The sequence below is a fragment of the Ferrovibrio sp. genome, assembly GCF_046297595.1.
Lineage (GTDB): Bacteria > Pseudomonadota > Alphaproteobacteria > Ferrovibrionales > Ferrovibrionaceae > Ferrovibrio.
Genome location: NZ_JBKBHT010000006.1, coordinates 218281 through 264725, shown reverse-complemented (window position 1 = coordinate 264725; position 46445 = coordinate 218281). Strand labels below are relative to the sequence as shown.

At 64.1% G+C, this 46445-nt stretch carries 41 protein-coding genes, 1 tRNA gene and 1 pseudogene (1 of these 43 running past the window's edge); 29 read left to right on the top strand and 14 right to left on the bottom strand.

The features are described 5' to 3' along the window. From tuf to ACK4FJ_RS16560, 19 genes and pseudogenes are all read left to right on the top strand, one after another. A pseudogene (gene tuf, locus ACK4FJ_RS16650) lies at positions 1-118 on the top strand (elongation factor Tu); the annotation flags it as partial. A gap of 37 nt (positions 119-155) precedes the next feature. Then, positions 156-232: transfer RNA gene (locus tag ACK4FJ_RS16645), tRNA-Trp, on the top strand. A gap of 43 nt (positions 233-275) precedes the next feature. Then, positions 276-473, top strand: a complete 198-nt coding sequence (gene secE, locus ACK4FJ_RS16640) for a preprotein translocase subunit SecE (RefSeq protein ID WP_409767850.1) — start codon at positions 276-278, stop codon at positions 471-473. A 2-nt stretch (positions 474-475) separates the two neighbouring features. Continuing rightward, a complete protein-coding gene (gene nusG, locus ACK4FJ_RS16635) occupies positions 476-1006 on the top strand; it encodes a transcription termination/antitermination protein NusG (RefSeq protein ID WP_409767849.1) in 531 nt (176 codons plus the stop codon). A 146-nt stretch (positions 1007-1152) separates the two neighbouring features. Continuing rightward, the gene (gene rplK / locus ACK4FJ_RS16630) at positions 1153-1587 is read left to right on the top strand and encodes a 50S ribosomal protein L11 (protein ID WP_409767848.1); all 435 of its coding nucleotides are present in this window, start codon (positions 1153-1155) and stop codon (positions 1585-1587) included. 15 nt (positions 1588-1602) lie between these two features. After that, positions 1603-2319, top strand: a complete 717-nt coding sequence (gene rplA / locus ACK4FJ_RS16625) for a 50S ribosomal protein L1 (RefSeq protein WP_374305416.1) — start codon at positions 1603-1605, stop codon at positions 2317-2319. A 360-nt stretch (positions 2320-2679) separates the two neighbouring features. Next, positions 2680-3189, top strand: coding sequence for a 50S ribosomal protein L10 (rplJ, locus tag ACK4FJ_RS16620; RefSeq protein ID WP_409767847.1), 510 nt, complete (start codon positions 2680-2682; stop codon positions 3187-3189). Between the two features lie 64 nt (positions 3190-3253). After that, positions 3254-3631, top strand: a complete 378-nt coding sequence (rplL, locus tag ACK4FJ_RS16615) for a 50S ribosomal protein L7/L12 (protein ID WP_409767846.1) — start codon at positions 3254-3256, stop codon at positions 3629-3631. A gap of 266 nt (positions 3632-3897) precedes the next feature. After that, entirely contained in the window at positions 3898-7995 is a 4098-nt protein-coding gene (rpoB, locus tag ACK4FJ_RS16610; RefSeq protein WP_409767845.1) for a DNA-directed RNA polymerase subunit beta, read from the top strand. A 35-nt stretch (positions 7996-8030) separates the two neighbouring features. After that, positions 8031-12353: a DNA-directed RNA polymerase subunit beta' gene (gene rpoC / locus ACK4FJ_RS16605; protein ID WP_409767844.1), complete on the top strand. Its 4323-nt coding sequence runs from the start codon at positions 8031-8033 to the stop codon at positions 12351-12353. Between the two features lie 20 nt (positions 12354-12373). Beyond that, on the top strand, positions 12374-13195 hold the full coding sequence (locus ACK4FJ_RS16600; RefSeq protein WP_409767843.1) for a hypothetical protein: 822 nt from the start codon (positions 12374-12376) through the stop codon (positions 13193-13195). Between the two features lie 41 nt (positions 13196-13236). Then, positions 13237-13995: a DNA repair protein RecO gene (recO, locus tag ACK4FJ_RS16595; RefSeq protein WP_409767842.1), complete on the top strand. Its 759-nt coding sequence runs from the start codon at positions 13237-13239 to the stop codon at positions 13993-13995. Between the two features lie 51 nt (positions 13996-14046). After that, a complete protein-coding gene (parC, locus tag ACK4FJ_RS16590; protein ID WP_409767841.1) occupies positions 14047-16284 on the top strand; it encodes a DNA topoisomerase IV subunit A in 2238 nt (745 codons plus the stop codon). Positions 16285-16467: 183 nt separating this feature from the next. Beyond that, positions 16468-17148 carry a GIY-YIG nuclease family protein gene (locus ACK4FJ_RS16585; protein ID WP_409767840.1) on the top strand — a complete coding sequence of 227 codons (681 nt, stop codon included), beginning with the start codon at positions 16468-16470 and terminating at the stop codon, positions 17146-17148. Between the two features lie 349 nt (positions 17149-17497). After that, positions 17498-18298 carry an undecaprenyl-diphosphate phosphatase gene (locus tag ACK4FJ_RS16580; RefSeq protein ID WP_409767839.1) on the top strand — a complete coding sequence of 267 codons (801 nt, stop codon included), beginning with the start codon at positions 17498-17500 and terminating at the stop codon, positions 18296-18298. A 30-nt stretch (positions 18299-18328) separates the two neighbouring features. Continuing rightward, complete coding sequence (locus ACK4FJ_RS16575) at positions 18329-19951, top strand: AMP-binding protein (protein WP_409767838.1); 1623 nt, start codon at positions 18329-18331, stop codon at positions 19949-19951. A gap of 81 nt (positions 19952-20032) precedes the next feature. Further along, a complete protein-coding gene (locus ACK4FJ_RS16570) occupies positions 20033-21079 on the top strand; it encodes a COX15/CtaA family protein (protein ID WP_409767837.1) in 1047 nt (348 codons plus the stop codon). Next, positions 21076-21402: a divalent-cation tolerance protein CutA gene (gene cutA / locus ACK4FJ_RS16565; RefSeq protein WP_409767836.1), complete on the top strand. Its 327-nt coding sequence runs from the start codon at positions 21076-21078 to the stop codon at positions 21400-21402. The genes ACK4FJ_RS16570 and cutA overlap by 4 nt, the downstream gene beginning before the upstream one ends. Positions 21403-21475: 73 nt before the next feature. Beyond that, positions 21476-22684, top strand: coding sequence for an MFS transporter (locus ACK4FJ_RS16560; protein WP_409767835.1), 1209 nt, complete (start codon positions 21476-21478; stop codon positions 22682-22684). A gap of 3 nt (positions 22685-22687) precedes the next feature. Here the strand turns inward: ACK4FJ_RS16560 and pobA are convergent, their stop codons facing one another. Further along, a complete protein-coding gene (gene pobA / locus ACK4FJ_RS16555) occupies positions 22688-23857 on the bottom strand; it encodes a 4-hydroxybenzoate 3-monooxygenase (RefSeq protein WP_409767834.1) in 1170 nt (389 codons plus the stop codon). Between the two features lie 123 nt (positions 23858-23980). Between pobA and ACK4FJ_RS16550 the strand changes: the two genes are divergently transcribed. Further along, positions 23981-24847 carry a helix-turn-helix domain-containing protein gene (locus ACK4FJ_RS16550; protein ID WP_409767833.1) on the top strand — a complete coding sequence of 289 codons (867 nt, stop codon included), beginning with the start codon at positions 23981-23983 and terminating at the stop codon, positions 24845-24847. Between the two features lie 3 nt (positions 24848-24850). Here the strand turns inward: ACK4FJ_RS16550 and ACK4FJ_RS16545 are convergent, their stop codons facing one another. Genes ACK4FJ_RS16545 through ACK4FJ_RS16535 form a run of 3 tightly spaced genes read right to left on the bottom strand, consistent with a single transcriptional unit; the run spans position 24851 to position 27478 of the window. Then, a complete protein-coding gene (locus ACK4FJ_RS16545; protein WP_409767832.1) occupies positions 24851-26170 on the bottom strand; it encodes an O-acetylhomoserine aminocarboxypropyltransferase in 1320 nt (439 codons plus the stop codon). Positions 26171-26172: 2 nt separating this feature from the next. After that, complete coding sequence (locus tag ACK4FJ_RS16540) at positions 26173-26676, bottom strand: CoA-binding protein (RefSeq protein WP_409767831.1); 504 nt, start codon at positions 26674-26676, stop codon at positions 26173-26175. 1 nt (position 26677) lies between these two features. After that, positions 26678-27478 carry an enoyl-CoA hydratase gene (locus tag ACK4FJ_RS16535; protein ID WP_409767830.1) on the bottom strand — a complete coding sequence of 267 codons (801 nt, stop codon included), beginning with the start codon at positions 27476-27478 and terminating at the stop codon, positions 26678-26680. 311 nt (positions 27479-27789) lie between these two features. Between ACK4FJ_RS16535 and galU the strand changes: the two genes are divergently transcribed. Together galU and ACK4FJ_RS16525 are read left to right on the top strand one after the other, a co-directional pair. After that, complete coding sequence (gene galU, locus ACK4FJ_RS16530; protein WP_409767829.1) at positions 27790-28668, top strand: UTP--glucose-1-phosphate uridylyltransferase GalU; 879 nt, start codon at positions 27790-27792, stop codon at positions 28666-28668. Between the two features lie 27 nt (positions 28669-28695). Further along, a complete protein-coding gene (locus tag ACK4FJ_RS16525) occupies positions 28696-30012 on the top strand; it encodes a UDP-glucose dehydrogenase family protein (protein WP_409767828.1) in 1317 nt (438 codons plus the stop codon). Here the strand turns inward: ACK4FJ_RS16525 and ACK4FJ_RS16520 are convergent. The 3 genes from ACK4FJ_RS16520 to ACK4FJ_RS16510 all read right to left on the bottom strand — a co-directional run bounded on the left by ACK4FJ_RS16520 (position 29979) and on the right by ACK4FJ_RS16510 (position 33663). Then, positions 29979-31223, bottom strand: coding sequence for an MFS transporter (locus ACK4FJ_RS16520; RefSeq protein ID WP_409767827.1), 1245 nt, complete (start codon positions 31221-31223; stop codon positions 29979-29981). The genes ACK4FJ_RS16525 and ACK4FJ_RS16520 overlap by 34 nt on opposite strands. Before the next feature lie 47 nt (positions 31224-31270). Beyond that, entirely contained in the window at positions 31271-32323 is a 1053-nt protein-coding gene (locus tag ACK4FJ_RS16515; RefSeq protein ID WP_409767826.1) for an adenylate/guanylate cyclase domain-containing protein, read from the bottom strand. 140 nt (positions 32324-32463) lie between these two features. Then, positions 32464-33663 carry a serine hydrolase gene (locus ACK4FJ_RS16510; protein WP_409767825.1) on the bottom strand — a complete coding sequence of 400 codons (1200 nt, stop codon included), beginning with the start codon at positions 33661-33663 and terminating at the stop codon, positions 32464-32466. A gap of 202 nt (positions 33664-33865) precedes the next feature. Between ACK4FJ_RS16510 and ACK4FJ_RS16505 the strand changes: the two genes are divergently transcribed. The 7 genes from ACK4FJ_RS16505 to ACK4FJ_RS16475 all read left to right on the top strand — a co-directional run bounded on the left by ACK4FJ_RS16505 (position 33866) and on the right by ACK4FJ_RS16475 (position 41941). After that, the gene (locus ACK4FJ_RS16505) at positions 33866-34600 is read left to right on the top strand and encodes a hypothetical protein (protein WP_409767824.1); all 735 of its coding nucleotides are present in this window, start codon (positions 33866-33868) and stop codon (positions 34598-34600) included. 193 nt (positions 34601-34793) lie between these two features. Continuing rightward, entirely contained in the window at positions 34794-35315 is a 522-nt protein-coding gene (locus ACK4FJ_RS16500) for a phasin family protein (protein WP_409767823.1), read from the top strand. A gap of 172 nt (positions 35316-35487) precedes the next feature. Then, positions 35488-35817, top strand: coding sequence for an ATP-dependent Clp protease adapter ClpS (gene clpS / locus ACK4FJ_RS16495; RefSeq protein ID WP_409767822.1), 330 nt, complete (start codon positions 35488-35490; stop codon positions 35815-35817). 15 nt (positions 35818-35832) lie between these two features. Continuing rightward, positions 35833-38190 (top strand): ATP-dependent Clp protease ATP-binding subunit ClpA, encoded by a 2358-nt coding sequence (gene clpA, locus ACK4FJ_RS16490; RefSeq protein ID WP_409767821.1) that lies wholly within the window; start codon positions 35833-35835, stop codon positions 38188-38190. Between the two features lie 153 nt (positions 38191-38343). Continuing rightward, a complete protein-coding gene (locus tag ACK4FJ_RS16485; RefSeq protein ID WP_409767820.1) occupies positions 38344-39954 on the top strand; it encodes an ABC transporter substrate-binding protein in 1611 nt (536 codons plus the stop codon). 59 nt (positions 39955-40013) lie between these two features. Then, on the top strand, positions 40014-41006 hold the full coding sequence (locus ACK4FJ_RS16480; RefSeq protein ID WP_409767819.1) for an ABC transporter permease: 993 nt from the start codon (positions 40014-40016) through the stop codon (positions 41004-41006). Further along, a complete protein-coding gene (locus tag ACK4FJ_RS16475; RefSeq protein WP_409767818.1) occupies positions 41003-41941 on the top strand; it encodes an ABC transporter permease in 939 nt (312 codons plus the stop codon). Before ACK4FJ_RS16480 ends, ACK4FJ_RS16475 begins: the two co-directional genes overlap by 4 nt. On the opposite strand, the gene ACK4FJ_RS16470 is transcribed toward ACK4FJ_RS16475, so the two are convergent. The 7 genes from ACK4FJ_RS16470 to ACK4FJ_RS16440 form a co-directional block, all read right to left on the bottom strand. Then, complete coding sequence (locus ACK4FJ_RS16470) at positions 41938-42279, bottom strand: tetratricopeptide repeat protein (RefSeq protein ID WP_409767817.1); 342 nt, start codon at positions 42277-42279, stop codon at positions 41938-41940. The genes ACK4FJ_RS16475 and ACK4FJ_RS16470 overlap by 4 nt on opposite strands. Before the next feature lie 324 nt (positions 42280-42603). Further along, positions 42604-43032: an HIT family protein gene (locus tag ACK4FJ_RS16465; RefSeq protein WP_409767816.1), complete on the bottom strand. Its 429-nt coding sequence runs from the start codon at positions 43030-43032 to the stop codon at positions 42604-42606. Between the two features lie 52 nt (positions 43033-43084). Continuing rightward, entirely contained in the window at positions 43085-44272 is a 1188-nt protein-coding gene (locus ACK4FJ_RS16460) for a GNAT family N-acetyltransferase (protein ID WP_409767815.1), read from the bottom strand. Beyond that, positions 44269-45024 (bottom strand): glycerophosphodiester phosphodiesterase, encoded by a 756-nt coding sequence (locus ACK4FJ_RS16455; RefSeq protein WP_409767814.1) that lies wholly within the window; start codon positions 45022-45024, stop codon positions 44269-44271. The genes ACK4FJ_RS16460 and ACK4FJ_RS16455 overlap by 4 nt, the downstream gene beginning before the upstream one ends. An 11-nt stretch (positions 45025-45035) precedes the next feature. Further along, positions 45036-45500, bottom strand: a complete 465-nt coding sequence (locus ACK4FJ_RS16450) for a RidA family protein (RefSeq protein WP_409767813.1) — start codon at positions 45498-45500, stop codon at positions 45036-45038. Positions 45501-45504: 4 nt separating this feature from the next. Further along, positions 45505-45966 (bottom strand): RidA family protein, encoded by a 462-nt coding sequence (locus ACK4FJ_RS16445; protein WP_409767812.1) that lies wholly within the window; start codon positions 45964-45966, stop codon positions 45505-45507. A gap of 148 nt (positions 45967-46114) precedes the next feature. After that, positions 46115-46445 carry the 3' portion of a GGDEF domain-containing protein gene (locus ACK4FJ_RS16440; protein ID WP_409767811.1) on the bottom strand. Its footprint extends 380 nt past the window's final position, so the window shows 331 of its 711 coding nt (coding positions 381-711); its start codon lies off the right edge, out of view; it ends in the stop codon at positions 46115-46117.

Here is a 46445-nt window from a genome sequence, read left to right as displayed (position 1 = left end):
CGTTGCGATGGATGTCGAGCTGATCGCGCCGATCGCCATGGACGAGGGCCTGCGCTTCGCGATCCGCGAAGGCGGCCGTACCGTCGGCGCCGGCGTCGTCGCCAAGATCATCGCGTAAGCGCCAGTTGCGCCAAGCGAAGGTCTGACGCGCGTGCAGGGGTGTAGCTCAACTGGCTAGAGCACCGGTCTCCAAAACCGGGGGTTGGGGGTTCGACTCCCTCCACCCCTGCCAGCGTGACGCAGACAGAGAATGAGTACAGGTAGGTAGCAAGGCGATGGCGAAAGTCAGTCCGATCGAGTTCTTCCGGCAGGTCCGGCAGGAGACTTCCAAAGTCACCTGGCCGAGCCGCAAGGAAACGCTGATCACCACGGCGATGGTTTTCGTCATGGGACTGGTCGCCGCGCTGTTCTTTTTTGCGGTCGACTCGATCCTGCGCTTTATCGTGCAGCTGGTCCTCGGCCTGGGGAGCTGACGATGGCGGCGCGCTGGTACATCGTCCACGTTTATTCGAACTTCGAAAAGAAGGTCGCCCAGGCGATCCGCGACGGCGCGGCGCAAAAGGGCATGAGCGATCTTTTCGAAGAGGTGCTGGTGCCGACCGAGGAAGTGGTGGAAGTCCGCCGCGGCCAGAAGGTCAATGCCGAGCGCAAGTTCTTCCCCGGCTATGTGCTGGTGAAGATGGATCTGACCGACGAGAGCTATCACCTCGTCAAGAATACGCCGAAGGTCACCGGCTTCCTGAGCTCGGGCGGCAAGCCGTCGCCGATCACGGAAGCCGAGGCGCAGCGTATCGCCAATCAGGTGAAGGAAGGCGTCGAACATCCGAAGCCGTCCGTCACCTTCGAGGTGGGCGAGCAGGTGCGCGTTGCCGACGGCCCGTTCACGTCGTTCTCCGGCGTGGTGGAGGAAGTGGACGAAGAGCGCGCACGCCTCAAGGTGGCGGTGTCGATCTTCGGTCGCGCCACCCCGGTGGAGCTGGAATACAGCCAGGTCGAGAAGCTCTGATCTGGTTGCGAGTACCCGGGCTGCTTTTGCTTCTGGCCCGGTTCACCGCGTGGGAGACAGCTAAGGTCCATTTCGCCGGACCGACCCTGATCGCACCGCGCCTCCGCTAACGGAACGGCATCGTTCCAGGCAGGAAAGGAAAGAGTATGGCGAAGAAGATTGAAGGCTACATCAAGCTGCAGGTTCCGGCCGGCAAGGCCAACCCGTCGCCGCCGATTGGCCCCGCGCTCGGTCAGCGCGGCGTCAACATCATGGAATTCTGCAAGGCGTTCAACGCGCAGACCAAGGATCTCGAGCAGGACATGCCGATCCCGGTGGTGATCACCGTGTATTCGGACCGTTCGTTCACGTTCATCACCAAGACCCCGCCGGTGACCTACTTCCTCAAGAAGGCCGCCAACATCAAGTCCGGCGCCAAGCTGACCGGCCGTGGTGAGAAGGTTGGCGCGGTGACGATGGATCAGGTGCGCGAGATCGCCAAGCAGAAGATGAAGGATCTCAACGCCCACGACATCGACGCGGCATGCCGCATGATCGTTGGTTCGGCCCGTTCGATGGGCCTGGACGTTCGTGGCGAGTAAGGGGAGATCTAGATCATGAGCAACAAGGGCAAGCGCTACACCGCCGCCGCGAAGACCGTTAACCCGGACCTCCGCTACGGCCTCACCGATGCCGTCAAGATGGTCAAGGGCAATGCCAAGGCCAAGTTCGACGAGACCATCGAGATCGCGATGAACCTCGGCGTCGATCCGCGTCATGCCGACCAGATGGTCCGTGGCGTCGTCACCATGCCGTCGGGCACGGGCAAGTCGGTGCGCGTCGCTGTCTTCGCCAAGGGCCCGAAGGCCGAGGAGGCCAAGAAGGCCGGTGCCGACCTGGTCGGTGCCGACGACCTGGCAGAAATCATCAACACCGGCAAGATCGAGTTCGATCGCTGCATCGCCACGCCCGACATGATGGCCGTGGTGGGCAAGCTGGGTAAGGTGCTGGGCCCGCGCGGCCTGATGCCGAACCCGAAGCTGGGCTCGGTCACCATGGACGTCGCCGGCGCCGTGAAGGCGGCCAAGGGCGGCCAGGTCGAGTTCCGCGTGGAGAAGGCCGGCCTGATCCATGCCGGCATCGCCAAGGCGTCGTTCACCGAAGACCAGATCCTGGCCAACGTGAAGGCGTTCATCGATGCCGTGATGAAGGCCAAGCCGACCGGCGTGAAGGGGCATTACGTGAAGAAGATCGCGCTGTCCTCGACCATGGGTCCGGGCGTGCGTATCGAGCTGAGCGACGCGCTCGGCGGCGGCGAAAAGGCTGCTGCCTAACGCGTGAAGAGTTTCGCCGGGCCTTCCCTCGGGAGGGGCCGGCGAAGCGGCGTTTCGAGCAATCGGAATGTCCGCAACCTGTCCGAGACTGCAGGCCCCCGGAGGTTTTCGAACCGAAGGGTTTAATGGACGAGGCCACCTGCATAGACGGGGAAGAGAATTTTCAGGAATCCGGCTTTGGCCGGGTTCAGGAAGGTTCGAGCCCTGGGACAGGCGAACCGGGTGATCGGTTTGCCGCATTACGGTGGCGCTGCGCAAGCGGCAAAGCCGGGGCGACCAAGTCGATCGCTCAAGTGCCAACCAGGATCAGCCAGTATCCGCAAGGAGCATTGGCCTGATTCCTTGTTTAGGAGACGAGCAGTGGATCGTGCTCAAAAACAGGAGATGGTGACGACGCTCAACCAGGTCTTCAAGAAGGCCGAGGTTGTCGTTGTAACCCAGAATAACGGTCTGACCGTCGCTCAGGTGACTGAGCTGCGCCGTCAGATGCGTGCTGCTGGCGCCAGCTTCAAGGTCGCGAAAAACCGTCTTGTCTGCCTTGCCCTCGAGGGCACCACCTACGCGTCCCTGAAGGATCTCTTCAAGGGTCCGACCGGCATTGCTTATGCCAATGATCCGGTCGCGGCAGCGAAGGTCGCCGTGGAATTCGCCAAGAAGAACGAGAAGTTCGTTGTTGTTGGCGGCGCCATGGGCGACACCGTGCTGAACGCTGACGGTGTGAAGGCTCTGGCAACCTTGCCGTCGCTCGACGAGCTGCGCGGCAAGATCATTGGCCTGCTCAACGCGCCTGCGACCAAGGTCGCCGGCGTCGTGCAGGCGCCCGCTGGCCAGCTGGCCCGCGTGCTCAATGCCTATGCCACCAAGGGTTAAGGTCGCAAGCCGAACCGTACTAGTCAAACCAGGTATCGAACCTATCTAACCAGGAGTAACCGAAATGGCTGATTTGCAGAAGATCGTCGACGAACTGTCGTCGCTCACCGTCCTCGAGGCCGCCGAGCTCGCCAAGCTTCTCGAAGAGAAGTGGGGCGTGTCGGCTGCTGCTCCGGTCGCCGTCGCCGCCGTTGCCGGTGGCGCTGCCGGCGCTCCGGCCGCTGAAGAGAAGACCGAGTTCAACGTCATCCTCGCTGATGCCGGCGCCAACAAGATCAACGTGATCAAGGAAGTGCGCGCCATCACCGGTCTGGGCCTCAAGGAGGCCAAGGACCTGGTCGAAGGTGCGCCGAAGCCGGTCAAGGAAGGCGTCAACAAGGACGAAGCTGCCAAGATCAAGGCCCAGCTCGAAGGCGCTGGCGCCAAGGTCGAAGTCAAGTAAGGTCCGCGTACAGGTGCGGGGCAGGTCCGGTGTGGCCTGCCCCGACACCGTCAGAATGTCGCTCCGGGTCGCCGGGGCTTTTGCCGTTTTAAGTGCACCCCTGTTAAGCACACCCCCGTCCGCCGCGGGATTTCCGGCGGGTCGATGCGGTTTTCGGATTTTGGGCGCGGCGATCGCCCGGCGGGATAATGGGCCCGTGAAATTCATCGCTGTCCGAACCCCGCGCGGCGTGACCTACGCCGCACAGCTATAGATTTGGGACAGACATGACCTTGTCGTTCACCGGCCGCAAGCGCGTTCGCAAAAGCTTCGGGCGCATCCCGAGCGTCACCTCGATGCCGAACCTGATCGAGGTGCAGAAAAGCTCCTACGAGAGCTTCCTGATGATGCATGACGCCGCCGACCAGCGCCCCGATGCGGGCCTGCAGGGCGTCTTCAAGTCGGTCTTCCCGATCAAGGATTTTTCCGAGACCTCGTCGCTGGAATTCGTGAAATACGAATTCGAGGCGCCGAAGTATGACGTCGACGAATGCATGCAGCGCGGCATGACCTTTGCCGCGCCGCTGAAGGTGACGCTGCGCCTGATCGTGTTCGAAGTCGATCCCGACACCCAGGCCAAGTCGGTGCTCGATATCAAGGAGCAGGACGTCTACATGGGCGACATGCCGCTCATGACCGACAAGGGCACCTTCATCATCAACGGTACCGAGCGCGTCATCGTCTCGCAGATGCACCGCAGCCCGGGCGTGTTCTTCGACCACGACAAGGGCAAGACCCATTCCTCGGGCAAGTATCTCTACACCGCCCGCGTGATCCCCTATCGCGGTTCGTGGCTGGATTTCGAGTTCGATGCCAAGGATATCGTGCATGTCCGCATCGACCGCCGCCGCAAGCTACCCGTCACCACGCTGTTCTTCGCGCTTGGCCTGACCCAGGAAGAGATCCTGGACGCTTTCTACAAGAAGGCGATCTACAAGCACGACAAGAAGGGCTGGCGCACCGACTACAACGCCGAGCGCATGCGCGGCGTGCGCCTGAATTCCGACCTGATCAATGCCAAGACCGGCAAGGTCGCGGTCGAGGCCGGCACCAAGATCACCCCGCGCCTGGCCAAGAAGCTGGCCGATGAGGGCCTGAAGGAACTGCTGGTCTCGCCGCAGGACATGGCCGGCAAGTACAACGCGCTCGACATCGTCAACGAGGAAACCGGCGAGATCTATCTGGAGGCGGGCGAGGAGCTCGACGTCAAGAAGATCGAGATGCTGGAAGCCGCCGGCATCGAGCAGATCTCGGTGCTCGACGTCGACCACGTCACCATCGGCGCTTACATCCGCAACACCATGGTGGCCGACAAGCATCAGGGCCGCGAGCAGGCGCTGTTCGAGATCTATCGCGTCATGCGTCCGGGCGAGCCGCCGACCATGGACACCGCCGAGGCGCTGTTCCACGGCCTGTTCTTCGATTCCGAGCGTTACGACCTCTCGGCCGTTGGCCGCGTGAAGATGAATGCCCGTCTCGGCCTCGAGGCCGACGATACCGTGCGCGTGCTGCGCACCGAGGACATCCTGGCCTGCGTGCGCACCCTGACCGAGCTGAAGGACGGTCGCGGCGAAATCGACGACATCGATCATCTCGGCAACCGTCGCGTCCGTTCGGTCGGCGAGCTGATGGAAAACCAGTACCGCATCGGCCTGCTGCGCATGGAGCGTGCGATCCGCGAGCGCATGAGCTCGGTGGATATCGATACCGTGATGCCGCACGACCTGATCAACGCCAAGCCGGCGGCGGCGGCGGTGCGCGAGTTCTTCGGCTCCAGCCAGCTCTCGCAGTTCATGGACCAGACCAACCCGCTGTCGGAGATCACCCACAAGCGCCGCCTGTCGGCCCTTGGCCCGGGCGGTCTGACCCGCGAGCGCGCCGGCTTCGAGGTGCGCGACGTGCACCCGACCCATTACGGCCGCATCTGCCCGATCGAGACGCCGGAAGGCCCGAATATCGGCCTGATCAACTCGCTGGCCACTTATGCCCGCGTGAACCAGTATGGCTTCATCGAAAGCCCGTACCGCCGCATCCGGGACGGCAAGATGACCGATGAGGTCGTCTACCTGACCGCGATGGAAGAGGGCAAATACACCATCGCCCAGGCCAATGCCGAGGTCGATGCCAAGGGCAAGCTGGTTGGCGACCTGGTGTCCTGCCGCTGCAACGGCGATTTCGTCATGGTCCGCCCCGAGGGTGTCGACTTCATGGACGTGTCGCCCAAGCAGCTCGTCTCGGTCGCCGCTGCGCTGATCCCGTTCCTTGAGAATGACGACGCCAACCGCGCGCTGATGGGCTCGAACATGCAGCGCCAGGCCGTGCCGCTGATCCGCGCCGAAGCGCCGCTCGTCGGCACCGGCATGGAAGAGGTGGTGGCCCGCGATTCCGGCGCCACCATCGTTGCCCGCCGCTCGGGCGTCGTCGACCAGATCGACGGCACCCGTATCGTCGTCCGCGCCTCGGAAGAGACGGACATGACGAAGTCGAATGTCGACATCTACAAGCTGCTGAAGTTCCAGCGCTCGAACCAGAATACCTGCATCACCCAGCGTCCTCTGGTGAAGGTGGGCGACGTGGTGAAGGCTGGCGACATCATCGGCGACGGTCCGTCGACCGAACTGGGCGAGCTGGGCCTGGGCCGCAACGTGCTGGTCGCGTTCATGCCCTGGAATGGCTACAACTTCGAAGATTCGATCCTGATCTCCGAACGCATCGCCAAGGATGACGTCTTCACCTCGATCCATATCGAGGAATTCGAGGTGATGGCCCGCGATACCAAGCTGGGCCCAGAGGAAATCACCCGCGACATCCCGAACGTTGGCGAGGAAGGCCTCAAGAATCTCGACGAGGCCGGTATCGTCTATATCGGCGCCGAAGTCCATCCGGGCGACATCATGGTCGGCAAGATCACGCCGAAGGGCGAAAGCCCGATGACACCGGAAGAGAAGCTGCTGCGTGCCATCTTCGGCGAAAAAGCTTCCGATGTGCGCGACAGTTCGCTGCGCGTGCCGCCGGGCGTTTCCGGCACGGTCGTGGAAGTGCGCGTCTTCTCCCGCCATGGCGTGGAGAAGGACGAACGCGCGCTGGCCATCGAGCGCGCCGAAATCGAGCGTCTGGCCAAGGACCGCGACGACGAAAAGGCGATCATCGAGCGTTCGATCTACGGCCGCCTGAAGGAACTGCTGCTCGGCAAGCAGGCCGACAAGGGCCCGAAGGGCTTCAAGGATGGCGGCAAGATCACCGAGGAAGTGCTGCAGGAACTGACCCCCGGCCAGTGGTGGCAGCTCAGCCTCAAGAACGAAAAGTCGATGTCTGACATCGAGGCGCTGAAGAAGCAGTACGATGCCGCCACCTCGCGCATCCAGAAGCGCTTCGAAGACAAGGTCGAGAAGCTTCAGCGCGGCGACGAACTGCCTCCGGGCGTGATGAAGATGGTCAAGGTGTTCGTCGCGGTGAAGCGCAAGCTGCAGCCGGGCGACAAGATGGCCGGCCGTCACGGCAACAAGGGCGTCATCTCGCGCATCGTGCCCGAGGAGGACATGCCCTATCTCGAGGACGGCCAGCCGGTCGACATCGTTCTGAACCCGCTGGGCGTGCCTTCGCGCATGAACGTCGGTCAGATCCTTGAGACGCATCTGGGCTGGGCTTCGGCCGGCCTGGGCCGCCAGATCGGCGACATGCTCGACAAGGTGCGCCGCAACTCGGCCAAAGCCGAGGACCTGCGCAAGGTGCTCAGGAACGTGTATTCCAAGCAGGAATACACCGACAAGATCGCCGACCTCTCTGACGAGCAGGTGATCGAGCTGAGCGACAACCTGCGCCGCGGCGTGCCGATGGCCACCCCGGTCTTCGACGGCGCCCACGAGCCGGACATCGTCGAGATGCTGGAAAAGGCCGGCATGGACAAGTCGGGCCAGGTCACCCTGGTCGATGGCCGCACCGGCGAGCCGTTCGACCGCAAGGTGACGGTCGGCTACATCTACATGCTGAAGCTGCACCACCTGGTCGACGACAAGATCCACGCCCGCTCGATCGGCCCGTACTCGCTGGTCACCCAGCAGCCGCTGGGCGGCAAGGCGCAGTTCGGCGGTCAGCGTTTCGGCGAAATGGAGGTCTGGGCACTCCAGGCCTACGGTGCCGCCTACACGCTGCAGGAAATGCTGACGGTGAAGTCGGACGACGTGGCCGGCCGCTCAAAGGTCTACGAGGCCATCGTGCGCGGCGACGACAACTTCGAAGCCGGTATTCCGGAATCGTTCAACGTGCTGGTCAAGGAGATGCGGTCGCTCGGCCTGAATGTCGAGCTGTCGCAGCGCTCCTACTGATCATCACGCAACGCATCCTCCGATAGGAGACAGACATGAACGAACTGAGCAACGTTTTCGGCCAGCCGCAGGGCGCCCAGAGCTTCGACCAGATCCAGATCTCGATCGCTTCGCCGGAGCGTATCCGCTCCTGGTCCTACGGCGAGATCAAGAAGCCGGAAACCATCAACTACCGCACCTTCAAGCCGGAGCGCGATGGCCTGTTCTGCGCCCGCATCTTCGGCCCGATCAAGGATTACGAGTGCCTGTGCGGCAAGTACAAGCGCATGAAGTATCGCGGCGTGATCTGCGAGAAGTGCGGCGTTGAAGTCACGCTCTCCAAGGTCCGGCGCGAGCGCATGGGCCATATCGAGCTGGCCTCGCCGGTGGCGCATATCTGGTTCCTCAAGTCGCTGCCCTCGCGCATCGGCCTGATGCTGGACATGACGCTGAAGGATCTCGAGCGCATCCTGTATTTCGAGAACTACGTGGTGGTCGAGCCGGGCCTCAGCCCGCTGAAGCAGTTCGACCTGCTGACGGAAGAACAGCTCTATCGCGCCCAGGAAGAATATGGCGATGATGCCTTCGTCGCCAAGATCGGCGCCGAGGCGATCCGCGACCTGCTGATCGCCATCGACCTGGAAAAGGAGCGCGAGAATATCCGCCAGGAGCTGGCCGAGACCACTTCGGAACTGAAGCCGAAGAAGCTGGTCAAGCGCCTGAAGCTGATCGAGTCGTTCATCGATTCCGGCAACCGCCCGGAATGGATGGTGCTGACCGTGGTGCCGGTGATCCCGCCCGAGCTGCGCCCGCTGGTGCCGCTGGATGGCGGCCGCTTCGCCACCTCGGACCTCAACGACCTGTATCGCCGCGTCATCAACCGTAACAACCGCCTGAAGCGGCTGATCGAGCTGCGCGCGCCGGACATCATCGTGCGTAACGAAAAGCGCATGCTGCAGGAAGCCGTCGACGCCCTGTTCGACAACGGCCGCCGTGGCCGCGTCATCACCGGCGCAAACAAGCGTCCGCTGAAGTCGCTGTCCGACATGCTGAAGGGCAAGCAGGGCCGCTTCCGCCAGAACCTGCTCGGCAAGCGCGTCGACTATTCGGGCCGTTCGGTCATCGTGGTCGGCCCGGAGCTGAAGCTGCACCAGTGCGGCCTGCCGAAGAAGATGGCTCTCGAACTCTTCAAGCCGTTCATCTACTCCAAGCTTGAGCTGCGCGGCCTGGCCGCCACCGTCAAGATGGCGAAGAAGATGGTCGAGAAGGAGCGGCCGGAAGTCTGGGACATCCTCGAAGAGGTGATCCGCGAGCATCCGGTGCTGCTGAACCGCGCGCCGACCCTGCACCGTCTGGGCATCCAGGCTTTCGAGCCGACCCTGATCGAAGGCAAGGCGATCCAGCTGCATCCGCTGGTCTGCGCCGCGTTCAACGCCGACTTCGACGGCGACCAGATGGCGGTGCACGTGCCGCTGTCGCTGGAAGCCCAGCTCGAAGCCCGCGTGCTGATGATGTCGACCAACAACATCCTCAGCCCGGCTAACGGCAAGCCGATCATCGTACCGTCGCAGGATATCGTGCTCGGCCTGTATTACCTGACCATGGAACGCCCGGCGCCGCTCGGCAACGTGCTCAAGGTCAAGGATAGTGCGGCTCTGCTGAAGGCCTGGACGGAGGACGACGTCATCCTGTTCGACCCCAAGACCAATGTCGAAATTCCGAAGACTGCGGTGAAGGCCGAGCTGGAGCGTCTGATCCAGAATGGCGCCGTCGTGGAGAAGACCCCGGTCTTCTCGACCGTGGCGGAAATCCAGCAGGCGCTGGATGCCAAGGCGATCAGCCTGCATCACCGTATCAAGGCCCGCCTCAACACGGTGGATGCCGAGGGCACGCCGATCATTGCCCGCGTCACCACCACCCCGGGCCGCATGCTGCTGAGCGAGATACTGCCCAAGCACAAGAACGTGCCGTTCCGGGTCATCAACCAGCAGCTGACCAAGAAGGAGATCACCAACGTCATCGACGTTGTGTATCGCCATTGCGGCCAGAAGGAGACGGTCATCTTCTGCGACCGCATGATGGCGCTCGGCTTCAACCGCGCCTTCAAGGCGGGCATTTCCTTCGGCAAGGACGACATGGTCGTGCCGCTGACCAAGGAAAAGCACATCGAGGATACCAAGAAGCTGGTCGGCGAATACGAGCAGCAGTACCAGGACGGCCTGATCACCCAGGGCGAGAAGTACAACAAGGTGGTCGATGCCTGGTCGCAGTGCACCGACCGCGTTGCCGACGAGATGATGAAGGTCATTCAGACCGACATCGATCAGGTGACCGGCGCCCGCAAACCGATCAACTCGATCTGGATGATGGCCCATTCTGGCGCTCGTGGTTCGGCTGCCCAGATGAAGCAGCTTGCCGGCATGCGCGGCCTGATGGCCAAGCCGTCGGGCGAGATCATCGAGACGCCGATCATCTCGAACTTCAAGGAAGGCCTCACCGTGCTCGAGTACTTCAACTCGACCCACGGCGCCCGCAAGGGTCTGGCCGACACGGCGCTCAAGACCGCCAACTCGGGTTACCTGACCCGTCGCCTCGTCGACGTGGCGCAGGACTGCATCATCACCGAGGATGATTGCGGCACCGAGCGCGGCCTGACCGTTCGCGAGGTGGTGGAGGGCGCCGAGGTGATCGCCACGCTGGGTGAGCGTATCCTGGGCCGCACCGCCGCGGTCGACGTCAAGCATCCGCTGACCGGCGAAGTCCTGATGCCGGCGGGTGGCCTGATCGAGGAACGCGACGTCGACATCATCGAGACGGCCGGCGTGGAAAGCATGCTGATCCGCTCGGTGCTGACCTGCAACAGCGAAACCGGTGTCTGCGGCAAGTGCTATGGCCGCGACCTGGCCCGCGGTACCAAGGTCAATATCGGCGAGGCGGTCGGCGTGATCGCCGCCCAGTCGATCGGCGAGCCGGGCACCCAGCTCACCATGCGTACCTTCCACATCGGCGGTACCGCCCAGGTGGCGGAACAGTCGAGCCTGGAGGCCGCCTATGATGCGACCATCAAGATCGAAAACCGCAACCTGGTGACCGACAGCCAGGGCCGTTTCGTGGTGATGGGCCGCAACTGCGAGGTCATCCTGGTCGACGCCAACGGTCGCGAACGCGCCCGCCACAAGGTGCCCTACGGCGCCCGCCTGGTGGCCGACGAAGGCGGTAAGGTCAAGAAGGGCCAGCGCATCGCCGAGTGGGATCCGTATACCCGCCCGATCATCACCGAGCGCGAGGGTCTGGTGCATTACCGCGACCTGGTCGAGGGCGTGTCGGTCCGCGAGGCCACCGACGAGTCGACCGGCATCTCCTACAAGGTCGTCTCCGACTGGAAGCAGAACCCGAAGGGCAGCGAGCTGCGTCCGCGCATCACCCTGCGTGACGACAAGGGCGAAGTGCTCACCCTGGTGAGCGGCGCCGAGGCCCGCTACTACCTGTCGGCGGATGCCATCCTGTCGGTCGAGGACGGCGCCCAGGTGCATGCCGGCGACGTGCTCGCCCGTATTCCGGTGGAAGGCACCAAGACCCGCGACATCACCGGCGGTCTGCCGCGCGTCGCCGAGCTGTTCGAAGCCCGGCGTCCGAAGGACCATGCGGTGATCGCGGAGATCGATGGCCGCGTCGAGTTTGGCAAGGATTACAAGGCCAAGCGCCGCCTGATCCTGAAGCCGGCCGAAGAGGGCACCGATCCGGTCGAATACCTGATCCCGAAGGGCAAGCACATTGCCGTGCAGGAAGGCGACTTCGTGCGCAAGGGCGACCATCTGCTCGATGGCAACCCGGCGCCGCACGACATCCTGAAGGTGATGGGCGTCGAAGCGCTGGCCAACTATCTCGTCAACGAGATCCAGGAGGTCTATCGCCTGCAGGGCGTGAAGATCAACGACAAGCACATCGAGGTGATCTGCCGCCAGATGCTGCAGAAGGTCGAGATCACCGATCCTGCCGACACCACCTTCCTGATCGGCGAGCAGGTCGACCGCAGCGAGTTCGACGAGGTGAACGCCAAGACGGCTGCCGAGGGCCGCAAGATCGCCAAGGCCATGCCGGTTCTGCTCGGCATCACCAAGGCGAGCCTGCAGACCCGGTCGTTCTTCTCGGCCGCGTCCTTCCAGGAGACCACTCGCGTGCTCACCGAGGCTGCCGTCGGCGGCAAGGTGGACAAGTTGATCGGCCTCAAGGAGAACGTGATCGTCGGCCGCCTGATCCCGGTCGGCACCGGCGCCATCATGAACCGCATGAAGTCGCTGGCCGCCCAGCGCGACCGCGATTTCGCCGATGCGCTGGAAAGCGAACTGCAGGCCGCCGTCGGCGACGCCGCCGAGTAAGGGGCCTTCCAGCCATGCTAATGATGGGGAGCGGCCGCAAAGCCGCTCCCTTTCTTTTTTCTTTGATACTGCTCTGCGGTTTTGGTGCCGCGGCGCAGCCGGCGGAACTGGTGCCGGGCACGGCCATGGCAACAGGGCAGGGCAGCATCGCTCGTGCATGGTTCACCGATCCTACCACGCGCTATGCCCATGGCGCGCTGGGCGACAGCATCGAGGCCGGCGCGCTGGTTTTGCAGGACAGGGCGGGGGCTTCCATCCGGATCGTGGTGCCAGAGGATCGGGTGTTCGAGGATCTTGCGCCGCGCCTGGTTTCTGTGCCGGCGCTGGGAGATGCCGCCATGGTGATCGAGAGCGATCGCCGCCTCGGTTCGCGACTCTCCTTCTATGGTCTGGCTGTTGGGCAGGGGCGACTGCTGGCAGCCACGCCCTTTATCGGTACGGCCAACCGCTGGCTGGCGCCCATAGGCATAGGCGATTTCGACGGCGATGGCGTAGCGAACGAAGTCGCCCTGGTAGCGATGCCGCATCTGGCAGGTTTGCTGCGGGTCTACCGTATTCAGATGGGCGAGTTGCCGCTGTTGGCCGAGGCGGCGGGCTACAGCAACCATGTCAATGGACGAGCCGAGATCGCGATGGCAATCGTCGATCACGGGCGGACTCGCGACCGGATATTGCTGCCAGACCGGCAGCGTCGGCGGCTTGTTCTAATGTCGCTTTCGGACGGTAGGCTACGGGAAGAACGGGTCGAACAATTGTCGGCCCCGCTGCGGCGTCTGCGAAAAATCGGGGCAGGTTTTGAAGCTGAACTCGAAGACGGTAGCGTGCTGGTAGGAACACCGTGAGTTGGCTTGCCACCCCTCGCGAATCACCATAAGCCATCAGCATGGACTGGCAGGATGAAGGCGTTGTCCTCAGCGTGCGGCATCACGGCGAGAATGCCCGCATTCTCTCGCTGCTGACCGAATCCCACGGCCGTCATGCCGGCCTGCTGCGTGGCTCGGGCCAGAGTAAATCGGGCGGCGCGATCCAGCCCGGCCAGGTCGTGCGGGCGGAGTGGCGCGCGCGGCTGTCGGAGCAGCTCGGTTATTACACCCTGGAAGCCCTGCAGCATCCGGCCGCCCTGATGCTGGACGATCCGGCCCGGCTGGCAGCCTTAAGCTGCGCCTGCGCCATGGTCGATGCGGCCCTGCCCGAGCGCGAGCCGCACCCGAATCTGTTCGCCGCCACCAGGGCGCTGTTCTCGCTGATGGCCGATCTGCCCGAACCCGAATCCTGGGGCGCGCTCTATGTGCGCTGGGAAACCGGCCTGCTGGCCGAGATGGGTTACGGCCTCGACCTGGATAGCTGCGCCGCCACCGGCGCGCCTGATAACCTGACCCATGTCTCGCCGCGCACCGGCCGCGCCGTCTCGGCCGAGGCCGCCGCACCCTATGCCGAGCGCCTGCTGGTCCTGCCGGCCTTTCTGGTGCCGGGCCGCGGCGGAATAGCAGAGGGGGCAGGGGGGGAGCGCGATTCGCGGCAGGCGGTGCTGGACGGTTTCGCGCTCACCGGCCATTTTCTGGAAAACCGCCTGTTCGCGCAGCTGCATGCGCCGCTGCCGCTGGCGCGCGCCCGGCTTTTGGACATCCTTCTGCGCGCCTGAATCGACGCCCGAGAATGGAAGCTTTGACCCGTCTGGTGTAAAACACGCGCCATGAGCAAGCATCTGCCGCCCAAAGACATCCCCGAATCGATTCGCAACGTGCCGCTGCCCGATGCGCTGTCCGAGCGTTATCTGGCCTATGCGCTCAGCACCATCACCTCGCGTTCGCTGCCCGATGCGCGCGACGGCCTGAAGCCGGTGCAGCGCCGTGTGCTGTTCGCCATGCGGCTGCTCAAACTCGATCCCAATGCCGGCTACAAGAAATGCGCCCGCGTCGTCGGCGACGTGATCGGTAAGTATCATCCGCATGGCGACCAGTCGGTCTACGACGCGCTGGTGCGCCTGGCGCAGGATTTCGCCCAGCGTTATCCGCTGGTCGACGGCCAGGGCAATTTCGGCAACATCGACGGCGATAATGCCGCCGCCATGCGATACACCGAGGCGCGGCTGACCGAGGTTGCCAATATCCTGCTGGCCAATCTCGATGACGAGACGGTCGATTTCCGCCCCAATTACGATGGCGAGAATGACGAGCCGGTGGTGCTGCCCGCCGGCCTGCCCAACCTGCTGGCCAATGGCGCCAGCGGTATTGCCGTGGGCATGGCCACCTCGATCCCGCCGCATAACCTGCCCGAGCTGTGCGATGCGCTGCTGCATCTGATCAAGCATCCCAATGCCGGCATCGAAAAGCTGGTGGAATTCGTGCAAGGCCCGGATTTTCCCACCGGCGGGCTTCTCGTGGAGCCGCTGTCCTCGCGCATCGAGGCATATAAAACCGGCCGTGGCAGTTTCCGCCATCGTGCCCGGTGGCAGAAGGAAGAGCTGCCCCGCGGCACCTGGCAGATCGTCGTCACCGAGATTCCCTACCAGGTGCAGAAATCCAAACTGATCGAGCGCATCGCCGAGCTGATCACCGAGCGCAAGGCGCCGCTGCTGGATGATGTGCGCGATGAGTCGGCCGAGGACATCCGCCTTGTCCTGATCCCGAAGAGCAAGAATGTCGACCCCGACGTGTTGATGGAAAGCCTGTTCCGCAGCACCGACCTGGAGACGCGTTTCCCGCTCAATCTCAATGTGCTGGATGGCGGCAAGCTGCCGCGGGTGATGAACCTGCGCGAGGCGTTGCAGGCCTACCTCAATCATCGCCACGAGGTGCTGGAGCGCAAGAGCCGCTACCGCCAGGGCAAGATAGAGCACCGTCTGGAAGTGCTCGACGGCTACCTGATCGCCTATCTCAATCTCGACGAACTGATCGAGATCATCCGGCGCGAGGACGAGCCCAAGCCGGTGATGATGAAGCGCTTCAAGCTCACCGACGTGCAGGCCGAGGCCATCCTGAACATGCGCCTGCGCAGTCTGCGCAAGCTGGAAGAGATGGAGCTGCGCAACGAGCACAAGACGCTGTCGAAGGAACTGGCCGAGCTTAAGAAACTGCTGGCCGACGAATCCCTGCGCTGGCAGGCCATCGCAGGCGAGATCCAGGAACTCAAGAAGCAGTTCGGTCCCAAGACCGCTCTGGGCAAGCGCCGCACTGCCATCGGCGACGCGCCGGTGATCTCGGAAGAGGCTTTCGAGGTGCTGGTCGAGCGCGAGCCGATCACCGTGATCTGCTCGGCCAAGGGCTGGATCCGCGCCATCAAGGGCCATGTGGCCGACGATGGCAGCGCTGCCTATAAGGAAGGCGACAAGGGCCGCTTCTGGCTGCATGCCGAAACCACCGACAAGCTGGTGCTGTTCGGCACCAATGGCCGCGCCTATACCATCAATTGCGACAAGCTGCCGCGCGGCCGCGGTCATGGCGAACCGGTGCGCCTTACCGTCGATCTGGGCAATGACCAGGACATCGTCACCCTGTTCAAATACCAGGGCGAACGCAAATTCCTGGTGGCCAGCAGCGACGGACGCGGCTTCGTCTGCCCAGAGGGCGAGATGCTGGCCGCCACCCGCACGGGCAAGCAGATCCTGAACGTGCAGTCTCCGGCCGAGGCCTGCGTGTGCAGCATCGTCGAGGGCGACACCGTGGCCGTGGTGGGCGAGAACCGCAAGCTGCTGCTGTTCCCGCTCAACGAACTGCCTGAGATGACCAAGGGCCGCGGCATCACCCTGCAGAAATACAAGGATGGCGGCCTGTCGGACGCCAAGACCTTCACGCTCAAGCAGGGCCTGACCTGGACGGACTCTTCGGGCCGCACCAAAACCGAAACCGACCTGAAGGAATATCGTGGCGACCGCGCCCAGGCCGGCCGCATCGTGCCGCGCGGCTTCAACAAGAATAACCGTTTCAGCTGAGACCGGCGCCCAGCAAAAAAAGAAGGGGAAGGCGTGAGCCTTCCCCCTTAGTCGTTTTTAGGCCGGCAGCCGGAGCAACAGACAAGAATTTCGGCCAAAAACATCAACTAAAACGAGTCTTGAACTAATTAACGCACCCCTTTAAGAGCGTATGTCAGGGTAGGCTGGTCTCAAAAGTAGCGCATGGTCGGTGCAGACGGGGATGGCGGCCATAACGCCATCCGGGGGGAATATCAGCCGGCAGAAGCCGGCGGCCTGGTTTACGCGCTGGTCGATCCGCGCGACCACAGCATTTTCTATATTGGCCTGACCCGCGACCTTGAAGCCCGCAAGCGCATGCATTTCGCCGGCGGCCATTCGGTGTCGGGCGAAAAGATCAAGGTGATCCGGCGCAACGGCCTGGTGCCGCTGGTGGTCGTGCTGGAGGCCGATATTGCAGAGTCCCGCCTGCGCTCGGCCGAGGCCTTCTGGATCGAGATTTTCCGCCAACGCGGCGCCCCGCTGCTCAACGTGCCGAGCGACAGCGGTGAGCGCCGCCGGCTGTGGGATTCTGCGCGCAGCGAAGGTTTTGGTGCGCCGAAACTGACAGCGACCATCCTGCGTGTGGAAGCGCCCGATGAATTCGGGCACACGGCCGACAGCGAGGAGCGGCGGCGTCATCGCGTGCACCAACTCGGCCAGCCGCCCAATACCGGAAAACCCTGGACCGACCACGAGGAGAAGGTTTTGCGCGCATTGCTCCTGCGTGGCCTGCGGGCCGCCGATATCGCCCGGCGGTTCGGTCGCTCACGCGATGCCGTTGCCTCGCGCATGGGGCGGCTGGGACTGGTCGAATTGCGGGACAAGCGCTTGCCGCCGGCTTGAGCCGGTCGCTGCGTGATCGACCGACAGAGGCGTGATCAGAACACGCCGAACAGAAACAGCAGAATGATGATCGGGATGGGTATTCCCAGCAGCCAAAGCAGAATGGCCCGCATCGTCGTCTCCTTGTCCTGAAGCGTTTTACTGAAACAAAACGCCCGGAGCGGGCACTTGTTTCATCGGCCCCGTTTCTTTGGCTGCCGGGTCTTCCCGTAGCGCCGCTGGCGGGGTTTGATAGGCATTGCCCTTGCTGAGTCGGGGTGCGTATCATTTTTGTTCTATCTGCGAAGCAGGGTCATCCGGTGCCTTTCATCACATCGCTTTCAACACTGGTTCGGCAGGGCCTGTCCCGATGCTGACCGATTACCTGCAGGCCGCTTTCCTCGGGATCGTCGAGGGGCTGACTGAATTCATTCCGGTTTCCTCCACCGGCCACCTGATCCTGCTGATCGATCTGCTCGGTTTCGAGGGGCCACCCGGCAAGGTGTTCGAGATCGCCATCCAGCTTGGCGCCATCCTCGCTGTCTGCGTCGTCTACTGGCAGCGGCTCTTCGACACCCTGATCGGGCTGGGGCGGGACCAGACCGCCAACCGCTTCACCGTCAACGTCCTGCTCGGTGTGGTGCCGGCCCTGGTGATCGGGTTCTTCGCCCATGGCTTCATCAAAGGCGTGCTGTTCAATCCCTGGGTCGTCTCCGTGGCGCTGGTTGTCGGTGGCATTGCCATCCTGCTGATCGAGCGTTTCGTTGGCCGGGGTGAGGTGCGCGGCGTGGACGATTTCACCTTCGGCCTCAGTTTCAGGATCGGCCTGCTGCAATGCCTGGCCATGATCCCGGGCGTATCGCGCTCAGGAGCCACTATCATGGGTGCACGCCTGCTGGGCGTGCAACGCGCGGCGGCTGCCGAATATTCCTTCTTTCTGGCCGTGCCCACCATGGTCGCGGCCACCAGTTACGATCTCTACAAGAACTGGTCGGGCCTCACGCTGGATGGCCTGGGCCTGATCGCGGTCGGCCTTGTCGTGTCGTTCATCTGCGCGGCCCTGGTGGTGCGTGGCGTGATCGCCTTCATCAACCGCTATGGCTTCGTGCCATTCGCCATCTACCGCATTGCCATCGGCCTGGTGATGCTGGCCGTGCTGGGCCTGCGTTGACAATGAAAAAAGACCCGGAGGAAACCGTCCATGCCAGAGGCGCTGCCGCCATCGGTTTATCAATCTTTCGCCGCCACGGCGCAGAAGCATCCGGAAAACAGCTTCCTCTGCGTGCCGTCGCGTCCGGGGCGCGATTATGCGCCGGATGGGCAGGAGCTGAGCTACGGCGCGGTGGCGCGGATTGTCGATGACCTGCGCAGCCGCTATGCCGCCGCTGGCTATGGCATCGGCCATCGTGTCGGCCTGCTGCTGGAGATGCGGCCGGATTTCTTCTTCCATTATCTGGCGCTGAACGCGTGTGGCTGCGGCATCGTGCCGGTCAATCCGGATTACCGGCATGACGAGATGCTCTACCAGATGCAGCATTCCGAGGCCGATCTGGTGGTGGCCGCGCCGCATCGCGTGGCCGATATGCAGAAAGTGGCGGCCGACCGCAGTGAAAAGCCGCTGCCGGTGCTGGATGCCGGCAATCTGCCAGCCACGTTTCCGTCACCTCTCACAAAGCCGCGCAGTGGTTCGCCGAACCATGATACCGAGTGCAATCTGCTTTACACCTCGGGCACCACGGGGCGGCCCAAGGGCTGCGTGCTCACCAATTTCTATGCATTGAACGCTGGTGCCTGGTATCGCGATATCGGCGGCCTGTTGACGGTGAAATATGGCGAGGATCGCTTCTATAATCCATTGCCGCTCTTTCACATGAATCACGGCGCCGTGACGGCTACTTGCGCCATGCTGACCGCCAATTGCCTAATCCTCACCGAACGCTTCAGCCCGAACCGCTGGTGGCAGGAGGTGGCGGAAACGCGTGCCACTATCATCCACTATCTGGGCGTGGTACCGCCGCTGCTCCTCAATCAGCCGGTGACGGAAGATGAAAAGCGCCACCACGTGCGCTTTGGTCTTGGCGCCGGCGTCGAACCGCAACTCCACAAACCTTTTGAGGACCGCTATGGTTTTCCGCTGGTCGAGGTCTGGGGCATGACCGAGACCGGCCGCATCTTCGCCGACTGCCACGAGCCGCGCCAGATCGACACGCGCGCCTTCGGCCGACCGCTGCCGGGCTTCGAGGCGATGGTTGCGGGCGAAGACGGCCGCGAGGTGCCGCGCGGACAGGAAGGCGAATTGCTGGTGCGCCATTCGGCGGCCGATCCGCGCCGGGGGTTCTTCTCGGGTTACCTGAAGAACGAGAAGGCCACCGAGGAATCCTGGGCTGGCGGCTGGTTCCATACCGGCGACGTGGTGCGGCAGTCCGAAGGCGGCATGATCTATTTCGTCGACCGCAAGAAGAACATCATCCGTCGCTCGGGCGAGAATATCGCCGCCGCCGAGATCGAGGCCTGCCTGCAGGCCCATGATGCCGTGGCGCAGGTGGCGGTGCTGGCTGCGCCCGATGAACTCCGCGAGGAAGAGGTGATGGCCTGTATCCTGCCGATGCCGGGCGTGCAGCCGTCACCCGAACTGGCCAAGGCTTTGTTCGCCTGGAGCTTCGAGCGGCTGGCCTATTTCAAGGCGCCGGGCTGGATCCTGTTCGTCGACAGCCTGCCCACCACCGGCACCCAGAAGGTGCAGAAGACCCAGATTTTCAAACCCGGCGAAGACCCGCGCCAGCGGCCCGGAATTTACGATTTCCGGGCGCGGAAAAAGCGGTGAAAATGTCGCAGCCATCGGGCTTGACCCGGGGCAGGGTGCGGTCTTTTTTCTGCCCCGGAGCGTGATGTGCAGGATATGGCGATGACCAGTATAACGGCAGTGCAGGCAGTGACCGAAACGCGGCGGCGCGACGCCGAAGCCGTGGCGCGCTGGCTCTTCGCGGTCGCGGGGCTGGTGGCGCTGATGGTGGTGATCGGCGGGCTGACGCGGCTGACCGAGTCCGGCCTCTCCATGGTGGAATGGAAACCGATCACCGGCTGGCTGCCGCCGCTTTCGGAAGCCGCCTGGCAGGCCGAGTTCGAGAAATACAAGCAGTTCCCCGAATACCAGAAGGTCAATATCGGCATGACCCTGGCGGGCTTCCAGGAAATCTACTGGCTGGAATACATCCATCGTGTGCTGGGCCGTGTGATCGGCCTGGCCTTTGCCCTGCCGCTGGTCTGGTTCTGGCTGCGCGACCGCATTCCGCCGGGCATGAAGCCGCATCTGCTGCTGATGTTCGTCCTGGGCGGCAGCCAGGGTGCGCTCGGCTGGTTCATGGTGAAAAGCGGCCTGGTCGACCATCCCGATGTCAGCCACTACCGGCTCACAGCCCATCTGGGGCTGGCCCTGCTGATCTTCGGCTATCTGCTCTGGGGCGCGCTCTCACTGGTGCGTGAAGGCCGTATGGTCGGCCTGCGCGGCAGCGGCATAGCCGGCTGGCTCGGGGCGCTGGTCTTCCTGCAGATTCTCTCCGGCGGTCTGGTTGCCGGCATGAATGCCGGCCTGTCGCATAATACCTGGCCGCTGATGGACGGCGCCTTCATCCCGGACGGCCTGCTGGTCATCCAGCCCTGGTGGCATAACTTTTTTGAAAATGCCATGACCGTGCAGTTCCAGCACCGCATGGGCGCCTATGCCGTCGCCATCCTGGCCGTCATCGTGGTCTTCGCGCTGAAAGGCCGCGTGCCCACCGGCCTGCGCCATGCGCTGCTCTCGGCCGTGCTGCTGCAAATCGGGCTCGGCATCGCCACGTTGCTGATGCATGTGCCGGTCGCGTTGGGCACGCTGCACCAGGCCGGCGCGGTGCTGGTGCTCGGCGTCGTCGTGGCGCTGTGGCATGACCGCGCGCTGGCCGCGCAGCAATGAGCGATATCGTCCTGCTCTATTGCACGGCGGCCAGTCTGGCCGAAGCCGAGAAGGTGGCCGAGGCGGTGGTGGGTCAGCGGCTGGCCGCCTGCGCCAATATCATTCCCGGCATGCGCTCGCTCTACTGGTGGCAGGGCAAGCTGGAGCGGGGCGAAGAGGCGGTGCTGATCCTCAAGACCCGCCCCGACCTGGTCGAGGCCGCCACGGCCGCCATCAGGGCCGCCCACAGTTACAGTGTGCCTTGCGTTCTGGCGATCAGCGTGGGCGAGGGCGGCAACGAGGATTACGTGGCCTGGCTGCTGGGCGAGACCCGGCGGGATTGAGTGTTTCGATACAATTTTGGGGTTGCCTGACGCGCCGGCAGGACTAGGCTGGCGGCAACCCCGGAGACTCGTAATGACCCGCCATGCCGGCTTCCTGACGCTGGTTTTTTCCAGTCTGGCCCATACCTATTCGCATCTCTTCACGCTGCTCTATGCCACCGTGGTGCTGGTGCTGGAGCGCGAATGGGGCCTGTCTTACGCCGAGCTGTTCGCGCTCTCCATCCCGATGAGCGTGCTGTTCGGCGCCGCCGCCCTGCCGGCTGGCTGGATGGGTGACAAATGGAGCGCCTCAGGCATGATGGCGCTGTTTTTCCTCGGCGTCGGTGGCTGTTCCATCGCCACCGGCTTCGCCAATTCGCCTCTCGGCATTGGTCTCGGCCTGGCCGGCATCGGCCTGTTCGCTGCGATCTACCATCCGGTCGGCATTCCCTGGCTGGTCCGCAATGCGGTCAACCGCGGTCGCGCGCTGGGCATCAACGGCGTGTTCGGTTCGGTTGGTACGGCGGGCGCGGCCCTCGTGGCCGGCCTGTTGGCCGAACTGTGGGGCTGGCGCGCCGCCTTCATCATCCCAGGCATCCTGTGCCTGATCACCGGCTTCGGGTTCGTCTGGGCGCGGCAGGCCAACCTGCTGCTGGATCGCGGCGAGGATGCAGTGCCCCAACCTGCGCCGGGTAAGAGCGACATATGGCGCGTCTTCTGGGTGATGTCGGCCACCATGCTCTGCACCGGGCTCATCTATCAAGCCACGGCCTTTGCCTTGCCCAAGGTGTTCGACACGCGACTGTCCGATTTTTTCAACGACAGCATGCTGGGCATCGGCGGCATGGTCACCATCGTCTATACCTGCTCGGCTTTGTCGCAGCTGGTCGGCGGTGAACTGGCCGACCGCTATTCCCTGCGCGGCGTCTATATCGCCGTGCAGTGGCTGCAGATCCCGGTGATCCTGATCGCGATGATGCTGATCCATCCGGCGCTGGCGCCGGTGGCGGCCTTGATGGTCAGCCTGAACGTGGCCGGCCAGCCGGCCGAGAATTCCCTGCTGGCGAAATACACGCCGCCGCAATGGCGCGGCCGCGCCTTCGGCGGCAAGTTCGTGCTCACGCTGGGTGTGTCGTCGCTGGGCGTGGCGGTGATCCCGGTGATCTACCGGTTCACCGGCACGCTGGACGTGCTGTTCATCCTGCTGGCCGCCTGCGCGGCCGGTGCGGGCATCTTCGCCCTGCTGCTGCCGCGCGAGTCCAAGGATGCAGAACCGGAACCGGTCGCTGCACCGGCCGAATAAAGCCTAGTAGGGCAGGCCGACGTAATTTTCGGCCAGGGCGGTCATCGCCGCCTGCGACGAGACCAGGTATTCCAGTTCGCTGCGCTGAATCTTCTGGTCGAAGCCGCTGCTCTCGGGGAAACGATGCAGCTGCGAGGTCATCCACCACGAGAAGCGCTCGGCCTTCCACACCCGGCTAAGCGCGCGGGCGGAATAGGCGTCGATGCCGGTGGCTGATGTCTTCTTGTAGAATTCCACCAGCGCCTGCCACAGGTAATACACGTCGCTGGCAGCGAGATTAAGGCCTTTGGCGCCGGTCGGCGGCACGATATGGGCGGCGTCGCCGGCCAGGAACAGCCGGCCATGCCGCATGGGCTCGGCCACGAAGCTGCGCAGCGGCGCGATGCTCTTCTCGATCGAAGGACCGGGTTGCAGGCGCTTGATCGCTTCGTCGTCCAGCCGGCGCTTGAGCTCCTCGTAGAAGGCTTCGTCCGACCAGTCCTCCACCTTGTCGTCCAGCCGGCACTGGATATAGAGGCGGCTGCGTGTGGGCGAACGCATGGAGCAGAGCGCGAAACCACGCTCGTGGTTGGCATAGATCAGTTCATCCGACACCGGCGGTTTGTCGACCAGGATGCCGAGCCAGCCGAAAGGATAGACGCGCTCGAAAGTCTTCAGCACGTCGGCGGGGATGCTCTTGCGGCTGACGCCATGGAAACCGTCGCAGCCGGCGATGAAATCGCATTCGATCTCGTGGGCCTGGCCACCCTTGGTGTAGCGCACTTTCGGCCTGTCGGTGTCGATGCCGTGCAGGCTGACATCCTCGGCCTCGTAGATGGTCTGCGAGCCGATGGCGGCGCGGCCGTCCATCAGGTCGCGGGTGATCTCGGTCTGGCCATAAACGATGACGCTCTTGCCGATCAGCGCCTTGAAGTTGATGCGATGGCGCGCGCCGCCGAAGGAAATCTCGATGCCGTCGTGGATCAGGCCTTCCTTGTGCATGCGCGCGCCGCAGCCGGCTTCGTCCAGCAGGTCGGCGGCGCCTTTTTCAATCACGCCGGCGCGGATGCGGCCCAGCACATACTCGCCGGTCTGCCGCTCCAGGATCACATTGTCGATGCCATTCTTGCTGAGCAGCTGGCCGAGCAGCAGCCCCGAGGGGCCGGCGCCAATGATGACGACCTGGGTGCGCATGGTTGTTTCCTCCTGAACCCTGTGGAGCAGAAGCTAGCGCCGGGGCAGCCGGGCGACGATGGACAGGGGCAACAAAAAATTGGACAATCCAAACATCGGAAAGCCCAAAGGCCCAGGAGCCCCGTGTCCGCTGTCCCCACCTATGCCCTCTATGGCGAGGCCGATCATACCGCATATGCGAACTGGCTGCATTGCGAATCGATTCCGGCCCGCTCGGCCCTGTTCGACTGGGAAATCGGGCTGCACCGCCACCAGCATTTCTTTCAAATTCTGAACATGACCCGGGGGCAGGGGGAAGCCCGGCTGGGCAGCCGTTCCGTGCCGCTGGCGTCCGGCATGGCCGTCACGGTCACGCCCGGCATTGTGCATGGCTTCCGCTTCTCGCCCGATACCGAGGGGCATGTGATCACCCTGCTGGGCGAGCAGGTGAACCGCATCCTGGCGCCGGGCTCGGGCCTGCAGGCTCTGTTGGCCGAACCGCAGGCGATAGCCCTGGGCGATACGGCGCCTGTGATCGAGCACAGCGTGGCGGCGGTAGTGCGGGAATTTCCCGGCAGCGCGCCGGGCCGGCTCGGTCTGATCGAGGCGCATATCGGCATCCTGCTGATCACGCTGGGCCGGCTGGCGGCCGAAACGGCGGAACAGGCCGAGGCGGCACCGAACCGCACGGCGCGGTATGCCATGCAGTTCCGCATCCTGCTTGACCAGATGTTCCGCACGGAGCGCAGCGTGGCCTTCTATGCCGACCGGCTGGGCATTTCGGAAGTGCATCTCAACCGCGTCTGCCGGGCCGCACTGAAGACTTCGGCTCTGGGCGCGATTAGCCAGCGCATCGTACTGGAAGCCACCCGCGACCTCACCTTCGCAATGCTGTCGGTGAAGGAGATCGCCTATTCGCTGGGCTTCGACGATCCGGCCTATTTCACGCGCTTCTTCACCAAACATACGGGCCTGACGCCGACCCAGTTCCGCAAGCGCAACCCGGCCTGAGGATCAGGCGGCGGCCAGCGCCTTCTCGAGATCCTTGATCAGGTCGGCCGCATCCTCGATGCCGATGGATAGCCGGATCACGTTGTCACCGGCACCGGCGGCCGTGCGTTGTTCGGACGAAAGCTGGCGATGCGTGGTGGAGGCCGGGTGGATCACCAGGCTGCGCGTGTCGCCGATATTGGCCAGGTGTGAAAACACCTGCAGGCTTTCGACGAATTTCATGCCGCTCTCGTAACCGCCCTTCAGCCCGAAGGTGAAGACCGAGCCGGCGCCGCGCGGCAGGTATTTCTGCGCCAGCGCGTGGTAGCGGTCGGATTTAAGGCCGGCATACGACACCCAGTCGACCTTTGGATGTTTCGACAGGAACTCGGCCACGGCCTGGGCATTGTCGCAATGCTTGCGCATGCGCAGGCTCAGCGTCTCCATGCCGGTCAGGATCATGAAGGCGTTGAAGGGCGAAATGGCGGGGCCCAGGTCGCGCAGGCTGATGGCGCGGCAGGCCACGGCATAGGCCATGTCGCCGAAGGTCTCCCAGAAGGTGAGGCCGTGATAGGCTGGCGAGGGCTGCGACAGATGGGGGAACTTGTCGTTCTGGCCCCAGTCGAACAGGCCGGAATCGACGATCACGCCGCCCATCGAGTTGCCATGGCCACCCAGGAACTTGGTGGCCGAATGCAGCACGATATCGGCGCCCCACTCGACGGGCCGGCACAGATAGGGCGTGGCCATGGTGTTGTCGACGATCAGCGGAATACCGGCCTTGTGCGCCACATCTGCCAGCGCCTCGATATCCGAGATCACGCCGCCCGGATTGGCCAGGCTTTCGACGAAGATGGCCTTGGTCTTCGGCGTGATGGCGGCGGCAAAGCCATTGATGTCGTCGGGGTCGACGAAGGTGGTCTGCCAGTCGAAGCGCTTGAAACTGACGCCCAGCTGGGTGATCGAGCCGCCATAAAGCTTGCGCGAGGCGACGATATGGTCGCCCGGATTCATCAGCATGTGGAAGGCAACCAACTGCGCGGCATGGCCCGAGGCCACCGCCGTGGCGGCGCGGGCATTCTCCAGCGCCGCGATCTTCTGCTCGAACACCGCCGTGGTCGGGTTGGTCAGGCGGGTATAGATGTTGCCGAAGGTCTGCAGGTTAAACAGCGAGGCGGCCTGGTCGGCGTCCTCGAACACGAAGGCCGTGGTCTGGTAGATCGGCGTGGTCCGCGCGCCGGTGGCCGGATCTGGCGCGGTGCCGGCATGCACCTGCAGGGTATCGAAACCGAACGACGAGGAGTTTTCCGCCGCACGCGCAGCGGGTTTGTTGTCAGCAGCCACGGTCAGATCCTGCTCTGTCTTTTCGAATTGATGACGCGGGTGTTCACGCCCATCCAGCCGATCTCGCGGCTCAGGCGCCCGAACTCGATCTTGGGGCAGCGGTTCATCACCACCTGAATCCCTGCGGCCTCGGCTTTGGCGGCGGCCTCATCGTGGCGCACACCAAGCTGCAGCCACAACACCTTCGCGCCGATCTTTATGGCTTCGTCGGCGATCGGCGGGATGGCGGCCGAGGCGCGAAAACAATCCACCATGTCCACCTTCACCGGAATCTCCGACAGGCTGGCATAGACCTTCTCGCCCAGGATTTCGCCGCCGGCTTCCTTGGGGTTCACCGGGATAACGCGGTAGCCCTTCTGCTGCAGGTATTTCATGGCGAAGTAGGAGGGGCGGTTCCAGTTCGGGCTGGCGCCCACCATGGCGATCACGTTCACCCGGCGCAGGATGCCGCGGATGTAATCGTCGTCGTAATTGTCGTGGTCGATCCTGTCCAATGTCGCGCTCACGTCAGCGACCTTCCCATTTCGGTTCGCGTTTCTGGATGAAGGCGTCGATGCCTTCCTCGGCATCGCGGGCCAGCATGTTTTCCGTCATCACCCGGCTGGCATGATCATAGGCCTGGGCCAGGGGCATATCGAGCTGGCGATAGAAGGCTTCCTTGCCGATCTTCACCGTCAGCGGCGATTTCGCCGCGATCTGGCGGGCCAGGCCAAGCGCGGCACCGGCCAGGTCGGCCTCGGGCACCACGCGGTTGACCAGGCCGATCTCGGCCGCGCGGCTGGCCGGGAGCATGTCGCCGGTCAGCAGCATCTCCATGGCATGTTTGCGTGAGACGTTACGCGACAATGCCACCATGGGCGTGGAGCAGAACAGGCCGATATTCACGCCCGGGGTGGCGAAGCGTGCCGTTTCGGCTGCCACGGCCAGATCGCAGCTCGCCACCAGCTGGCACCCGGCGGCGGTGGCGATGCCATGCACCTGGGCGATCACCGGCTGAGGCAGGGCCACGATGGATTGCATCAGCGTCGAGCATTGCCGGAAGAGGGCTTCGTAATGCTGCCGGCCCGGATTGGCGCGGACTTCCTTCAGGTCATGGCCGGCGCAGAAGCCCGGGCCGTTGGCGGCGATGATCACCACTTTGACACCGCGGTCGGCCTTGATGGCGTCCAGTTCGGCCTGCAATGCTGCCATCAGGTCGACCGAAAGGCTGTTATAGGCCTTGGGCCGGTTCAGGGTCAGGCAAATGATCCCGGCCTCAGGCTGGTCGCGCAAAACGGGCTGGGTGGTCAGGTCTGGCGCGGCGGACATCGATTGTTTCCTCAGATGCTTCTCGGGGGTGCTTTTTTCCGGCCGGGCATGATACGGCGACCGGGCGGACAGGGGAAGCAGGCCGGGGCGCCCCGGAATCGACCGGGGAAGGCCGTATTTCTGCCCCATTACAAGGAGATATGTGACCCATGAGCAATTCCGCCACCCCCATTGCACCGGCCCGGAGGCCGGCGTAAAACCCGGCAGTGCCCCGGAGGGAATCGTCCCTGAGACGAGCCCGAGGAGACGAGTACCGGGGCACCTGGCCGAATCATCTGCCCGCAACAACAACCAAGAAAGTCGCGCCATCCATGATCCGCCCGATCCGTACTGCCGTGTTTCCCGTCGGCGGCCTCGGCACCCGCTTCCTGCCGGCCACCAAGGCGATGCCCAAAGAGATGCTGCCGGTGGTCGACAAGCCGCTGATCCAGTATGCGGTCGAGGAGGCCCAGGCGGCGGGTATCGAGGAATTCATTTTCGTCACCGGTCGCGGCAAGCATGCGATCGAGGATCATTTCGACCGTTCTTACGAGCTGGAAGACGTACTGCGCGAGCGCGACAAGACGGACCTGCTGGAAGCGATCAACAGCTGGATGCCCAAGGCGGGCGCGGTTTCCTACACCCGCCAAATGGAACCGCAGGGCCTGGGCCATGCCGTGCGCTGCGCCAAGTCGCTGGTCGGCAACGAGCCTTTCGCCGTCCTGCTGGCCGACGACCTGATCCTGTCGCCGCGCGGCTGCCTGGCCGAGATGGTCGAGGCCTATAACAAGGTTGGCGGCAACATGATCGCCGCCATGGATGTGCCGCAGGATCACACCAAGCGTTATGGCATCGTTCAGCCCGGCAAGGACGCCGACAGGTTGGTGGAAGTGAAGGGACTGGTCGAGAAGCCGTCGCCCGACAAGGCACCCTCGCGCACTGCCGTGATCGGCCGTTATATCCTGCAGCCCAGCGTGTTCGACCATCTCGACCAGGTGGAACGCGGCGCCGGCGGCGAGATTCAACTCACCGATGCGCTGGCCCGCATGATCGGCGAAGTCCCGTTCCACGGCCTGCGCTTTTCTGGCACGCGTTACGATTGCGGCGACAAGATCGGGTTCCTGCATGCCAATATCGCCTTCGCCCTGCACCGGCAGGACATGCGCAATGACGCGGCGGAGATCATTCGCGAGATCAGCAAGACGCTCTGAGTTTTCGGTAGCGTGGGGGATTAGACGATGCGCGTAGCCATGATCGGCACCGGCTATGTCGGCCTGGTGTCGGGGACCTGCTTCTCCGAGTTCGGCCATACGGTCGTCTGCGTCGACAAGAATCCCGAGCGTATCGGCAGCCTGCAGCGCGGCGAGATTCCGATTTTCGAACCCGGTCTGGACGATCTGGTGACGCGCAACGTCAAGGCCGGCAGGCTCTCGTTTACCCAGGATGTCAAAAACGCGGTCAAAGAGGCCGATGCCGTTTTCATCGCCGTCGGCACGCCGTCGCGTCGCGGCGATGGCGAGGCCGACCTGTCCTACGTTTACGCCGCCGCGAAAGAGATCGCCGAAGCCATCGATGGTTATACCCTGGTGGTCACCAAGTCGACGGTGCCGGTCGGCACCGGGCGGCAGGTTGAGCGCATCATCCGCGAAACCCGGCCAAACGGTGAATTCGAGGTGGCGTCCAATCCGGAATTCCTGCGCGAGGGCGCGGCGATCGAGGATTTCATGCGCCCCGACCGCGTGGTCTGCGGCGCCGAGAGCGACCGGGCGCGTGAGTTGCTGCGCCAGCTCTATCGGCCGCTATACCTCAACGAAACGCCCATCCTGTTCACCGCGCTGGAAACGGCCGAGCTGATCAAATATGCAGCCAATGCCTTCCTCGCCACCAAGATCACCTTCATCAACGAGATCGCCGACCTGTGCGAGAAGGTGAACGTGAACGTGCAGGATGTGGCGCGCGGCATCGGCCTGGATGGCCGCATCGGCGGCAAGTTCCTGCATGCCGGGCCAGGGTATGGCGGCTCCTGTTTTCCCAAGGATACGCAGGCACTGGTGGCGACCGGGCGCAAATTCGAGGCGCCGCTGCGCATCGTCGAGGCGGTGGTCGAGATCAACGACCGTCGCAAACGCCGCATGGCCGAAAAGGTGGTCGAGGCCTGCGACGGCGCCGTGAAAGGCAAGACCGTCGCCGTGTTGGGGCTCACCTTCAAGCCCGAGACCGACGATATGCGCGACAGCCCCAGCCTGGAAATCCTGCCGGCCCTGCAGGCGGCCGGCGCCACGATCCGCGCCTTCGACCCCGAAGGCATGGGCGAGGCTAAGAAGCTGCTGCGGGATATCGTCTGGTGCGAGGATTCCTACGACGCCGCCAGGGGCGCCGACGTGCTGGTGATCATCACCGAATGGAACCAGTTCCGCGCGCTCGATATGGATCGCCTTAAGACCCTGCTGAAGCAGCCTGTGCTGGTCGATCTGCGCAACATCTACAAGCCGGCTGACATGCGTCAGGCCGGCTTCAGCTATTATTCGGTCGGCCGTCCCGCAGTCAGGGCCTGAGCCGCACGCTCGCCGCGCAGGAACCAGCCGAGCGTCAGCAGCAGCAGAATCAGCGCCAGCCCGAAGGTCCAGCGATAGGCCTCGACCGGGTAGCTGCCATCGGTACCGCGTGGCCACAGGTCGATCAGCCAGCCCATGCCGGCCTGGGCGAAGAAGGTGAAGCCGAACACCACGCCATTGAGCAATGTGTTCACACGGCCGGCCTGCTCCAGAGAGAACTGGCCGCTGAGGATCGGATAGGCCAGCACGGTGGTGTTGCTGATGATGCCGAAGGCAATCCACAGCAGCGGGTTGGTCGGCACCCAGCCGCTCGCCATCGCCGCCAGCACCAACGCATACAGCACCACGCCCCAGACCATGGTACGGCTGAGGGGAATGCCACGCCGCTGCAGGCCGTCGGCGGCGATGCCGGTCAGCGTGAAGCCGGCGGTGAGCGCGGCAGCCAGCAGGAACAGCACCTGGGCGGCAGCGGCGCGGTCCAGCCCGCCCACATCGCGCAGATAAGGTCCGGCCCACAGGCCCTGGATCGCCATGCCGCTGGCCATGCCCATCATCGAGACCGGTGCGATGCGCCAGAAGCGGCGGTCGGCCAGGAATTGGCCGCATTCGCGCAGCTGCGTGCCCAGGCCGACGGTCTGCGTCGCGGCGGCACGCGGCCGTTCCGGCACGACGAAGAAGATGGTCAGCGAGGCCAGCACGGTCAGCCCGGCCAGGCCCCAGAACAGCATGGTCCAGTGCGCGTGCTCCAGCGCCAGTTCCACCGGCAGGGTGGCGGCCAGCGCGCCAAGGCCGCCAGCCGTCATGAACACGCCGTTGGCCAGCGCCCAGCGTTCCTTGGGCAGCCACAGCGCAATGGCCTTCATCGCCGCCATCAGCCCGCCGGCGACGCCCAGGCCGATCAGGGCGCGGCCGATGATCAGGTGGCTCAGGCCCGAGCCGACAGCGAAGACGACGGCGCCCAGCGCGGCCGAGAGTAGCAGCACGGCCTGCACGCGGCGTGGGCCGAAGCGGTCGAGCAGGATGCCAAGGGGCAGCTGGAAGGCGGCGAAGGCGATGAAATAGGCGGCCGTCAGCGTGCCGAGGTCGCCTGCGCCGATCCCTAAGTCGCGCTGCAGGTTCGGCGCGATCACGGCATTCACGCTGCGGAACAGGTAGGACATGAAATAGCCGCAGGCAAACGGCAGCAGCACACGGCCGGCGATGAACGCCATGCTGGAAGTCATGGGGGCGGACATTTCCTCGAACTCTTTTTGTATCGTTACGAGACGGCGTACAGGGTTATAGCAGCGCTTTTGCCTGGGAGCGAGAACTGGCCCAGCGGGGCGGCGGCCACCCCGGACGGCGGAGCGGCGGCAATGGCCTCGGCCGAGGCGATGGTTGCGTGTTCGGGCAGGCTCTTGGCCAGCTGCTCGATGCGGGCGGTGGTGTTGATGGTATCGCCCAGCAGCACGATCTCGCGTTTCACTTCGCCCATTTCGCCGGTCACCACCTCGCCGGCATGCAGCACAGCGCGGAACTGGGGCGCCACGCCGAAATCGCGCAGGTAGTCGTCGCGCAGGCTGTCGAGCCGGGCATGGGCTTCGGCCACGGCGGCGAATGCGCCGGATGCATCGCGGCCGTCGTCCAGCGGCCAGGTCACGATCATCTCGTCGCCGACATATTTGTGAACCACGCCGCGCCAGCTCAGCACCGGCTCGGTCAGATCCGAGAAGAAGCGGTTGAGCAGGCGGTGGAAGGCCAGATCGCCGATCCGTTCGGCGATGGCGGTCGAGCCGCGCATGTCGAAGAACACGAACAGCCGGTTTTCCCGGCGGGGATGGTGATAGCGGCCGCGCAGCATGTTGCTCAGGACACCGGGCCCCAGCAGCAGCGACACTTCCATCATGAAGGAAAAGATCATGCTGAAGATCAGCGCGAAGGTCACGGTGATGATCGTGGTGCGGTTGAAGCCCGTGCCGGGATCGCCCTCGATGCGGAAGAGCTGCCCGCCCAGCCAGATGCTGCCCACGATCACCACGGCGTAATATGCGCCCTTGATCAGGACGAGGGAAAGGAAGGGCAGGCTGCGCAGCCGGGCGCGGCCGGTATTGACCTGGAATATCTCGAACCAGCCGATCAGGCCGCCGATCATCAGGCCGGTGAAGATGCCGCGCAGCGTGCCACGGACGATATCCTCCAGCAGCTCATGAGGCTCGCCATGGGCCAGGATATAGGTGATGACGGCACCGTAGATCGCGCCGGCCACGGCTGAGATTCCCAGCGAATAGCCCAGGGCTTTGCGATAGCGGCGCTGAAGGTTGGGTGAGGTCATGCGGCGGGGGCAGCGGGTGGGAGCGCCATCATAGGAAGGCGCGCTTCGGCTGGAAAGCGAAGCCTGCCGGTTGGCCCCAAAATGAAACCGCCGCGGTGATGGTCGTCACCGCGGCGGCATATTGGGCAGGCCGGGCCAACTCAGGCGTCGGGAGAGACGACCGAGCAGCTCAGTTTCTCGCGCTTGAAGCGCTGGCAGGCCGACTGGGCATCGGCCTGGCTCAGGCCGGTCAGGCGGGCGCGATACAGCGTCACCTTGCCGGCATCGACGGCATCGACCAGCGGCTCGGCGGCGGGCAGTTTGCCGCGCACGCGATCCAGCAGTTTTTCGGCCGAGGCGGCCTGTTTGAAGGCACCGAGCTGAACGGCCCATTCACCGTTATTGCCGGCCTTGGCCTCGGCGGCGGGTTTGACTTGCTTCTGCTTCGGTGGCTTGGCCGTCGTGGCCTCGGCGCTGGAGATCAGGGCGAAGTGACGGTCGGACTTCTCGGCCATCACCGGGGCGTTGGTGTCGTCGATCTTTTCGAAGGCGGTGTCGAGCAGTTCGATCATGCGGTTGTCGCGGGCGGTCACGCTGGTGCCGCCGAACACCACGCCGATCACGCGCCGGCCGTCGCGCTTGGCCGAGGCGACCAGGTTGAAGCCCGAGGCGCGGATATAGCCGGTCTTGATGCCGTCCACGCCCTCATAGCGCTTCAGCAGGTGGTTGTGGTTGTTGAAAACCCTGTCGTTCCACTCGAATTCCGGCGTGGAGAAATAGGCGTAATGGCTGCTGTGGTTCTTCAGCAGGGCGCGCGCCAGGGTCGCCATGTCGCGGGCAGTGGATTTCTGGCCTTTGTTGGGCAGGCCGGAGGCATTGCGGAAGGTGGTGCTGGACATGCCGATCTCCCGCGCCCTGCGGGTCATCATGGCCGCGAACTGGGACTCGGTGCCGCCGATCGCCTCGCCCAGCGCCACGGTGGCGTCGTTGGCCGACTTGGTTACGGCGGCCAGGATGGCGTCGCGCACGGTGAGGGTCTGGCCGGGGCGCAGGCCGATGGCCGACGGCGCCTGGCCGGCGGCATGGGCGCTGACGGTGATGCGCTGGTCCAGTTTCAGGCGACCGTCCTTCAGGGCATCGAAGGCCATGTAGAGGGTCATCATCTTGGTCAGCGAAGCCGGGTAGCGCAGGGTATCGGCTTCATGGGCGTGCAGGACGCGGCCGGTATCGGCATCAAGCACGATGGCAGAATAGCCGCCGGCGTGTGCAGGGGCGGGAATGAGAGCGGCGGCAACGAGGATGAAACAGATTGTTACAAAGGCGAACAGAGTCCGTCCCGGGAACCGACTAAAACCGTACATTATTCCCCCACATGGTCCGCGCCTGGCCGGCAGGCTGTTTCGGATGTGTGTCCTGGCCTGGATGCTGCCCCGGCCGCGAATCGGGTGTAGGATATTAACCATGCCACCCCTTGTCCAGCGGATTGTTTCCTAACAAATTGAATCTGCTAGATTCATTCGGAGTATTCCTCCGCCTGGCACGACAAATGGAAAGCCTAGACCCATGCCGCTTAAGAAATCGTTCCCAGCCTTTTCCGCCGTTGCCGGCGCTTTTTTCCTGCTGGCAGGCTGTGCCGCCGTGGGGCCCACGGACGACCCCTTCCTGCGCAGCCTGACCTGGCAGCGCTATGTCGGCGGGGACGACATCGCCCGGGCCTGCCAGGCGGGGCAGCCCGAGCGCTACCGCCTGGTCTACAATGCCGTCGAGGATGAACAGCGGCGCACCTACGACATCAGCGCCATGGCCGATGGCGGCGCCATGCTGGAAATGCAGGCCATCGGCCGGCCGAACCTGAACGATCCCCATAATCCGATCTCGGTCCGTGACCCGCTCGCGCCCTGGCGGGGGCAGCGGGCGATGTACCGCCTGAACGAGGCCGAATATGCCCGCCTGAAACAGGCCATCTCGGCCACCGGTTTCGAGGCCCCAGCCCCCCAGGACCTGTTCCTGCGCGGCGACAGCTTCTACTGGACGGCGAGTGCCTGCCGGGATGGCAATTTCCATTTCCATGCCTGGGCATGGCCTTCGGCGGAATTCGACCGCATGGCGGTGCCGCTGCTCGAAGCCCTCCAGCCTTTCGACAAGACGGGGGTGGCCGTCCGGCGGCCCCAGCAAGTGCCTTTGCCACCCTACAGCAGCTATCTGAATACAACCGATCCCAGTGGCAGCAGGTCGATTCCCCACCGCTATCAGGTGCATGGCAATGGCCTGCGCTACTCGCAAGGAACAATTAACTAACTGAAATAAAAAGAATTACTTGAATGTAACGCTGCGGCGCACAAGAATTTTGTGCGCCGCACAATTTTTTGGTTGACCCGAAGGATATCTGCCCTTATTTTAGTCTTGTTGCAGCGCAGCATTGATTGAGCCGCCGCCCCCGCAAAGCGGGTCCGGCCCTGTTACCCAACCGGACAAGCAAGGACGTTTCCCCATGGCTACCAAGAGCAAGACCACCAAGATCGAAACCGAAGCCCTGAACGGCAATCCCTACGAAGCGGTGATGTTCGCTTCCAAGGAGCAGATGGAAAAGGCCCTGAAGGCCTCGACCGAAGCCGTCGAAAAGGCCTTTTCGGTGAGCAAGGAGCGCTTCGACGCCGTCGCCAAGACCGTCGATGACGCCGCCAAGCTGGGCAAGAACCAGGTTGAGGCCCTCGTGTCGGCCGGCAATGTCGCCGCCAAGGGCTTCGAGAGCATCAATGCCGAGGTGATGGCTTTCACCAAGAACCAGATCGAGGACCAGATCTCGGCCACCAAGGCGATGATGGGTGCCAAGACCCTGCAGGAACTGATCGAACTGCAGAACGATTTCGCCAAGAGCGCCTTCGAGGCCTACACCGCTCACACCACCAAGCTGAGCGAAGTGGCCACCAAGGTCGCCCAGGAGACCTTCGCCCCGATCAATGCGCAGGTCCAGGCCACCGTCGAGAAGATGGTGAAGCCGCTGGCCGCCTGATCAGGCGGGCCCGCAGCCCAAGTTTCCTCCCCAGAGTACATTGCGTCTGGAGCCCGGTGGTCACACCGGGCTCTTTTTTTGTGCCAAGGGTGCTGGTATTTTTAACGCTTGAGGCCATATCATCCTTCCGTGCACCGCTTTTCTGGTGCCGCTGTAAGCTTGGACTTGAGGCATGAGCGAACGGGATGGACGTGACGGGCGCGGGCGCACCGAGGTCGGCGTGGTCACCAAGACCCGGCCGAAGACGCAGAAGCCGCCCATGTACAAAGTGCTGCTGCTGAACGACGACTACACGCCGATGGAGTTCGTCGTTTACGTGCTGGAGCGCTTTTTCAACAAGGCCCGCGAGGAAGCCACGCAGATCATGCTCCATGTCCATCAGAAGGGCGTCGGGATTTGCGGCGTGTTCACCTACGAGGTGGCCGAGACCAAAGTGACGCAGGTGATCGATTTCGCGCGCCAGCACCAGCATCCGCTGCAATGCACCATGGAACGCGACTGAGGGAGGCAACGGCGCATGGCATCTTTCTCCCGCACGCTTGAACAGACTCTGCACCGGGCCCTGTCGCTCGCCGGTGCAAAGAAACATGAATTCGCCACGCTTGAGCATCTGCTGTTCGCCCTGACCGAAGACCAGGATGCGATCGCCGTGATGCGCGCCTGCAACGTCGATGTCGAAAAGCTGCGCCAGCGGCTGGGGAATTTCATCGATGAGGAACTGCGCGGCCTCGTGGCCGGCGTGTCGCAGGACGCCAAGCCGACCCTGAGTTTCCAGCGCGCGGTGCAGCGCGCCCTGTTCCATGTGCAGTCCTCCGGCCGCGAGGAGGTGACCGGCGCCAACGTGCTGGTGGCGATCTTCTCCGAACGCGAGAGCCATGCCGTGCACTTCCTGCAGGAGCAGGACATGACGCGTCTGGACGCAGTCAGCTACATCAGCCATGGCGTGGCCAAGGCGCCGACCCGCAACGAGCGTCGTCCCGTGCGCGGTGCCGACAGCGACGTGGAGCAGCGCGCCGAACGTGCCGAGCGCGGCGAGCGCGAGCGGAATGCGTCCAAGGACAAGGAAGCGCTCACGGCTTATTGCGTCAATCTCAACGACAAGGCGCGGGCCGGCAAGATCGACGCCCTGATCGGCCGCGAGGCGGAGATCGAGCGCACCATCCAGATCCTGTGCCGCCGCACCAAGAACAATCCGCTTTATGTCGGCGATCCCGGCGTGGGCAAGACCGCCATCGCCGAAGGCCTGGCGCGCCGCATCGTGCGCGGCGAGGTGCCCGAGATTCTGAAGGATGCCACCATCTACGCGCTCGATATGGGCAGCCTGCTGGCCGGTACGCGCTATCGCGGCGATTTCGAGGAACGTCTGAAGCAGGTGATGCAGGAACTGGAAGCCCAGCCCGGCTCGATCCTGTTCATCGACGAGATGCATACCGTGATCGGTGCCGGGGCCACCTCGGGCGGAGCGATGGATGCTTCCAACCTGCTGAAGCCGGCGCTGGCTTCCGGCGCGCTGCGCTGCATCGGCTCGACCACCTACAAGGAATTCCGTTCCTACATCGAGAAGGACCGCGCCCTGCTGCGCCGGTTCCAGAAGATCGACGTGAACGAGCCGTCGCTGCCCGATGCCGTGAAGATCCTGAAGGGCATCAAGACCTATTACGAGCAGCATCACGGCGTGCGTTACACCGAGGATGCCATCAAGGCCGCGGTGGAGCTGTCGGCCAAGTACATCAACGACCGCAAGCTGCCCGACAAGGCCATCGACGTGATCGACGAGGTTGGCGCGGCCGAGCTGATGAAGCCCGAAAGCAAGCGGCGCAAGACCATCGGCGTGAAGGAGGTCGAGGCCATCGTCGCCAAGATCGCCCGCATCCCACCCAAGTCGGTGTCGCGCGAGGACAAGGAAAGCCTGCGCAATCTGGATGCCGAACTCAAGCGCGTGGTCTATGGCCAGGACCAGGCCATCGATGCGCTGGCCAGCGCCATCAAGCTGGCGCGCGCCGGCCTGCGCGAGCCTGAAAAGCCGATCGGCAATTACCTGTTCTCAGGCCCCACCGGCGTGGGCAAGACCGAAGTGGCGCGCCAGCTCGCCCATATCATGGGCGTCGAGCTGATCCGCTTCGACATGTCGGAATACATGGAGCGCCATAGCGTCAGCCGCCTGATCGGCGCACCGCCGGGCTATGTCGGTTTCGACCAGGGCGGCCTGCTGACCGATGCGGTCGATCAGCATCCCCATTGCGTGCTGCTGCTCGACGAGATCGAGAAGGCCCATGGCGACCTGTTCAACATCCTGCTCCAGGTCATGGATCACGGAAAGTTGACCGACAACAACGGCAAGCATGTCGACTTCCGCAACGTGGTTTTGATCATGACCACAAATGCTGGCGCTTCCGAGATGTCGAAACAGGCCATCGGTTTTGGCCGCGACATGAAGGAAGGCGAGGACGAGGAAGCGATCAAGAAGCTGTTCACGCCCGAATTCCGCAACCGCTTGGATGCGGTGATTCCCTTCGCGGCGCTGTCGCCCGATGTGATCAACCGCGTGGTCGACAAGTTCGTGGCCCAGCTGGAAGGCCAGCTGGCCGACCGCAACGTCACCATCGCACTGACCGACGAGGCGCGCGCTTGGCTGGCCGAACGCGGCTACGACAAGCTGTATGGCGCCCGCCCGCTGGGACGCGTGATCCAGGAAAACATCAAGAAGCCGCTGGCCGACGAGTTGCTGTTCGGGCAACTCGCCAAGGGCGGCCATGTTCTGGTCAAGGTGGCTGACGACAAGCTAGCCTTCGAGTTTACGGCCGACAAGGCCGGGGGCGACAAGGGCGGCTCTGCCGGCGATGGCGGCGGGAAGGTACCCGAGTACGTACACTGAAGGTTGGCTTGCCTGACGGCAGCGGATCGCGGACCGCGAATCCGTAGACATAAATTCTCCATAAAATTACAGTCGCGCCCAGGACGCGCGTGGCCGATTGGCTTGTGCTCATTCGCCACGCGACGTTGCGACATAAAAACAAGGAGGCAGTTTATGGCCATGTTTCGATTGAAGGCTGCATTGCTGGCGGGCGCTTTTGCGCTGACCGCGCCGCTGGCGATGCCGCTGATGGGTGGAGAGGCATTCGCGCAGGCCAAGTCGCTGCGCTGGGCCAGTCAGGGCGATTACCTGACCATGGACCCGCACAGCCAGAACGAGGGCCTGACCCGTACCGGCAGCTTCCAGACCTATGAAGGCCTGGTGGGCTACAGCAAAGACCTGAAATTCGTGCCGGCACTGGCCACCTCGTGGAAGCCGGTCAACGACACCACCTGGGAATTCAAGCTGCGCCAGGGCGTGAAGTTCCATGACGGCAGCGATTTCACCGCAGATGACGTGGTCTTCTCGGTGAAGCGCGCGCAGCATCCGAACTCGGATTTCAAGACCTACATCGCCAGCGTCAAGGACGTGAAGAAGGTCGACGCGCAGACCGTGCATGTCGAGACCAACGGTCCGAATCCGATCCTGCCGAACCAGATCGCCAACATCTTCATCATGTCCAAGGCCTGGGCTGAGAAGAACAACGTGGTCAATCCGCAATCCTACAAGGACAAGGAAGAGACCTTCGCGGTGCGCAACACCAACGGCACCGGCCCGTTCATGCTCAAGCTGCGTGAGCAGGATGTCCGCACGGTGATGGCGAAGAACCCGAACTGGTGGGGCCTGAAGGACAATCCGCACAACATCGACGAGATCGTCTATACCCCGATCACCACGCCGGCCACCCGCGTCGCTGCGCTGATCTCGGGCCAGCTCGATTTCGTGCTCGACGTGCCGGTGCAGGATGTGGAGCGCGTCAAGCGCTCGCCCGGACTGCAGGTGAAGAAGACCAATGAGATCCGTTCGATCTTCCTTGGCCTGGATGTCGGCAGCGCCGAGCTGAAATACTCCGACGTGAAGGGCAAGAACCCATTGGCCGACAAGCGCGTGCGCCAGGCCATGTATCACGCCATCGACATGAACGCGATCGCCCAGAAGGTGATGCGCGGCGATGCCGTGATCGCCGGCATGATCACCTCGCCCGGCGTGCATGGCTACGACAAGGCCATCGACAAGCGCCTGCCTTATGACGTGAACAAGGCCAAGTCGCTGCTGAAGGATGCCGGCTATCCGAATGGCTTCGGCATCCGTCTCGACTGCTCGAACGACCGCTACGTGAACGACGAGGGCATCTGCCAGGCGGTGGTCGGCATGCTGGCGCAGGTCGGCATCAAGGTCGAGCTGGTGGCGCAGTCCAAGACCCTGCATTTCCCCAAGCTGCAGAAGAAGGATACCAGCTTCTTCATGCTCGGTTGGGGCGTGCCGACCTTCGACTCGCATTATGTGTTCTCGTATCTGGTGCAGACCCCGGACGGCAAGAATGGCGCCTGGAACTTCACCAACTACTCGAACCCCAAGCTGGACGGCATGATCAACGCCATGCTGAACGAGCTCGACCAGGCCAAGCGCGACAAGCTGATCGCGGATTCGTGGAAGATCGTCAACGATGAGATCATCTACCTGCCGCTGCATCACCAGGTGCTGAACTGGGCGATGAGCGACAAGCTCGACATGCCGATCATCGCGGACAACGTGCCGCGCTTCCACTTCGCCAAGATGAAGTAATCGGACCTGCCGCCTCCGGTTCTGCCGGGGGCGGCAGCCTCTTTAGTAAGTAAAGCCCCATGCTCGGTTATATCGTCGGACGCCTGGCCCAGGCGGTGGCAGTGATGCTTGCCGTGGCGCTGGTCGCGTTCCTTCTGTTCAATTACATCGGCGACCCGATCAACAACATGGTCGGCCAGGAAGCCACCACGATCGACCGCCAGGAGCTGCGCGAACAGCTTGGCCTGAACGATCCCGCGCCCGTGCAGTTCGGCCGTTTCCTGCTCAACGCCGCCGAAGGTAATTTCGGCCTGTCCTATCGCCTCAAGCGCCCGGTCGCCGTCCTGATCCAGGAACGCCTGCCGGCGACGCTGGAACTGGTCTTCCTTTCCGCCTTGCTGGCGCTGGCCGTCGGCCTGCCGCTCGGTGTCTATACGGCTTTGCGCCGCGACAGCTGGGTCAGCCAGTTCATCCTCACCTCCAGCCTGGTCGGCGTGTCACTGCCCACCTTCGTGATCGGCATCGGCCTGATCTACCTGCTGTCGGTGCAGTTCGACCTGCTGCCCAGTTTTGGGCGCGGCGAGGTGGTGCAACTGGGCTGGTGGAGCACCGGCCTGCTCACCAAATCCGGCTGGGCTGCCATCGTCATGCCGGCCATCACGCTCAGTCTGTACCAGCTCACCCTGGTGCTGCGCCTGGTGCGCACCGAGATGCTGGAAGTGCTGCGCACCGACTATATCAAGTTCGCCCGCGCGCGCGGCCTGACCGACCGCATCGTGCATTTCCGCCATGCGCTGAAGAACACCATGATGCCGGTGATCACCATCGTCGGCCTGCAGATCGGCTCGCTGATCGCCTTTTCCATCGTCACCGAAACCGTGTTCCAGTGGCCCGGCATGGGCCTTCTGTTCATCCAGGCGGTGGGCTTCGCCGATATTCCGGTGATGGCGGCCTATCTGGTGATGGTTGGCGCCATGTTCGTGGTGCTGAACCTGGCCGTGGACCTGATCTATTTCCTGATCGATCCGCGGCTGCGTGTCGACCGCGCCAAGGCGGCGGGGAGGGCGACATGAGCAGCGCCGCGACAGGCAGCCCCATGGCGACCCTGCGCCGCTGGTACGACAGCGACCTGGCCTACAGCTTCCGCCGCTCGCCCGCGGTCGTGGTTTCCGCCGTGGTGGCGCTGACCATCATCCTGGCCGCCGTATTCGCGCCGCTGGTCTCGCCGTTCAACCCGTTCGATCCCGGCGCCGTGAAGCTGATGGATGCCTTCACTCCACCGGCCTGGACGGAACAGGGCATGCGAACCTATCTGCTCGGCACCGACGACCAGGGCCGCGACCTGTTTTCCACCATCCTCTATGGCAGCCGCATCTCGCTGCTGGTGGGTTTTGCCGCGATTTCTTTCGCGGCCGTGTTCGGCACCCTGCTGGGCGTGCTGTGCGGCTATCGCGGCGGCTGGCTCGACATGGTGGTGATGCGCGCGGCCGATGTGCAGCTCACCATCCCCAGCATCCTGATCGCCCTGATGATCGACGGCGTTGCCCGCACGGCGCTGCCGCGCGAGCTGCATAACGAGATTGCCATCTTCGTGCTGATCTTCGCCATCGGCGTGGCCGACTGGCCGCAATTCGCCCGCGTGGCGCGGTCGGCCGCCATGGTCGAGCGCAACAAGGATTATGTCGCCGCTGCGCGCGTGATCGGCCAGCCCTCCTGGGTGATCGTGCTGCGCCATGTGCTGCCCAACACGCTGGGTCCGGTGCTGGTGCTGGCCACCGTGGGCCTGGCGCTGGCGGTGCTGTCGGAGGCGACGCTCAGCTTCCTCGGCGTCGGCGTGCCGCCGACCCAGCCCTCGCTGGGCACGCTGATCCGTGTCGGCCAGAGCTTCCTGTTCAGCGGCGAATGGTGGATCACCTTCTTCCCGGCGCTGACGCTGGTGCTGCTGGTGCTGGCGGTGAACGTGCTGGGCGACTGGCTGCGCGACGCGCTGAATCCCAAGCTGCGCTAGTTCTTCATGGCCTTGCGCGCGGCGTCTTCCCACTGGCGCTGTTTCGTCGCGTCGGGCGGCAGGCCGGGCTGGCCTTCGGCATAAAGCCGGGCCAGTTCCTGCATGGCGGCGACGTAGCCGCTTTGCGCCGCGCGTTCCAGCCAGCGCAGTTCCTCGCGCAGATCGGCCGGCACGCCGTCGCCGCTGCCGTAGCGCACGCCCAGCGCATAGGCCTCGGCCGGATCGCCCAGTTCGGCGGCGCGCCGGCCGGCCCGCACGGCCTGCGGCTTGTCCTTCATGTAGCGGTAGCAGTCGGCCAGCAGGGACCAGGCCTTCACATGGTTCGGCTCGTCCTTCACCAGCAGTTCCAGTTCGGCGGGCCTGCGGATAGTCGTTGATCAGCGCGGCATAGCCGGCATAGCGGTAGCGATATTCGGACTTGCCATCCGACAGCGCGATGGCGTGCCGGAAGGCCTTCAGGCCCTCGCCGTAAAAACCGCTGGCGAAATGCGCCTCGCCCAGCAGCGAAAACAGGGCCGGATCGCGCGGCTGCCTGGCGATGGCGGCCTCGCAGGCCCTGGTCAGGCCGCGCTGGGCTTCCTCGCGGCAGGATGCCGTCAGGTCCTGCGCCGCGGCGGGCAGGGCGAGGCACAGCAGCCCCAATGCAATACCCGCGAAACGGATCACAGGCAGGCCCGGATATCGGCGGCCAGTTTTGCGATGCCCTCGTGATCGCCGGGCGTCAGGTTCCAGTTCAGGCTGCCATTGTCGCCGAAGCGGCGCGGCAGCACATGCACATGGTAATGCAGCACCGACTGCGCTGCGCCCTGGCCATTGGCCTGCACGATGTTGATGCCATCGGGCTTCACGGCCTCGTTGACGGCGGCGGCGATCTTCTTCGCCGTGCGCGCCACGGCGGCGACGCTCTCGTCGCTGGCCTCGTGCAGGTTGGCGAAATGGCCCTTGCTCAGCACCAGGGCATGGCCGGGCATGAAGGGGTTGATGTCCATGATCGCGAAAGTGAGATCGTCTTCATAGAGCTTGAAGCTGGGCGCTTCGCCCTTCACGATCTTGCAGAAGATGCAGCCGGCATCCTGCGGCATGGCAGCCATCCGAGTCCTCCCGTTCTTTTCCGCCGATCTTAGCCGGCTGGGCCAAGACAGACTATTCCGTTTCGGGCTCGGCCTGCACCTGACGAAAAGGTGAATGCTGGTCCAGCGCCTCGATCATGCCGGCCATGTAGGCGCGCTCCTCCTCCAGATAGCGCGCAACGGCCTGCTGGAAACCCGGATCGGCCATCCAGTGGGCGGAATGGATCGGCACCGGCAGGTAGCCGCGCGCCAGCTTGTGCTCGCCCTGGGCGCCGGCCTCCACGCGGACCAGGCCATGGCGGATGGCATAGTCGATGGCCTGGTAGTAGCAGCATTCGAAATGCAGCCCCGGATGGTATTCGCTGCAGCCCCAGTTGCGGCCGTAGAGCGCATCCGAACCCAGCATGTTCCAGGCCCCGGCGATCCAGCGGCCGGCGCGGCGCGCCATCACCAGCACCACCCGTTCGGCCATGCTGTCGTGCAGGCGGGAAAAGAAGTCGCGGTTCAGATAGGGTCGGCCCCATTTGCGGCTGCCGGTATCCATGTAGAACTCGAAGAAGGCATCCCAGTGTTCGGGCTTCAGGTCGCCGCCCTGCAGCGTGACGATCTCGATGCCTGCCGCCACGGCATCGCGCCGTTCCTTGCGGATCGCCTTGCGCTTGCGCGAGGCGAGGGCGGCGAGGAAGGCCTCGAAATCGGCATAGCCCTCGTTGAGCCAGTGAAACTGCTCGCCCAGCCGCAGCAGCAGGTCGGGTTGTTGCCCGGCCCAGTCCGCCTGCTCCTCGGGCAGGAAATTCACATGCAGCGACGAGAGTCCGTGCTGGTTCGCGATGCCCTGCGCGCCGTGCAGCAGCGCCGATGCGACGGCGCCGAAATCCTGCCCCGGCGCCACCAGGAAACGCGGCCCGGTCACCGGCGTGAAGGGCACGGCCGATAGCAGTTTGGGGTAATACTGGCCGCCGGCGCGGGCATAGGCCTCGGCCCAGCCATGGTCGAAGATGTATTCGCCCTGGCTGTGGCCCTTCACATACAGCGGCAGGATGCCGGCCACCGCGCCGCCGATCTCGGCCACCAGATGCAAAGGCTGCCAGCCGGTGCGTGGCGTCACGCAGCCCGATTGCTCCAGCGCGTCGAGGAAGGCATGACTGATAAAGGGATTGTCCTGCCCCGCGCAGCGATCCCAGTCCGACGCGGCCAGGTCGGCGACGCGCTTCAGGCTGCGCAGGTCTATCCGTTTGCTGGAACCCACGCTGCCAGTCATGCCGCCGTAGACAGATCCTCGAAGATCACGTTGTCGGCATGGGCTGCCGCGCGGGCGCGTTCGGTCGGCGTGCGCACGGTCCAGCTTAAAATCGGCAAACCGCGCCGCCGCGCCGCCGCCGTGATCTCCGACGGCAGGTCGCGCACGTCATAGGCCAGGAAATCCGGCTCGCCATAGCCGTTCATCAGGGCGCGCTTCAGCTGCCACCGGGTGAACCAGCCAAGGCCCTTGGTCATGTCGGCCATGTTGGTGGCGATCTGGCCGCGCACGATCTGCGGCGCATGCTTCTGGAACCATTTCACGGTGCGCGGATTGAACGACTGCACCACGAAGGGGCCGGGATAATGCTGCAGCATGCGGGCCACGCTTTCCTCCAACTGGCCCGGCAATTCGCCCTTGTCCTTCTTCAGTTCCACCACCAGCGGCACCTGGCCCTTCACCTGGTCGAGCAGGTCGCGGAAGCTCGGCACGGTTTCCTGCGTGCCCAGCAGCGTCAGTGGTTTCAATTCGGCCAGCGGCATGCGCTTCACGATGCCCTCGCGCCCACACAGCCGGGTCAGGTCCGGGTCGTGGAACACCGCCACCTGGCCATCGCCGGTGATGCGCACATCGGTCTCGATTGCAAAGCCGGCATCGATCGCCTTCTGGAAAGCCAGCCGTGAATTCTCCGGCACGCCCTTGGCAATGTCATGCAGGCCGCGATGGGCCACCGGCGTCCTGGTCAGCCATTTCGGCAGGTCGCGTTTGCTCATGGTCTTCAATCTCAATGCAGCAGGAACACGGCATCGGCCTCGAAGGCGATGTCGAAGGGCAGGGCAAGGGTGGTGGTGACGGCACGGGCCGGCAGGTTCTCTGGGCCGAAGACTGCAGCGATCAGGTCGGTGGCGCCATCGGCCACCTTATGGGCATCGGTATAATCCGGGCCGGCATTGACCAGCGCAAAGACTTTGACGCAGCGGGCGATGCGATCCAGGTCGCCGCCGCAGGCCGCCTGCATATGGGCCAACAGGTTCAGCGCGGTCAGCCGCGCAGCAGCGTAGCCGTCCTCGAAACTGAGGCTGCCGCCAACCTTGCCGCTGTAGCGCACCGCGCTGCCCCAGGTGGGGCCCACGCCGGCCACATGCACGAGGTTACCGCTCGTGACGAAGCCGACATAATTGCCGGTGGGCGGGTGCTGCGGCGGCAGTTCCAGCCCCATCGCCTTCAATCGGGCCGCAACCTTGCTCATACGGTCAGGCGATCTCGAAGATGGCGTCCACTTCCACCGACACGCCGCGCGGCAGCGACACGGCGCCGACGGCAAAGCGGGCATGCTTGCCGGCATCGCCGAACACCTCGACCATTAGGTCGGAGGCGCCGTTCACCACCTGGGGATGGTCGATGAAATCGGCCGTGCAGTTCACGAAGCCGCCCAGCTTGGCCACGCGCTTCACGCGATCCAGGCTGCCGCCCAAAGCCGCACGGGCCTGCGCGATGATGTTGAGGCCGCAGAGCCGCGCGGCCTGCTTGCCGGTCTCCAAATCCATGTCGGCGCCCAGCTTGCCCAGATAGCGCACTTCGCCATTGAAGATGGTGATCTGGCCGGCCACGAACAGCAGATTGCCGGCGATCACGGTCGGCACGTAATTGGCAGCCGGCGCGGCGGGATTGGGCAGTTCGATCTTGAGGGCGGCGAGGCGGGCGTCGTGGCTCATGGTGGGCCTTTCCGGTCATCTGGGGGATGACCGGTTCTAGCCCGGAAGCCGGCGCCATGGCAACGCACCCAGAAGACATGGGCACCGGCAGGGTATCGGGTTATGCCGATAAGGTGATTGGAGCTGGCCGGGTTCGGGAGCGACCGGTTCAGGAACGCCGCGCCTGCTTCCGGGCATACATGGCCCGGTCGCTGTCGCGCAGCAGGGTCTTGAGGTCGGTATCGCCATCGTAAGCGGCGAAGCCATAGCTCAGGCCGGTCGGGATCAGGGCATCGCCGTGGCGCAGGGGCTGGCGTTCGATCTGCGCGGTCAGGTCGGCCAGGCGGCTCTCGGCCTGGGCCAGGCTGGCACCGGGCATGGCCAGCACGAATTCGTCGCCATGCAGGCGGGCGAGGCAGTCGGTGGCGCGCGCGGCGGGCCGCAGGCGCAGGGCGATCTGCCGCAGCACGGCATCGCCGGCGGCATGGCCGTGGCGGTCG

What these genes read in the sequence shown, in the direction of transcription:
- secE (WP_409767850.1), top strand. Translation starts at nt 276, where the DNA reads ATGGCGAAAGTCAGTCCGATCGAGTTCTTCCGGCAGGTCCGGCAGGAG.
- nusG (WP_409767849.1), top strand. Translation starts at nt 476, where the DNA reads ATGGCGGCGCGCTGGTACATCGTCCACGTTTATTCGAACTTCGAAAAG.
- rplK (WP_409767848.1), top strand. Translation starts at nt 1,153, where the DNA reads ATGGCGAAGAAGATTGAAGGCTACATCAAGCTGCAGGTTCCGGCCGGC.
- rplA (WP_374305416.1), top strand. Translation starts at nt 1,603, where the DNA reads ATGAGCAACAAGGGCAAGCGCTACACCGCCGCCGCGAAGACCGTTAAC.
- rplL (WP_409767846.1), top strand. Translation starts at nt 3,254, where the DNA reads ATGGCTGATTTGCAGAAGATCGTCGACGAACTGTCGTCGCTCACCGTC.
- rpoB (WP_409767845.1), top strand. Translation starts at nt 3,898, where the DNA reads ATGACCTTGTCGTTCACCGGCCGCAAGCGCGTTCGCAAAAGCTTCGGG.
- rpoC (WP_409767844.1), top strand. Translation starts at nt 8,031, where the DNA reads ATGAACGAACTGAGCAACGTTTTCGGCCAGCCGCAGGGCGCCCAGAGC.
- ACK4FJ_RS16600 (WP_409767843.1), top strand. Translation starts at nt 12,374, where the DNA reads ATGATGGGGAGCGGCCGCAAAGCCGCTCCCTTTCTTTTTTCTTTGATA.
- recO (WP_409767842.1), top strand. Translation starts at nt 13,237, where the DNA reads ATGGACTGGCAGGATGAAGGCGTTGTCCTCAGCGTGCGGCATCACGGC.
- parC (WP_409767841.1), top strand. Translation starts at nt 14,047, where the DNA reads ATGAGCAAGCATCTGCCGCCCAAAGACATCCCCGAATCGATTCGCAAC.
- ACK4FJ_RS16585 (WP_409767840.1), top strand. Translation starts at nt 16,468, where the DNA reads ATGGTCGGTGCAGACGGGGATGGCGGCCATAACGCCATCCGGGGGGAA.
- ACK4FJ_RS16580 (WP_409767839.1), top strand. Translation starts at nt 17,498, where the DNA reads ATGCTGACCGATTACCTGCAGGCCGCTTTCCTCGGGATCGTCGAGGGG.
- ACK4FJ_RS16575 (WP_409767838.1), top strand. Translation starts at nt 18,329, where the DNA reads ATGCCAGAGGCGCTGCCGCCATCGGTTTATCAATCTTTCGCCGCCACG.
- ACK4FJ_RS16570 (WP_409767837.1), top strand. Translation starts at nt 20,033, where the DNA reads ATGACCAGTATAACGGCAGTGCAGGCAGTGACCGAAACGCGGCGGCGC.
- cutA (WP_409767836.1), top strand. Translation starts at nt 21,076, where the DNA reads ATGAGCGATATCGTCCTGCTCTATTGCACGGCGGCCAGTCTGGCCGAA.
- ACK4FJ_RS16560 (WP_409767835.1), top strand. Translation starts at nt 21,476, where the DNA reads ATGACCCGCCATGCCGGCTTCCTGACGCTGGTTTTTTCCAGTCTGGCC.
- pobA (WP_409767834.1), bottom strand. Translation starts at nt 23,857, where the DNA reads ATGCGCACCCAGGTCGTCATCATTGGCGCCGGCCCCTCGGGGCTGCTG.
- ACK4FJ_RS16535 (WP_409767830.1), bottom strand. Translation starts at nt 27,478, where the DNA reads ATGTCCGCCGCGCCAGACCTGACCACCCAGCCCGTTTTGCGCGACCAG.
- galU (WP_409767829.1), top strand. Translation starts at nt 27,790, where the DNA reads ATGATCCGCCCGATCCGTACTGCCGTGTTTCCCGTCGGCGGCCTCGGC.
- ACK4FJ_RS16525 (WP_409767828.1), top strand. Translation starts at nt 28,696, where the DNA reads ATGCGCGTAGCCATGATCGGCACCGGCTATGTCGGCCTGGTGTCGGGG.
- ACK4FJ_RS16520 (WP_409767827.1), bottom strand. Translation starts at nt 31,223, where the DNA reads ATGGCGTTCATCGCCGGCCGTGTGCTGCTGCCGTTTGCCTGCGGCTAT.
- ACK4FJ_RS16515 (WP_409767826.1), bottom strand. Translation starts at nt 32,323, where the DNA reads ATGACCTCACCCAACCTTCAGCGCCGCTATCGCAAAGCCCTGGGCTAT.
- ACK4FJ_RS16510 (WP_409767825.1), bottom strand. Translation starts at nt 33,663, where the DNA reads ATGTACGGTTTTAGTCGGTTCCCGGGACGGACTCTGTTCGCCTTTGTA.
- ACK4FJ_RS16505 (WP_409767824.1), top strand. Translation starts at nt 33,866, where the DNA reads ATGCCGCTTAAGAAATCGTTCCCAGCCTTTTCCGCCGTTGCCGGCGCT.
- ACK4FJ_RS16500 (WP_409767823.1), top strand. Translation starts at nt 34,794, where the DNA reads ATGGCTACCAAGAGCAAGACCACCAAGATCGAAACCGAAGCCCTGAAC.
- clpS (WP_409767822.1), top strand. Translation starts at nt 35,488, where the DNA reads ATGAGCGAACGGGATGGACGTGACGGGCGCGGGCGCACCGAGGTCGGC.
- clpA (WP_409767821.1), top strand. Translation starts at nt 35,833, where the DNA reads ATGGCATCTTTCTCCCGCACGCTTGAACAGACTCTGCACCGGGCCCTG.
- ACK4FJ_RS16485 (WP_409767820.1), top strand. Translation starts at nt 38,344, where the DNA reads ATGGCCATGTTTCGATTGAAGGCTGCATTGCTGGCGGGCGCTTTTGCG.
- ACK4FJ_RS16480 (WP_409767819.1), top strand. Translation starts at nt 40,014, where the DNA reads ATGCTCGGTTATATCGTCGGACGCCTGGCCCAGGCGGTGGCAGTGATG.
- ACK4FJ_RS16475 (WP_409767818.1), top strand. Translation starts at nt 41,003, where the DNA reads ATGAGCAGCGCCGCGACAGGCAGCCCCATGGCGACCCTGCGCCGCTGG.
- ACK4FJ_RS16465 (WP_409767816.1), bottom strand. Translation starts at nt 43,032, where the DNA reads ATGGCTGCCATGCCGCAGGATGCCGGCTGCATCTTCTGCAAGATCGTG.
- ACK4FJ_RS16460 (WP_409767815.1), bottom strand. Translation starts at nt 44,272, where the DNA reads ATGACTGGCAGCGTGGGTTCCAGCAAACGGATAGACCTGCGCAGCCTG.
- ACK4FJ_RS16455 (WP_409767814.1), bottom strand. Translation starts at nt 45,024, where the DNA reads ATGAGCAAACGCGACCTGCCGAAATGGCTGACCAGGACGCCGGTGGCC.
- ACK4FJ_RS16450 (WP_409767813.1), bottom strand. Translation starts at nt 45,500, where the DNA reads ATGAGCAAGGTTGCGGCCCGATTGAAGGCGATGGGGCTGGAACTGCCG.
- ACK4FJ_RS16445 (WP_409767812.1), bottom strand. Translation starts at nt 45,966, where the DNA reads ATGAGCCACGACGCCCGCCTCGCCGCCCTCAAGATCGAACTGCCCAAT.